At 59.2% G+C, this 41,465-nt stretch carries 30 protein-coding genes and 3 rRNA genes (1 of these 33 only partly in view); 28 read left to right on the top strand and 5 right to left on the bottom strand.

Features of this window, described 5'->3' with window-relative positions; translation table 11 throughout:
• Positions 1-379 precede the first annotated feature (379 nt).
• From ACR0R4_RS07130 to mnhG, 9 genes are all read left to right on the top strand, one after another.
• A 16S ribosomal RNA gene (locus tag ACR0R4_RS07130) occupies positions 380-1,902 on the top strand.
• A gap of 418 nt (positions 1,903-2,320) precedes the next feature.
• A 23S ribosomal RNA gene (locus ACR0R4_RS07125) occupies positions 2,321-5,432 on the top strand.
• 141 nt (positions 5,433-5,573) lie between these two features.
• Positions 5,574-5,690, top strand: a 5S ribosomal RNA gene (rrf, locus tag ACR0R4_RS07120).
• The 16S, 23S and 5S rRNA genes sit together here, the layout of an rRNA operon.
• A 96-nt stretch (positions 5,691-5,786) precedes the next feature.
• Positions 5,787-8,681, top strand: coding sequence for a Na+/H+ antiporter subunit A (locus tag ACR0R4_RS07115; protein WP_433646640.1), 2,895 nt, complete (start codon positions 5,787-5,789; stop codon positions 8,679-8,681).
• The gene (locus ACR0R4_RS07110; protein WP_433646639.1) at positions 8,678-9,130 is read left to right on the top strand and encodes a sodium:proton antiporter; all 453 of its coding nucleotides are present in this window, start codon (positions 8,678-8,680) and stop codon (positions 9,128-9,130) included. Before ACR0R4_RS07115 ends, ACR0R4_RS07110 begins: the two co-directional genes overlap by 4 nt.
• Positions 9,127-10,827: a Na+/H+ antiporter subunit D gene (locus ACR0R4_RS07105; protein WP_433646638.1), complete on the top strand. Its 1,701-nt coding sequence runs from the start codon at positions 9,127-9,129 to the stop codon at positions 10,825-10,827. The genes ACR0R4_RS07110 and ACR0R4_RS07105 overlap by 4 nt, the downstream gene beginning before the upstream one ends.
• Complete coding sequence (locus ACR0R4_RS07100) at positions 10,817-11,362, top strand: Na+/H+ antiporter subunit E (RefSeq protein ID WP_433646637.1); 546 nt, start codon at positions 10,817-10,819, stop codon at positions 11,360-11,362. Before ACR0R4_RS07105 ends, ACR0R4_RS07100 begins: the two co-directional genes overlap by 11 nt.
• The gene (locus ACR0R4_RS07095) at positions 11,359-11,670 is read left to right on the top strand and encodes an MrpF/PhaF family protein (protein WP_433646636.1); all 312 of its coding nucleotides are present in this window, start codon (positions 11,359-11,361) and stop codon (positions 11,668-11,670) included. Before ACR0R4_RS07100 ends, ACR0R4_RS07095 begins: the two co-directional genes overlap by 4 nt.
• Positions 11,663-12,022, top strand: a complete 360-nt coding sequence (gene mnhG, locus ACR0R4_RS07090) for a monovalent cation/H(+) antiporter subunit G (protein WP_433646634.1) — start codon at positions 11,663-11,665, stop codon at positions 12,020-12,022. The genes ACR0R4_RS07095 and mnhG overlap by 8 nt, the downstream gene beginning before the upstream one ends.
• 71 nt (positions 12,023-12,093) lie before the next feature.
• Here the strand turns inward: mnhG and aceB are convergent, their stop codons facing one another.
• Entirely contained in the window at positions 12,094-13,743 is a 1,650-nt protein-coding gene (gene aceB, locus ACR0R4_RS07085; protein WP_433646632.1) for a malate synthase A, read from the bottom strand.
• Between the two features lie 166 nt (positions 13,744-13,909).
• On the opposite strand from aceB, the gene ACR0R4_RS07080 reads away from it, so the two are divergent.
• From ACR0R4_RS07080 to ACR0R4_RS07065, 4 genes are all read left to right on the top strand, one after another.
• The gene (locus ACR0R4_RS07080) at positions 13,910-15,469 is read left to right on the top strand and encodes a helix-turn-helix domain-containing protein (RefSeq protein WP_433646630.1); all 1,560 of its coding nucleotides are present in this window, start codon (positions 13,910-13,912) and stop codon (positions 15,467-15,469) included.
• A gap of 150 nt (positions 15,470-15,619) precedes the next feature.
• Complete coding sequence (locus ACR0R4_RS07075; protein ID WP_433646629.1) at positions 15,620-16,084, top strand: FHA domain-containing protein; 465 nt, start codon at positions 15,620-15,622, stop codon at positions 16,082-16,084.
• Between the two features lies 1 nt (position 16,085).
• Entirely contained in the window at positions 16,086-16,766 is a 681-nt protein-coding gene (gene ftsR / locus ACR0R4_RS07070; protein WP_433646628.1) for a transcriptional regulator FtsR, read from the top strand.
• 108 nt (positions 16,767-16,874) lie between these two features.
• Complete coding sequence (locus ACR0R4_RS07065; protein ID WP_433646627.1) at positions 16,875-17,435, top strand: MerR family transcriptional regulator; 561 nt, start codon at positions 16,875-16,877, stop codon at positions 17,433-17,435.
• Between the two features lie 58 nt (positions 17,436-17,493).
• Here the strand turns inward: ACR0R4_RS07065 and ACR0R4_RS07060 are convergent, their stop codons facing one another.
• On the bottom strand, positions 17,494-18,390 hold the full coding sequence (locus ACR0R4_RS07060; RefSeq protein ID WP_433646626.1) for a ParA family protein: 897 nt from the start codon (positions 18,388-18,390) through the stop codon (positions 17,494-17,496).
• 153 nt (positions 18,391-18,543) lie between these two features.
• Here ACR0R4_RS07060 and ACR0R4_RS07055 point away from each other — a divergent pair, with 153 nt between their 5' ends.
• Together ACR0R4_RS07055 and def are read left to right on the top strand one after the other, a co-directional pair.
• Entirely contained in the window at positions 18,544-21,948 is a 3,405-nt protein-coding gene (locus ACR0R4_RS07055; RefSeq protein ID WP_433646625.1) for a pyruvate carboxylase, read from the top strand.
• A gap of 6 nt (positions 21,949-21,954) precedes the next feature.
• The gene (def, locus tag ACR0R4_RS07050; protein ID WP_433646624.1) at positions 21,955-22,446 is read left to right on the top strand and encodes a peptide deformylase; all 492 of its coding nucleotides are present in this window, start codon (positions 21,955-21,957) and stop codon (positions 22,444-22,446) included.
• An 82-nt stretch (positions 22,447-22,528) separates the two neighbouring features.
• On the opposite strand, the gene ACR0R4_RS07045 is transcribed toward def, so the two are convergent.
• The gene (locus ACR0R4_RS07045; protein WP_433646623.1) at positions 22,529-24,361 is read right to left on the bottom strand and encodes an AMP-dependent synthetase/ligase; all 1,833 of its coding nucleotides are present in this window, start codon (positions 24,359-24,361) and stop codon (positions 22,529-22,531) included.
• 162 nt (positions 24,362-24,523) lie between these two features.
• On the opposite strand from ACR0R4_RS07045, the gene ACR0R4_RS07040 reads away from it, so the two are divergent.
• Together ACR0R4_RS07040 and ACR0R4_RS07035 are read left to right on the top strand one after the other, a co-directional pair.
• On the top strand, positions 24,524-25,213 hold the full coding sequence (locus tag ACR0R4_RS07040; RefSeq protein ID WP_433646622.1) for a lysophospholipid acyltransferase family protein: 690 nt from the start codon (positions 24,524-24,526) through the stop codon (positions 25,211-25,213).
• A gap of 132 nt (positions 25,214-25,345) precedes the next feature.
• Positions 25,346-26,713, top strand: coding sequence for a class II 3-deoxy-7-phosphoheptulonate synthase (locus ACR0R4_RS07035; protein ID WP_433646621.1), 1,368 nt, complete (start codon positions 25,346-25,348; stop codon positions 26,711-26,713).
• 73 nt (positions 26,714-26,786) lie between these two features.
• On the opposite strand, the gene pknB is transcribed toward ACR0R4_RS07035, so the two are convergent.
• The gene (gene pknB, locus ACR0R4_RS07030) at positions 26,787-28,718 is read right to left on the bottom strand and encodes a Stk1 family PASTA domain-containing Ser/Thr kinase (RefSeq protein ID WP_433646620.1); all 1,932 of its coding nucleotides are present in this window, start codon (positions 28,716-28,718) and stop codon (positions 26,787-26,789) included.
• 102 nt (positions 28,719-28,820) lie between these two features.
• Between pknB and ACR0R4_RS07025 the strand changes: the two genes are divergently transcribed.
• On the top strand, positions 28,821-29,168 hold the full coding sequence (locus ACR0R4_RS07025) for an Rv2175c family DNA-binding protein (RefSeq protein ID WP_433646619.1): 348 nt from the start codon (positions 28,821-28,823) through the stop codon (positions 29,166-29,168).
• Positions 29,169-29,220: 52 nt separating this feature from the next.
• On the opposite strand, the gene ACR0R4_RS07020 is transcribed toward ACR0R4_RS07025, so the two are convergent.
• Positions 29,221-30,324: a polyprenyl synthetase family protein gene (locus tag ACR0R4_RS07020; protein ID WP_433646618.1), complete on the bottom strand. Its 1,104-nt coding sequence runs from the start codon at positions 30,322-30,324 to the stop codon at positions 29,221-29,223.
• A gap of 69 nt (positions 30,325-30,393) precedes the next feature.
• Between ACR0R4_RS07020 and ACR0R4_RS07015 the strand changes: the two genes are divergently transcribed.
• The 10 genes from ACR0R4_RS07015 to ftsW all read left to right on the top strand — a co-directional run.
• The gene (locus ACR0R4_RS07015; RefSeq protein ID WP_433646617.1) at positions 30,394-30,780 is read left to right on the top strand and encodes an SCO2097 family morphological protein; all 387 of its coding nucleotides are present in this window, start codon (positions 30,394-30,396) and stop codon (positions 30,778-30,780) included.
• Positions 30,781-30,992: 212 nt separating this feature from the next.
• Positions 30,993-31,424, top strand: a complete 432-nt coding sequence (mraZ, locus tag ACR0R4_RS07010; RefSeq protein ID WP_433646616.1) for a division/cell wall cluster transcriptional repressor MraZ — start codon at positions 30,993-30,995, stop codon at positions 31,422-31,424.
• A gap of 101 nt (positions 31,425-31,525) precedes the next feature.
• The gene (gene rsmH, locus ACR0R4_RS07005) at positions 31,526-32,497 is read left to right on the top strand and encodes a 16S rRNA (cytosine(1402)-N(4))-methyltransferase RsmH (RefSeq protein WP_433646615.1); all 972 of its coding nucleotides are present in this window, start codon (positions 31,526-31,528) and stop codon (positions 32,495-32,497) included.
• Positions 32,494-33,108: a cell division protein FtsL gene (gene ftsL / locus ACR0R4_RS07000; protein ID WP_433646613.1), complete on the top strand. Its 615-nt coding sequence runs from the start codon at positions 32,494-32,496 to the stop codon at positions 33,106-33,108. The genes rsmH and ftsL overlap by 4 nt, the downstream gene beginning before the upstream one ends.
• Positions 33,109-33,142: 34 nt before the next feature.
• On the top strand, positions 33,143-34,936 hold the full coding sequence (locus ACR0R4_RS06995; RefSeq protein WP_433646612.1) for a peptidoglycan D,D-transpeptidase FtsI family protein: 1,794 nt from the start codon (positions 33,143-33,145) through the stop codon (positions 34,934-34,936).
• A 169-nt stretch (positions 34,937-35,105) separates the two neighbouring features.
• Positions 35,106-36,563, top strand: coding sequence for a Mur ligase family protein (locus ACR0R4_RS06990; protein ID WP_433646611.1), 1,458 nt, complete (start codon positions 35,106-35,108; stop codon positions 36,561-36,563).
• Positions 36,560-37,969: a UDP-N-acetylmuramoyl-tripeptide--D-alanyl-D-alanine ligase gene (locus ACR0R4_RS06985; RefSeq protein WP_433646610.1), complete on the top strand. Its 1,410-nt coding sequence runs from the start codon at positions 36,560-36,562 to the stop codon at positions 37,967-37,969. Before ACR0R4_RS06990 ends, ACR0R4_RS06985 begins: the two co-directional genes overlap by 4 nt.
• Entirely contained in the window at positions 37,966-39,048 is a 1,083-nt protein-coding gene (mraY, locus tag ACR0R4_RS06980) for a phospho-N-acetylmuramoyl-pentapeptide-transferase (RefSeq protein WP_433646609.1), read from the top strand. Before ACR0R4_RS06985 ends, mraY begins: the two co-directional genes overlap by 4 nt.
• Positions 39,030-40,571, top strand: coding sequence for a UDP-N-acetylmuramoyl-L-alanine--D-glutamate ligase (murD, locus tag ACR0R4_RS06975; protein ID WP_433646608.1), 1,542 nt, complete (start codon positions 39,030-39,032; stop codon positions 40,569-40,571). Before mraY ends, murD begins: the two co-directional genes overlap by 19 nt.
• Before the next feature lie 85 nt (positions 40,572-40,656).
• Positions 40,657-41,465: the 5' portion of a putative lipid II flippase FtsW gene (ftsW, locus tag ACR0R4_RS06970; RefSeq protein ID WP_433646607.1), read on the top strand. It continues 298 nt past the right edge of the window; the window shows 809 of its 1,107 coding nt (coding positions 1-809); the start codon lies at positions 40,657-40,659; its stop codon lies off the right edge, out of view.

The raw sequence follows: 41,465 nt of genomic DNA, 5'->3' as shown, positions 1-41,465 counted from the left end.
CCTCTCTCACCACCTTGTGTGGTCTCGGGTCTTCGGGCGTGGGAAATCATTGTTGATCGTTACTGGTTCGCTGGTTCATCGATTTGCAGGGATGATTTGGGTGTGGTAAGTTAGGAAAGTTGCTCTTCGGAGGGCCTGCGGGTCGTTACGGGGGGTGTCTGGTCCTTGAGAACTCAATAGTGTGCACTTAATTGTCAAATGCCAAATTTTATATCCCGTCATCGGGGCCTGTATGGGTTTCGGTGGTGTGATTCTTTTGGATGAATAATTCGGATTGTCAGTACTGGCCTCCTTTGGGGGTTGGTTGATGGTTTGTTTTTGTTTGTCAGGTCAAACTCGTTGCTTGCTGGCTTATTCCGCTGGTTTGTGACATCAGTATTTTACGGAGAGTTTGATCCTGGCTCAGGACGAACGCTGGCGGCGTGCTTAACACATGCAAGTCGAACGATGAAGCCCAGCTTGCTGGGTGGAAGAGTGGCGAACGGGTGAGTAACACGTGAGTAACCTGCCCATCACTCTGGGATAAGCGCTGGAAACGGCGTCTAATACTGGATATGAACAGCGGCCGCATGGTCAGTTGTTGGAAAGATTTATTGGTGATGGATGGACTCGCGGCCTATCAGCTAGTTGGTGAGGTAATGGCTCACCAAGGCGACGACGGGTAGCCGGCCTGAGAGGGTGACCGGCCACACTGGGACTGAGACACGGCCCAGACTCCTACGGGAGGCAGCAGTGGGGAATATTGCACAATGGGCGCAAGCCTGATGCAGCAACGCCGCGTGAGGGATGACGGCCTTCGGGTTGTAAACCTCTTTTAGTAGGGAAGAAGCGCAAGTGACGGTACCTGCAGAAAAAGCACCGGCTAACTACGTGCCAGCAGCCGCGGTAATACGTAGGGTGCAAGCGTTGTCCGGAATTATTGGGCGTAAAGAGCTCGTAGGCGGCTTGTCGCGTCTGCTGTGAAAACCCGAGGCTCAACCTCGGGCTTGCAGTGGGTACGGGCAGGCTAGAGTGCGGTAGGGGAGATTGGAATTCCTGGTGTAGCGGTGGAATGCGCAGATATCAGGAGGAACACCAATGGCGAAGGCAGATCTCTGGGCCGTAACTGACGCTGAGGAGCGAAAGCATGGGGAGCGAACAGGATTAGATACCCTGGTAGTCCATGCCGTAAACGTTGGGAACTAGATGTAGGGCCTGTTCCACGGGTTCTGTGTCGTAGCTAACGCATTAAGTTCCCCGCCTGGGGAGTACGGCCGCAAGGCTAAAACTCAAAGGAATTGACGGGGGCCCGCACAAGCGGCGGAGCATGCGGATTAATTCGATGCAACGCGAAGAACCTTACCAAGGCTTGACATATTCGAGAACGGGCCAGAAATGGTCAACTCTTTGGACACTCGTTTACAGGTGGTGCATGGTTGTCGTCAGCTCGTGTCGTGAGATGTTCGGTTAAGTCCGGCAACGAGCGCAACCCTCGTCCTATGTTGCCAGCACGTTATGGTGGGAACTCATGGGATACTGCCGTGGTCAACACGGAGGAAGGTGGGGATGACGTCAAATCATCATGCCCCTTATGTCTTGGGCTTCACGCATGCTACAATGGCCGGTACAAAGGGCTGCGATACCGCGAGGTGGAGCGAATCCCAAAAAGCCGGTCTCAGTTCGGATTGGGGTCTGCAACTCGACCCCATGAAGTCGGAGTCGCTAGTAATCGCAGATCAGCAACGCTGCGGTGAATACGTTCCCGGGCCTTGTACACACCGCCCGTCAAGTCATGAAAGTCGGTAACACCCGAAGCCGGTGGCCTAACCCTTGTGGAGGGAGCCGTCGAAGGTGGGACTGGTGATTAGGACTAAGTCGTAACAAGGTAGCCGTACCGGAAGGTGCGGCTGGATCACCTCCTTTCTAAGGAGCACTCGGAACCTTTGGTTTCGTAGATTGCCCAGATCATCACCGAGTGTGTGGTGCTGGGTGCTCATGGGTGGAACATTTGACAACAGGGTGTCTGCTGGTGTGGTGGGGGTAGTACGCAAGTCTTCGGGTTTGTTGGAACTCTCTGTCATGGTGGTGGGTGTCCGTTTTGTGCACATTATTGGGTCCTGGAGGCCTAGACCGTTCGTGCTCTTTTGGGGGTGTGGGTGGGCTTGGTTTCTGACCCTTCGCTGTGAGACGTGTTGCTTATGGTGGGGGGATCGACCGTACGTTGAGAACTACACAGTGGACGCGAGCATCTTTGAAACACAATGTGTTTCATGAAATAAGGTCTGAGCGCGTGGATTGCCTTTCGGGGTGGTGTGCGTGTTTATTCTCTTTACTTATGTGATTTCAAGTTTTAAAGAGCAAACGGTGGATGCCTTGGCATCTGGAGCCGAAGAAGGACGTAGTAATCTGCGATAAGCCTCGGGGAGTTGATAAACAAGCTGTGATCCGAGGATTTCCGAATGGGGAAACCCCGCCAGGGCGCGTGCGTGCCTGGTGACTCCCGCCTGAATATATAGGGCGGGTAGAGGGAACGTGGGGAAGTGAAACATCTCAGTACCCACAGGAAGAGAAAACAATAGTGATTCCGGGAGTAGTGGCGAGCGAAACTGGATCAGGCTAAACCGGTCATGTGTGATACCCGGCAGGGGTTGCATGGTCGGGGTTGTGGGACATGCCTGGAGATTCTGCCGAGTCTTCGACGTGAGCGTCAAGTTATAGAGGAACAGCTTGGAATGGCTGATCGGAGAGGGTGAGAATCCCGTACTCGAAATGGCTTGGCCGCGTGGTGTGTATCCCAAGTAGCACGGGGCCCGAGAAATCCCGTGTGAATCTGTCAGGACCACCTGATAAGCCTAAATACTTCCAGATGACCGATAGCGGACTAGTACCGTGAGGGAAAGGTGAAAAGTACCCCGGGAGGGGAGTGAAATAGTACCTGAAACCGTTTGCTTACAATCCGTTGGAGCAGCCTTGTTGCTGTGACAGCGTGCCTTTTGAAGAATGAGCCTGCGAGTTAGCGGCATGTGGCGAGGTTAACCCGTGTGGGGAAGCCGTAGCGAAAGCGAGTCTGAATAGGGCGATTCAGTCGCGTGTCCTAGACCCGAAGCGAAGTGATCTATCCATGGCCAGGTTGAAGCGACGGTAAGACGTCGTGGAGGACCGAACCCACTTAGGTTGAAAACTGAGGGGATGAGCTGTGGATAGGGGTGAAAGGCCAATCAAACTTCGTGATAGCTGGTTCTCTCCGAAATGCATTTAGGTGCAGCGTTGCGTGTTTCTTACCGGAGGTAGAGCTACTGGATGGCCGATGGGCCCTACAAGGTTACTGACGTCAGCTAAACTCCGAATGCCGGTAAGTGAGAGCGCAGCAGTGAGACTGTGGGGGATAAGCTTCATAGTCGAGAGGGAAACAACCCAGATCGCCAACTAAGGTCCCAAAGCGCGTGCTAAGTGGAAAAGGATGTGGAGTTGCTGTGACAACCAGGAGGTTGGCTTAGAAGCAGCCACCCTTGAAAGAGTGCGTAATAGCTCACTGGTCAAGTGATTCCGCGCCGACAATGTAACGGGGCTCAAGCACGCCACCGAAGTTGCGGCATTCAGCGTATAGACAAGCCTTCGTGGTTCAGTCCGTTGGATGGGTAGGAGAGCGTCGTGTGGGCAGTGAAGCGGCGGAGTGATCCAGCCGTGGAGCCCACACGAGTGAGAATGCAGGCATGAGTAGCGAAAGACGGGCGAGAAACCCGTCCTCCGGAAGACCAAGGGTTCCAGGGTCAAGCTAATCTGCCCTGGGTAAGTCGGGACCTAAGGCGAGGCCGACAGGCGTAGTCGATGGACAACGGGTTGATATTCCCGTACCGGCGAAAAACCGTCAAACGCTGATCCATGAGTGCTAAGTATGTGAAGTTGGGTTTGATCCTTCGGGTGATTTCCTTTCGGAGTGTACGAACCCGAATTGGTGAGGTGAGCGTATTAACAGGTGTGACGCAGGAAGGTAGCTGGTCCCGGGCGATGGTTGTCCCGGGCTAAGCATGTAGCCCGAACCGTAGGCAAATCCGCGGTTCATTTGAGGGTGAGATGTGATGGGGACCCGTAAGGGGAAGTCAGTGATCCTATGCTGCCAAGAAAAGCATCGGCGCGAGGTTTTAGCCGCCCGTACCCCAAACCGACACAGGTGGTCAGGTAGAGAATACTAAGGAGATCGAGAGAATCATGGTGAAGGAACTCGGCAAAATGCCCCCGTAACTTCGGGAGAAGGGGGGCCATCCACTTATACGGATTTACTCCGGAAAGGGTGTGGTGGCCGCAGAGACCAGTGGGAAGCGACTGTTTACTAAAAACACAGGTCCGTGCGAACAAGCAATTGGATGTATACGGACTGACGCCTGCCCGGTGCTGGAAGGTTAAGAGGAGAGGTCAACCCTTCGGGGTGAAGCTTTGAATTTAAGCCCCAGTAAACGGCGGTGGTAACTATAACCATCCTAAGGTAGCGAAATTCCTTGTCGGGTAAGTTCCGACCTGCACGAATGGCGTAACGACTTCCCAGCTGTCTCCACCATGAACTCGGCGAAATTGCATTACGAGTAAAGATGCTCGTTACGCGCAGAAGGACGGAAAGACCCCGTGACCTTTACTACAGCTTGGTATTGGTGTTCGGTGTGGCTTGTGTAGGATAGGTGGGAGACTGTGAAGCAGGGACGCTAGTTCTTGTGGAGTCATTGTTGAAATACCACTCTGGTCATATTGGATATCTAACTACGGACCCTGATCGGGTTCTGGGACAGTGCCTGGTGGGTAGTTTAACTGGGGCGGTTGCCTCCTAAAGAGTAACGGAGGCGCCCAAAGGTTCCCTCAACCTGGTTGGCAATCAGGTGGCGAGTGTAAGTGCACAAGGGAGCTTGACTGTGAGACTGACAGGTCGAGCAGGGACGAAAGTCGGGACTAGTGATCCGGCAGTGGCTTGTGGAAGCGCTGTCGCTCAACGGATAAAAGGTACCTCGGGGATAACAGGCTGATCTTGCCCAAGAGTCCATATCGACGGCATGGTTTGGCACCTCGATGTCGGCTCGTCGCATCCTGGGGCTGGAGTAGGTCCCAAGGGTTGGGCTGTTCGCCCATTAAAGCGGTACGCGAGCTGGGTTTAGAACGTCGTGAGACAGTTCGGTCCCTATCCTCTGCGCGCGTTGGAAATTTGAGAGGATCTGACCCTAGTACGAGAGGACCGGGTTGGACGGACCTCTGGTGTGCCAGTTGTTCTGCCAAGGGCATGGCTGGTTGGCTACGTTCGGGATGGATAACCGCTGAAAGCATCTAAGCGGGAAGCCGGCCTCGAGATGAGATTTCCGTCACCCTTGTGGTGGTGAGGCTCCCAGGAGATTACTGGGTTGATAGGCCAGATGTGGAAGCACTGTAAGGTGTGGAGCTGACTGGTACTAATAAGCCGATGGCTTGATAATCATTTATGCATGAGTAAGTGTGAGTTTGGTCCTTCTAACGATGTTTCGCGTCCGCTTTGTGGTTCTTGACGTACGGCCACGACCTGGTGCTTGAACTCTTGTTGGGGTTTGGGTGGGTGGGTTTTGGTATGTCAATAGTGTTACGGTGGTTATAGCGTCAGGGAAACGCCCGGTTACATTCCGAACCCGGAAGCTAAGGCTGACTGCGCCGATGGTACTGCACTCGGGAGGGTGTGGGAGAGTAGGACACCGCCGGACCTCTTTGTTAAGGGGCTGGTCTCAAAAGAGACCAGCCCCTTTTTTTGGAAATTTCAACTCCGATAGACTTATTTGGGACGCTAGAGGAGGATGCGCATGGGTGTGATGGTAACCGCGCTTTTGGCGCTCTCCATCACCGCAGTCATTGCCTATCCTGTGATCCGTCGTTTCCACAGCAACGGATTTCTGATCGTCGCGTTAGTGCCCGCGGCTCTATTCTTCGCCTTTATCGCTCAGGCTGGGCCCGTACTTGCAGGTAGCGTCCTCGTTGAGTCAGCCTCATGGATCCCGCAGCTGTCGCTCAACCTAGTCTTTCGACTTGACGCGCTCTCTTTCATGTTTGCGCTGTTGGTGACCGGGGCGGGAGCCCTCATTCTTGTGTACTGTCGCAACTACTTTCAAGACTCCGAGGACGGACTCGCGAGGTTCGGCGCGGTGTTCGTCGGCTTCACTGTCTCGATGCTCGGGCTTGTGCTCTCGGATAATGTCTTCCTACTTTTCATCTTTTGGGAAGCTACGACGGTCTTCTCCTTCTTGCTGATCGGTCACTCGCAGCGTCAGCGCACTGCGCGATCCGCGGCACTTCAAGCTCTCATCGTGACAACCCTCGGGGGCCTCGCGATGCTCGTGGGTCTTGTCATCCTCGCAGTGGCTGCAGGAACCGCGAATCTTTCCGAGATTGTTGAATCTCCTCCCACCGGTGTATCTGCTACCGTTGCAGTTTTCCTGGTGCTCGTGGGTGCGCTCTCAAAGTCCGCGATCTTCCCATTTCACTTCTGGCTTCCTGGAGCGATGGCTGCGCCTACTCCGGTTAGTGCTTATCTTCATGCTGCAGCGATGGTCAAGGCAGGGGTATACCTCATCGCGCGGATGGGTCCCGGCTTCGGTGATGTTCCCGGCTACCGAGAGACTCTAGTTATTCTGGGCGCAATCACGATGCTGAATGGCGGTATTCGGGCACTGCGACAGTTTGACGTTAAACTGATCGTCGCTCACGGAACCGTGAGCCAGCTCGGATTTCTCGTCATGATCTTCGGATTGGCCGACCCCCTCACCGATTTTGCCGGTCTCGCGCTGCTTTTCGCTCACGCGGTAGCGAAGGCACCGCTCTTTCTCGCTGTCGGCATCATCGATCATGGCGCTGGTACACGTGACCTCCGCAAGCTCAGTGGCCTCGGGCGTCAGGTCCCAGCGCTCACTGTCATCACAGTAGTTGCGACAGCCTCGATGGTGGGATTTCCTCCTTTCATTGGATTCGTGGCGAAAGAAGCTGTCTTCACCGAGCTCATCGTGCTTTCGCAAACGACTCCTCTTGCAGGGGTAGCGTTCATAGTTTCCATTCTGGGCAGCGTGCTCACGGTTGCCTATATGGGCCGCTTCCTGTGGGGCGCATTTGCAACGAAACGGGCGGTTGATACCTGCACGCTTGTGCACCGCGAATCTCCGACTATTCTTTTCGCACCAATGGTCTTCGCCGTGATCGCACTCGCCTCGGGCCTTGCCGCACCCCTGATTGATCCTTGGCTGCAGCTCGCGATTCAGCCGTCGAGCGTGGTACCAGAGCATCTGGCACTTTGGCACGGGTTCACCCCAGCCCTGGGGGTATCTGCGCTGGTGATTGGCTTGGGTGTGGGTCTCACGTTCCTCGTGAGTCGACTTACTTTGAGATTTGCTGGGGTGCCCGAGCGTTTCTCCGGTTCACATATCTATTGGCTGATCACCCACTGGATCGATATCTTCGCCATCAGACTCACCTCGCTCACGCAACGCGGATCATTGCCGTTCTACCTTTCGGTGATTCTTATTGTCTTGGTTGGCGCACTCACAGTGCCCGTGATCGCGACGGCGCCTTGGCCGAGGAGTGTTGAGTGGACGACGTCACCTGCTCAGGTTCCAATTGCTGTCGTGATGATTCTTGCAACACTGTTTGCGCTTCGGGCTCGCACTCGATTTCAAGCGGTCGTTCTCGTGGGTGTTACCGGCTATGGGATGGCCTCTATCTTTATGTTGCACGGTGCACCGGACTTGGCACTCACCCAGGCCCTGGTGGAGACGGTCACGTTGATCGCCTTTGTGCTGGTCATTCGGCGTTTACCCCAGCACATCGGTGTCCGTGCCTCCCGCGCAAAGCACGTGTTGCGAGCGGTCATTGGGCTGGCCGTGGGTCTCACCCTGGGAGCAGTCGCGCTCATCGCCATGGGGGCAAGAGTTGCCGAACCAATTTCCCTGCAATTTCCTGAGCTCGCATACGCTGGGGGCCACGGCTTCAATGTTGTAAATGTAACCCTGGTCGATATTCGTGGGTGGGACACCCTGGGGGAGCTCTCGGTAGTTCTTGCTGCTGCTACCGGGGTCGCATCACTGGTGTTTGTTAAGACCCGCATTGATACTTTGCCGAAGCTCTCGCGCCGTGCTGCTCGGATTCGGGTTCGGGACTATCTCAAGCGTGTCGATGATCCTCATGATTCGGCGCAGCGGAGCACGTGGCTGCTCGCAGGTAAAGACCTCGATCCGTCCCGGCGATCCATAATCTTGGAAGTCGTCGTGAGAGTGGTCTTTCACGCGCTTATTTTGCTCTCCTTCTACCTCCTCCTGAGTGGTCATAACACCCCAGGCGGCGGATTCGCGGGAGGCCTCGTGGCAGGGCTCGCCCTCGTCGCGCGTTATCTCACAGGTGGTCGCGCCGAACTCGGTGCGACCGTGCCCGTTGACGCCGGCCGAATCCTCGGGGCTGGTCTAGCACTTGCCACCACGATGGCGATCTTGCCAATCTTCTTTGGACAGGCCGCGTTGGCTTCATCTTGGATCGATCTTGACCTCGGACCGTTCGGCATACTTCCCCTTGTCTCTTCGACCCTCTTTGACGTAGGGGTCTACCTTGTGGTCTTTGGGCTCATCCTCGACGTGCTCCGCAGTCTTGGTGCCGAAGTGGATCGGCAGGAAGAATTGGATAGTGAATCGGCGAAGGCGTCACGGGGTGAGCAGCGATGACCATGCCTCTCATTCTCGTTCTTGTGATGGTGGTGCTGTACGCCGGCGGGGTGTATCTCTTGCTAGATCGCTCGTTAACGAGGGTGCTGCTTGGTTTCCTCCTGGTCGGGAACGCAACCAACCTGTTGCTGTTTCTCTCCTCGGGCGGCTTTGGAGTTGCCCCGATTTTCGGCACGGCAAATGCCGAAGACATGAGTGACCCGCTACCGCAGGCCCTGACGCTAACAGCAATTGTGATCACGTTCGGAGTGAGCGCTTTCATGCTTGCCTTGATCTATCGCTCGTGGCGTCTCTCCCGGCAAGACGAGGAAGACTCGGTGCGGATTGAGGAGCAAGAGCTGGGGCTTGCGGAAGCAGACGATTTCACCACTGAAGAAGTCACTGATGTGGATCTTGCGGAAACCCAGGAGTTCGCAAAGTCGGAAAACGAAGTGGAGGAAGAGCGATGAACGCTTGGATCCCACTCGTCGTGCTCATTCCTTTGGGCTGCGCAGCGTTGACGCTCGCGCTTCCGGGAAATAGGCGCGCCCAACAGGCGATCACCGTCGGCGCCCTGATCGCGATGCTCACAGTGAGCCTCATCTTGATGTGGGCCGTGGATACCAGTGGGCCCTTGGTCATGCAGGTTGGGGGCTGGGCGGCCCCCTACGGCATTTCGCTCGTCGTTGACCGGCTCTCGGCACTCATGCTCGTTGTCTCAGCGATCGTGCTGCTCGCGGTGCTCCTGTTTTCACTCGGTCAGGGTCTGGCAGATGGCGACGAGGATACACCCGTATCTATCTACTATCCGACCTACCTGGTCCTGGGTGCCGGTGTCTGTAACGCGTTTATCGCGGGTGACCTCTTCAACCTGTACGTTGGATTCGAGATCCTGCTGGTGGCTAGCTATGTTCTCATCACCCTTGGAGGAACCGCTCCACGAATACGGGCTGGTGTGACCTATGTCGTGGTCTCACTCGTTTCCTCGATCCTGTTCCTCGCAGGCATCGGCGTGATTTACGCGGCCACGGGCACCGTTAATCTGGCACAACTCACGATCCGTATTGCAGAGCTGCCGGGTGAAGTTCAGCTCATTCTCAACCTGCTACTCCTCATCGCTTTCGGCATCAAAGCGGCAATCTTCCCACTCGCGTTCTGGCTTCCAGACTCGTACCCTACTGCACCAGCGCCGGTTACCGCGGTGTTTGCGGGTCTTCTGACGAAGGTCGGTGTGTATGCGATTATTCGGAGCCAGACCCAGTTATTCCCGCAGTCGAGTGTCGATAACCTGCTGTTGGTCATCGCTGGACTCACTTTGATTGTCGGGATACTGGGGGCGGTATCCCAACTCGACATCAAACGACTTCTTTCGTTCACTCTGATCAGCCATATCGGGTACATGATCTTTGGGATTGGAATGGCAACCGCGGCCGGGTTCGGCGCAACCATCTACTACATAGCCCACCACATCATCGTGCAGACGACCCTGTTCCTTGCGGTGGGGCTCATCGAGCGGCAGGGTGGATCCACCTCGCTCACGTCGCTCGGTGGACTGCTTCGGGCAGCGCCGGTCATTGCAATACTGTTCTTTATCCCCATGCTCAATCTCGGGGGGATCCCTCCCTTCTCGGGCTTCATCGGCAAGCTCGGGCTATTTGAAGCAGGAGCAGAGCTTGCCACGCCGGGCACCTATTGGCTCATGGGTGTGGGGGCACTCGTGTCGTTGCTCACGCTTTACGCACTGGCGCGTGTGTGGAGCCTAGCCTTCTGGCGTACACGGGCTGCCGCTCTCGGGGAACCGGGTGCTGCACCTACGACCTCCACAGAGGCTCTGATGCTCAGAGACCGGGAAGATGCGCTGCTCCACCGCTTACATGGTGCCCCCGATGCGATTCCCCGACAAGAGCAGCGACAGATCCCGGGTCTCATGGTCGGTGCTACCACCGGAATGGTGGTAGTCAGTGTGGTGCTGACGCTTTTCGCCGGACCACTCTACGCCTACTCTGAACGTGCAGGTGAAATGCTCACCCAGCCCGCAGAGATTGCGCGGTTGGTCCTCGAACCGAGTGAAGAATCACGGCTGGGAGGAGGAAGCGGTCGCACCGAGCCTCCGGGAAACGTTGTCCCTGACGCCGGGCAGCTGGACGAGGTGGAAAATGGGTCGTGAGGCGAGACGACGGGAGCGACTGCTCAAATTGAGCGAGCTTCCGCTGCTTATTGGATTGACACTCACCTGGGTGGCGTTATGGCACGAAGTGAGTCTGATGTCGGTCACTAGCGGGATAGTTGTTGCGCTCTTCGCCGTGCGACTCTTCTACTTGCCTCCGGTTCTCATCGCCGCGCGCTTCAATGTCTGGTGGGCACTTCGCTACGTGCTCTATTTTTTCTGGCACCTCGCTATTGCCTCGGTGCAGGTTGCCTGGCTCACTCTTCGCCCGGGGCCCCCGCCGAAGACCTCGATCGTCGCTGTGCGACTGCGTACGGAGTCGGATTTTATTCTGACCATGGTGGGGCTCACCGCCTCGCTCATCCCGGGTTCCCTCATCGTAGAAGTGGATCGATACGGATCCACTTTGTATCTCCACGTTCTGAACACTCCGACAGACCGCGAAACGCAGCACGCCATACAAGCGGCCCTTGACATCGAAGAGCTACTGATCCGCGCAATTGGGTCGAAGCGAGACCTGAGGGAGCTCTCATGACCGTGCTGTCTCACATTGCCGTGGTATTTGCCGTTGCTGGTCTCACCCTGACCGCGCTCTTGTCTGTCATCCGTATCGTGCGCGGGCCCACCATCCTCGATCGAATGATCGCCTCTGACGTATTGCTCACCACGCTCATCATTGCGGTCGGAACCGACATGGTGCTGCGTAATCACGTCGATGGAATACCGCTCATGACGGCAATCGCCGCCACCGCGGTGCTCGCAACCATTGTTGTCGCACGCTATGTCAAGCGACGCGCGCGGTCAACTGGTCCAGCGGGCCCTGGGGAGGTTCCCAATGATTGAGCAGATCATGGATGTTTTGGCGTTGGTGTGTGTTATTGCGGCCACCGCGTTTTCTGTCGCCGCTGGCATAGGGCTCTTGCGTTTTCCTGACGCACTGAGCAGGTTGCACGCTGCCACGAAGCCACAAGTCTTTGGTTTGCTCCTGATCATCGCGGCGATCGCTTTGGATCAACGCTCGTGGGTGACGTTGCTCTCGCTGATTCCAGTATTTGTGTTCCAGTCGTTAACAGCCCCGGTTGCCGCCCACATGGTGGGTCGCGCCGCCTACCGCACAGGGCAGTACGACACCGAGACTCTGGTCGTTGACGAGCTAGGTCCGGCGATCGAACGAGCGAATTCAGAGAGGGAATAACAGCGCCCACAGGCCGAGGGTGAAGGTCGACCTGTGGGCGCTGCTGGTGGTGTCTCCAGCGGGGGGCGGTGCTAGGCATCTACGAGATAGCGGCTGTAGGCGGGGAGTGTCAGGAAAGTGGGGAACTGCTCGCCCAACGCCACATCCTCGAAGAGTTCAATCGCGTCCTCGAACCGATCCCCGGGGAAACGTTCGAAGCCCTGGGCAGTTTCCCGCACAATTTCCTCCACCCATTCCCTGGTAATGCGCGTCCCATCTGCTGTCGACTGATCCTGGTGGATCCACTGCCATATTTGTGAACGGCTGATCTCAGCGGTTGCCGCGTCTTCCATGAGGTTGTCGATTGCCACAGCACCGAGGCCGCGCAGCCAGGCCTCGATATAGCGCAGGCCGATAGAGACGTTGTCGCGCACTCCAGCCTCTGTGATCTCGCGGCCAATGTGCACATCGAGGAGCTGGGCAGCGGTGACATGCACGTCGTTCCGCTGGCGGTCCACCTGATTCGGTCGATCTCCGAGCACTGCATCGAACTCGGCCTGAGCCACCGGGATCAGGTCGGGGTGCGCCACCCAGGTGCCATCGAATCCATCGGCGGCTTCGCGGTGTTTGTCAGCGCGAACCTTCTCTTCTGCCAGCGCTGTGACCTCTGGGTTACTCCGATTCGGGATGAAAGCACTCATGCCGCCGATGGCGTGGGCACCACGCTGATGACACGTCTGCACGAGCAACTCAGTGTAGGCGCGCATGAAGGGAACCGTCATGGTCACCTCGCTGCGATCGGGCAGAACGAAGCGGGCACCCCGACCCCGGTAGTTCTTGATGATTGAGAAGATGTAGTCCCAGCGGCCAGCGTTGAGACCGGCGACATGGTCCTTCATTACGTAGAGGATCTCGTCCATCTCAAACGCCGCCGGAAGGGTCTCAATCAGCACTGTGGCGCGGATAGTGCCGTGGTCGAGCCCGAGCTTACGCTCGGTGAATGTGAAGATGTCATCCCACAGTTTCGCTTCCTCGCTTGACTCCAACTTCGCAATGTAGAAGTACGGTCCACGCCCCCGTTCGACCAGTTCACGAGCATTGTGAAAGGCGTACAGGCCGAAGTCAACCAGGCTGCCCGAGGCGGCACCGGCCCGCCCGTGCGCATCAACGAAGCGAATGTGCTTCTCTACGAGGTGCCAGCCGCGCGGTCGCATCACAATCGTCGGTGTGCGCTCTGCCGTCACTCGATCCTCTTTGCCTTCGGGGCTCGTGTAGCTCAGCTGATCCCGAATCGCATCGAATAACGAGATCTGACCTCCGATCACATTGGCCCATGTCGGGCTGGTTGCATCTTCCTGGTCAGCGAGCCACACGCGTGCACCGGAGTTGAGCGCGTTGATGGTCATTTTTGGATCGGTGGGTCCGGTGATCTCGACGCGCCGGTCCTCAAGACCTGGCCCGGGTCCGACGACCTTCCAGCTCTTGTCCTCCCGAATTGCGCGGGTCTCCTCGCGGAACTCAGGGTCGCGCCCGTTACCTATCTCGAATCGACGGCGTTGGCGATCGGCAAGGCGATCGTGGCGAGATCCTGCAAAACGATGGTGCAACTCGGTGAGGAACTGCAGCGCCTCAGCTGTGAGGATTTCGTCACTGCGCAGCATCGGCCGGCCCAGCACTTCGACACGTGGTTCGGCCTGTGTTGACGTGCGCGGGGTGTGCTTTGTGGTCTGCAAGGTGGTCATGATCTTTGTGTCCTTCTGACGTACGAATCTGTGTGTGGAACAGCGAGAGATTCATCGGTGTGATTCCATCCTGCGTGCCAGAGCAGGGCTCGATAGCCCCAATAGGATGTGAAATTTTGGAGTATTTTCGTTTGGCGAAAGAATCCCTGTCTGGCACCATGGAGCTATGAACTCCATCAACCTCGCGAACAGCGAACAGCGACGGACCGCGGTGCATCGTGGGACTGCTGGCCCTGCGGCAGGAAGCCGTGAACCCTTGCGCCAGACAGTGCCGGTGGCTGCTGTCGCGCCTGAAGAAGAAGCTGCTGACGCGTTGACCTTAGGTCGCCGGGTGCGCGAGCGACGCACTCAGCTCGGCCTGAAGCTCGAACAGCTTGCAGCTGCGATCGAACGAGCCCCCTCCCAGGTGTCGGCAATAGAGAACGGGAAGCGAGAACCGAGTTTGCCGATCCTTCGCGCGCTGGCGCTGGCACTTGACTGCTCTGTGGACGAACTCTTGATGGACGAGGCTCCGAGCGAACGAGCGGCCCTCGAAATCTCGGTGGAGCGGGCGCAGCGAGGATCCGTCTTTCAGTCTCTGGGCATTCAGCCGATCAGGGTCTCCAAGACCACACCCGATGACACACTCAAAGCGGTGCTCGGGCTTCATCAGGAAGTGGAGCGCTTGCACCGCGAACGAGCGGCAACTCCTGAGGAAGCGAGGCGCGCGAACACCGAGTTGCGTGCTGAAATGCGCATTCGCGGCAACTATTACTCGGAGCTTGAGGGTGAAGCCAGGCAGTTGTTGGAGGGTGTTGGGTATATCGGGGGTCCCGTCTCGCAACAGCTGATCTCAAGCATCGCGGAAAAAATTGGATTCACCCTTCACTATGTGGGTGATTTGCCGCACTCGACTCGTTCGGTGATTGACCAGCGAAACCATCGAATCTATTTGAGTTCAAGTCTTCCGTCTCGTGATGCGCGAGCACCGATTGTTCGCGCTCTCGCAAGTCTCGTGTGTGGACATGAGGAGCCGCGGAGCTACGGTGAGTTTCTTCGGCAGCGTGTGGAGGCGAATTATCTTGCGGGTGCTGTGTTGTTGCCCGAGAAGAGCGCGGTGGGTCAACTCCGAGAAGCAAAGAAGCAGCGACAGATCTCGATGGAGGATCTGCGCGACGCCTTTGGGGTCTCGTATGAAATGGCCGCTCATAGATTCACGAATCTCGCCACCGAACACCTTGACCTGGATGTGCACTTTATGAAAGTGCACGAATCAGGCACGCTCATCAAAGCCTATGAGAATGATGGCGTGCGATTCCCCTCTGACGCGTTGGGCAATTTCGAGGGAGCGATGGTCTGCCGAAACTGGACGGCACGCACGGTATTCAGTCAGCCTGATCTCTTCAACCCTTGGTACCAATACACCGACATGGCAGCCGGAGGCACCTATTGGTGTACCTCTCGTGTTGAGAAAGCGAAGGAAGGGCAGTATTCGGTGAGCGTCGGGGTGCCATTTGACGCAGTCAAGTGGTTCCGTGGCCGTGAGACTGCGCATCGCACTCAGTCATTCTGTCCCGATGAGCGATGCTGTCGTCGCGCTTCGGATGAGCTCACCCGGAAGTGGGAGGCCGCTGCTTGGCCGGAAGCAGCGACACCCACGAGTCTCCTCGCGGCGCTTCCGACAGGCACCTTTCCCGGCGTTGACTCGCATGAGGTCTATGACTTCCTTGAATCGCACGAGGCCTAGTGACTCAGCGATTTTCAGGAGCGTGTGTGCCATTCGGATCGTCGACCCAACTCGCCGAGATTGAGATGCGGCTGCGCTCGAGCTGCGATAGCGTAGTGGAATCAGGCTGAGAGGCTGGCGGGAGGCGAAAAGCCGGAGGTGAGTGACGACGTGAATGCAGAGGATCAGGCACGCCGGGATGACCAAACCGAGGTGAGATCGACCGAGCAGTTTCGTGGCGAGGTGGGAGCCATGGTGCGGGCCCGTACGACAGACCTGAGCGTGGGGGAGCAAGACGCGGTGCAGGCACTGCCGTCGGGCGCTGCATTGCTCGTCGTTCGCCGTGGGGCAAATCTGGGGGCACGTTTTCTGCTTGACCAAGCCATCACGGTTGCGGGCAGGCACCCAGAGGTTGATATCTTTCTCGATGACGTCACGGTCTCGCGAAAGCATGCTGAGTTTCGACGCGTCGGAGTGAGGTTTCTCGTGCATGACCTAGGCTCACTGAATGGCACCTACGTGGATGGTTACCGAATTGACGGTGATCGCACGCTGGAAGACGGGGTCGAAGTGCAGGTGGGCAAATTCAAGTTCACGTTCTTCGCTTCGCGATTCGACCTCCCCTACCAGGGATAGCATGTCAGTGAAGTCCGCCCGAGCGCACGACAGCGCAGGGCTCCTCAGTATCGGTCACGTGCTAGAACGACTGCAGGACGAATTCTGCGATCTCAGCCCGTCTAAGTTGCGCTTCCTCGAGGAGCAAGGGCTGATTTCTCCCGAGCGCACCAAATCGGGGTATCGCAAGTTCTCGCAGGCTCACATTGAGCGACTCAGGCTGATCTTGACGCTCCAGAAAGACCACTACCTTCCCCTGAAGGTCATTGCTGAGGTGCTGGAAGAGGTGGACCAGGGCAGGGATCCGGTTATTCCGGGCGCAGCACCGCGCAGCGCCTCAAGCATTCTCCGGCCTCAGCGGCTTCTCTCCCGTGATGAGCTTCAGCGATTGACGGGGGCCTCAGCGCGATTCATCGGAGATGCGATTGCTGCAGGCCTCCTGCCCGCAGCAGAGGTGTTTCCCTATGAATCGGTGGCTGAACTCAGTGCACTTATGCGACTTGCTGAGCGGGGGATTACACCTCGCCATCTCCGAGCAATGCGCGCCGCGGCTGAGCGTGATGCGGAGCTCATTTCCCACTCAATCGAATCTCGCGGGATGCGCAGTGACAGCCCAGGAGGCACAGAGGGTGCCCTTGAGATCGCGGAGCTCATGGAGACCGTCCGTGGCGGCGTGTTGCACCGCAGCCTGAGTCGACGATAGTCGTCGCGACACACCAAAAGTTTCGGTGCGTCGGTCGTTGCACCGATGCATCACCCTAGATACCGTTAAGAGAATTAAGCGCACGATGCGCTGCCGGAGAGGACTGCGATGGAGAACTTGGTTTCGACGCCGCCAGGATCGACGATTTCTGCAACCCTCTTTGACGATGGTCTGCCTCAACCCAACAAGGATGGTGGGTTCAAGGGCGCGGTCGCAGCGCGGGCAGCAGGGATCAGCTATCGTCAGCTCGACTATTGGGCTCGTACTGGGCTGGTTGAGCCGACTGTGCAGGGCGCGAGCGGATCAGGGTCCCAGCGGCTGTACGGTTTTCGGGACATCTTGGTGCTCAAACTAGTGAAGCGACTCCTCGACACAGGGATCTCGTTGCAGCAGATTCGAACCGCTGTTGGTCAGCTGAACGAGTCCGGTGTGCACGACCTCGCGCAGACAACGCTGATGAGTGATGGAGCGAGCGTCTACCTGTGTACGTCGAATGACGAGGTGATTGACCTGGTGAGTCGTGGTCAGGGCGTGTTTGGGATTGCTGTGGGGAAAGTGCTGCGCGAAGTAGAAACGTCGCTCGTGGATATGGACGAGCACCGCTCAGCATCGATCGAGAGCGCAGGCGACGAACTGTCCGCACGCAGGGAAGCTCGCAAGATCTCCTAGACGGCTTCGTCGCAATAACCTGTGCGGGCGGAAGAACCGACCTCAAACCTGCGGCTGGTTACTTCGCGGAACCTGTCGGGTCAGTCACTACAGTGAGATCTTCTGCGGGTTCATCAGAGACGATCGCATGGCCAGGAGTTGTTGGCGCACCCTCACCCGCGACGATCCCGTCGATCCCGGCCGATCGCATCACCCGATCGAGAACTTGATCGAAGTAGCCTGCCATCTCCTGTGCGGCCTCGCCCGGCCACATGTGTACCGGCTTCGCGGCACCCTGGGCCTGCTGCAGAGACGTGCGCTCGGGAAGTTGGGGGCTGAGCACGAGTGGGCCGAACATCTCCTTCAATTCCTTGATGCGGAACTGATGTTCCATCGACTGTGGCCGAGTTCTGTTGATGAGGATCCCAAGCGGCTGCAGTCGTGGGCTTACCCCACGCCGGATCTCTTCAATAGCGCGGAGGGCACGGTCTGCTGCCGAGACCGCGAAGAGCCCTGGCTCAGTGACCACCAACACGCGATCGCTCGCCGCCCAGGCGGTTCGAGTGAGGGCATTCAGCGATGGCGCGCAATCGATCAGGACGAGATCGTAATCTTTCTCTACGCTCGCGAGCGCCTCTTCCAGCTTCCAGATCTCACGAACGGACGGGTGCGGCCCGTCGAAATTGATGGCAGAGGGACTTCCCACGAGCAGGTCAATTGACCCTTCGTGGTGCTGGTTCCAACCGCTCGGTGCAATGGCAGCACGAACGGTCTTTTCTTTCGGGTTCTCGAGTACGTCAGAAATATTGGAGTACCCGTCTGGGTTCACATCCATTCCAGTAGATACGTCGGCCTGCGGATCAAGGTCAACCACAAGGGTGCGCAGGCCGCGCGAGAACGCCGCGGAAGCCAGGCCCAGAGCCACAGTGGTCTTACCGACGCCGCCTTTGAGGGAGCTCACACTGAGTACATGCACCCCTTGAGTCTATGGGAAAGTGCCCTTGCGTTCACTGGGTGTGCTGGTAGCGCTTCTGAAGTCTCTTGACATCGAGACGGTTTGCGTTGTGTCGACGTATAAGCTGGCTCTGGGCATTTGTATTTTGCTGGGCGCAAGAGGCATAGGAGCCACATGTTCAAGAAGATCTTGGTCGCAAACCGTGGGGAAATTGCCATTCGGGCGTTTCGGGCCGCATACGAGCTCGGCGCGAAAACGGTGGCAGTGTTTCCATATGAAGACCGCAATTCGTTGCACCGTTTGAAGGCGGACGAAGCGTATGTGATCGGAACCGAAGGTCACCCGGTGCGCGCGTACCTCGATGTCAGTGAGATTGTTCGTGTCGCGCGTGAATGCGGTGCCGACGCAATCTATCCCGGATATGGATTTCTCTCAGAGAACCCCGACCTGGCAGCAGCTGCAGAAGCTGCGGGTATCACCTTTATCGGTCCCGGCCAGGCCGCGCTCGAGATGGCGGGCAACAAGGTCGCGGCGAAGCATCACGCGATTGCAGCTGGCGTGCCCGTACTCCGGTCGACCGAACCCTCCCGGAACCTCGACGAACTCATCGAGGGTGCCCGCGAGATTGGATTTCCAGTGTTTGCGAAAGCGGTCGCTGGCGGCGGCGGGCGAGGAATGCGGCGTGTCGAGCGCGAGGAGGATCTCCGTGACGCGCTTGAAGCTGCGATGCGTGAAGCCGAGAGCGCATTCGGTGACTCCACGATGTTTATCGAGCAGGCCGTGCTTCGCCCCCGGCACATCGAGGTGCAAATCCTCGCGGACCGTTCGGGTGAAACGGTGCATCTGTATGAGCGCGATTGCTCGGTTCAGCGGCGGCATCAGAAGGTCATCGAGATTGCGCCCGCACCAAACCTCGATCCAAGAGTTCGGGATCTGCTGACTCGAGATGCCATCGCCTTTGCGAGGTCGATCGGCTACGAAAACGCGGGCACGGTCGAGTTTCTCCTGGACACCGAGGGGGAGCGCGCGGGCCAGCACGTCTTCATTGAGATGAACCCACGTATTCAGGTTGAGCACACGGTGACCGAAGAAGTTACCGATGTGGATCTTGTGCAGGCCCAGATGCGCATCGCAGCGGGCGAGACCCTCGAACAGCTGGGCCTGACCCAGGACCGAATTCAGCTTCGGGGCGCTGCACTGCAGTGCCGCATCACCACGGAGAATCCTGCAGACGGCTTCCGGCCCGATCTTGGGAGGATCACGACCTATCGGTCGCCGGGTGGCGGAGGTGTTCGCCTAGATGGTGGCACCATCAACCCCGGTGCGCACATCAGCCCCCACTTCGACTCGATGCTCGCAAAGTTGACGTGCCGTGGTCGTGATTTTGGCGCAGCGGTGGTGCGGGCGCGACGCGCACTCGCCGAGTTCCGCATCCGCGGAGTTGCGACCAACATCCCGTTCCTTCAGGCCGTTCTGGATGACCCTGATTTCCAGGCCGGTGATGTCAGCACCTCGTTTATTGAGGAGCGACCAGAACTTCTCACACTGAACAAACCCCAGGATCGCGCGACCCGCGTGCTGCAATACCTCGCTGACGTCACGGTGAACCAACCACACGGGGCGCGACCAAGCCTGATCGGACCAGAGGTGAAACTCCCGGTGGTCGACCTTGATCGGGCCGTCCCAGAGGGAAACCGGCAGCGCCTGCTGCAGCTTGGCCCCGAAGGGTTCGCCAGGTCCCTGCGAGAGCAAACTGCCCTCGCCGTTACTGAGACGACGTTCCGCGATGCGCACCAGTCACTGCTCGCGACCCGAGTCCGGAGCCGGGACCTGGTTGCGGTCGCGCCACACGTCGCACGTCTCACGCCAGAGCTGCTTTCGGTTGAGGCCTGGGGTGGCGCAACCTACGACGTGGCGCTCCGCTTTCTTGCGGAGGATCCGTGGGATCGCCTTGCCGCACTGCGTGAGGCCCTCCCCAACGTTCCGATTCAGATGCTCTTGCGCGGCCAAAACACTGTCGGATACACGCCGTACCCGGCTCAGGTGGCACAGGTGTTCGTGCGCGAAGCAGCGTCAACCGGGGTGGATATTTTCCGGATCTTCGATGCACTGAACGACGTGAATCAGATGCGGGTGGCGATCGACGCGGTGCGGGAGACCGGGACCGCCGTTGCTGAGGTTGCCATGTCATATACGGGCAATCTGATTGATCCGGCGGAGAACAAATACACTCTCGACTACTACTTGCACCTAGCGGAGCGCATTGTCGACGCTGGCGCGCACATTCTCGCGATTAAAGATATGGCGGGGCTGTTGCGGCCCGCTGCCGCGAGCAAGCTCGTGACGGCACTGCGTGAGCGATTTGACCTGCCTGTTCACCTGCACACTCATGACACGCCTGGTGGTCAGCTGGCAACCCTCCTTGCCGCGTCAGCCGCGGGTGTTGACGCGGTTGATGCTGCTTCCGCGCCGATGGCGGGAACGACATCGCAGCCCTCGCTGTCATCGCTTGTTGCGGCTCTTGCACACACTGAGCGCGACACTGGCCTGAGTGCTGAGGCAGTCTATGAACTCGAACCGTATTGGGATGCAGTAAGAACTGTTTATCGCCCATTCGAGTCCGGACTCCCGTCACCCACGGGCCGGGTCTATACACACGAGATTCCCGGTGGACAGCTTTCGAACCTGCGCCAGCAGGCAATCGCACTGGGCCTGTCCGATAACTTCGAGAAGATCGAAAATATGTATGCGGCCGCGGATAGGATCCTGGGGCGGATTCCCAAGGTTACGCCCTCTTCGAAGGTAGTTGGTGACCTCGCCTTGCATTTGGCGGCGGTAGATGCCGACCCGGCAGATTTTGAGGCCCATCCGGAAAAATACGACATTCCAGATTCCGTGGTGGGTTTCCTTGCCGGAGAACTTGGCGAGATTCCCGGCGGTTGGCCTGAGCCGTTCCGCAGCAAAGTCTTGGCTGGACGGACTGTGTCCATTGACGTGGCCCCTGTACCCGAGGCAGATGCTGCGCTGTTGAATGGGTCACAGTCGGAAAGGCGCGACGCGCTCAACCGACTGCTCTTCCCCGGGCCGACGGCGCAGTTTGCCTCCACGCGGGAACGTTTCGGCGATCTCTCGGTGTTGCACACTGGCGACTACCTCTATGGCCTAGAGTCGGGGGCCGAGCACGCGGTTGATCTTGGCCGCGGGGTCCGCCTCTACGTCGGTCTCGAAGCCATCGGTGAGGCGGACGACAAGGGAATCCGTACGGTCATGGTGCGGGTGAACGGACAGCTTAGGCCTGTCTTCGTGAAAGACGACCGGGTGACATCCACCGTTGAAGCTGCAGAGAAGGCCGACCCCGATCGTGCGGGTCACGTGGCTGCGCCGTTCTCTGGCACCGTCACTCAGAAGATTTCGGTGGGTGACCCGGTGTCAGCAGGACAGCCGGTGGCTACTATTGAGGCGATGAAGATGGAAGCGGCCATCACAGCTCCAATCGCTGGAATCGTCAAGAGGCTGACCTTCCGAGAAGCTCGTGGGGTCGAGGCCGGTGACTTGTTGCTGGTGATCGAGGAGGAGTAACGCGTCGTGGCTGTTCGAGAGATTCGATTGTTCGGCGATCCCGTGTTGAATACGGTGTGTGAGCCCATCACGAGTATCGATGGTGGTGTGCGCGCGCTCGTCGAGGACCTTTGTGACACAGTCGCGTTCGACGGTCGGGCTGGTCTTGCCGCCACGCAGATCGGACGTACTCAGCGAGCCTTCAGTTTGCACCTTGAGGGCCGTGTCAGGTACATTCTCAACCCCGAGATCGTCGAACTCGCGGGTGAACCTGTCCCAACAGGAGAGGGCTGTCTCTCCGTGCCCGACCTGTGGTTCGAGGTGCCCAGGTACCCGAGAGCTACGGTACGGGGGATTGACCTTGACGGGGCTGAGGTGGTGATCGCGGGTGAAGGCCTCACGGCCCAGGCCCTTCAGCACGAATGTGACCATCTCGACGGGAAGCTCTACATCAGTCGACTCGACCGTGAGACTCGGGGAGAGGCGATGAGGAAGATACGCGACTCACGCTGGTTCTGAACCAAACTGTCGGTGACATGCAGAGAGACCCTCCCCAACTGATCAAGCTGGGGAGGGTCTCTCGGTGTGTGACGAGCCTTGTCTAGACGGCGGTATTGACCGCTTCCGTTTGGGGATTGTCTCCGTAGATCTTCGCGATCTCACCTGCGTAGTCGCGCAAGATGTTGTCTCGCTTGATACTCATTTTGGGAGTGAGGTGACCGCTCGCTTCGGTGAACTCGGTGGGCAAAATCACCCATTTGCGGATACTCTCGGCTCGCGACACGTACTTGTTGCCGTGATCGACAGCTCGCTGAATCTCGGCGACTACTGCTGGATGAGCGGCAGCCTCTTCGAGCGTCATTTCGGGGTTCAGGTCGTGATTCTTCAACCATGTGGGAAGCATTTCGGCATCGAGCGTGATCAGTGCTGAAATGAAAGGCTTTTGATCCCCAACTGCCACAATCTGACCGATGAGCGGAAACGACCGGATCGGATCCTCAAGCCCCGCAGGAGCAACGTTCTTCCCGCCAGCCGTCACGATGATCTCCTTCTTGCGTCCGGTGATCGTGAGGTACCCGTCAGAATCCAGTGACCCCAGATCGCCGGTTTTGAAGAACCCGTCTGCAGTGAAAACCGCTCGCGTGGCCTCAGGGTTTCGCCAATACTCCTTAAAGACGTCAATACCCTTAACCTCGACCTCGCCGTCTTCCGCAATACGCACAGTGTGGCCAGGGAGCGCGGGTCCAACGGTGCCGATCTTGAACTTATCGGGCAAGTTCACCGTCACGGGTGCGGTGGTTTCGGTCAGACCGTAGCCCTCGAGGATTTTGATTCCGAGGCTGTGGTAGAAGTGTCCGAGATAGTGGCTGAGAGGCGCCGAACCCGAGACGGCAAACTTCACTTGACCACCCATGGCTTCACGCAGCTTGGCGAAGACCAGCTTGTCGAAAAGCTTGAACTTCATCCCCAACACGAAGGGAACCTTCTCGCCGGCCATCACCAGCTCAGAATGTCGAACCGCCACCAGAGCTGCAGCGCGGAAGATCTTGCCCTTACCGCCTGCCTCTGCTTTCTGTTCCGCCGAGTTGTAGACCTTCTCGAACACGCGGGGTACAGCAAGCAGGAACGTCGGGCGGAAGCTTCCGAGCGAGGGGAGGAGCTTGGTGGTGTCAGGCTGATGCCCGACTCGCACCCCAGAATGCACGGCAAGAATAGAAATAAATCGGGCGAACACGTGTGCCAGCGTGACAAAGAGCAGTGTGGAGGCTCCTGGCTGGTTCACAACTTCTCCAAGAGCCGCCGCGGAGTTTCGAGACAGGTCTACGAAGTTTGCATGCGTAAGCACGCACCCCTTCGGTCGCCCGGTGGATCCCGAGGTGTAAATCAGTGTCGCAATATCGTCTGCATTCGCGATATTGCGGCGGCGTTCAATTTCTTCGTTCGGGATCTCGCGTCCGGATGAGATCAACTGGTCGATTGCGCCCTGGTCGAGTCGCCACTCCAGTTCAACTCCGGGAGCTTCCGCGCGAATCTCAGCAAGCCGCTCCGCGTGTTCCGCAGTCTCGGTGATGACACCACGGGCAGCAGAGTCTTCGAGGATCCAGTGAACTTGCAGCGCAGAAGAGGTCTCGTAGATCGGCACCATGACGGCTCCGGCGTAGAACAGCGCGAAGTCGATGAGGCTCCACTCGAACGACGTCTTACACATCAACCCAATGCGATCACCTGGTTGCACGCCTTCGGCAACCAGGCCTTTTGCCACCGCGACTACCCTGTCGCGAAACTGGAGAGCGGTCATGTCTCGCCACGTATCACCTTCAGGAGTCGCAAACAGCGCTCGGTCGGGTGTCGCGGCGACACGCTGCTCAAGCAGGTCTGTCACATTGTCGGTGGGAACGGATGGAACGAGAAGTGGAGTCTCGGACAGGTTCACGGCAGCTCCTTTGATACCCAGTACCAGATTCGATTGAAGACATCGCTCCGAGGCCGGTGATGTCTCTTTCACCCTATTGCATGTATCTCACTTGGGGCCCTCATACCCGTCGGGTATCTACAATTCGGCTAGTCTGGAGCCTGTCGAAGGGACGGCGTCGCAATGTTCTACTGGTTCTTCAAACACCTCATCTTTGGGCCGCTCTTGAAAACCTTCTATCGGCCGTGGGTAGAGGGCGCCGAAAACCTCCCCGAAACCGGTCCGGTGGTTATTGTGGGAAACCACCTGTCCGTCATTGATTCGTTCTTCATGCCACTCATGATTGATCGACGCGTGTACTTTCTGGCGAAAAGCGACTACTTCACGGGGAAGGGCCTCAAGGGGTGGATCGTGAAGAACTTCATGCTTGCAGTCGGGCAACTTCCGATAGACCGGTCTGGGGGCAAGGCTTCCGAAGCGTCCCTGAACACCGGTCTAGCCGTGCTCGAACGTGGCGAAGTCTTGGCAATTTATCCTGAGGGCACGCGGAGTCCAGACGGTCGGCTCTATCGTGGTCGCACCGGGGTGGCGCGACTCGTGCTTGAGTCCGGAGCGCTCGTCGTGCCGACGGTCATGATTGACACGGAAAAGGCGATGCCAATTGGTGCGAAGATCCCAAAGATCCGACGCATTGGCACGGTGATTGGTAAGCCGCTCGATTTTCGACGCTTCGAAGGTATGAGTGCCGATCGGTTCGTGTTGCGCAGCGTCACCGACGAAATTATGTTCGAGATACAACGGTTGAGTGATCAAGAATACGTAGATGTCTACGCGTCCAGCGTCCGCGGGGCGAAGAAGCCACTGACCGCGTAAACCCGGCACCTGGCAGCGCTCCACGAAGGTTCGCGCTGGGCGCACAGGAGCGCGCGCGGAGAACGGTAGGCTGGATCACGGCAGCGCGAATGCGCTGCGATCCACGAATGATCGAACGAGAGCAGGCACAGAGTGAGTCAGCGAACCGAGCCGAACGTACCGACGGACGTACTTTCGGAGCTCGACTCGTATCGCGCACTCGAGGCGAAGCAGCAGCCCACGTGGCCCGATACTGACGCGGTCCGCGCAGCCCAGGCAGAGCTTTCGGCTCAGCCCCCGCTCGTGTTTGCTGGCGAAGTGGATCGCCTCCGCGATCGGCTCGCCGCGGCAGCCCGGGGTGAGGCATTTCTGCTGCAGGGGGGCGACTGTGCCGAAACCTTTGACGGTGCGACCGCGGACAAGATTCGCGATCGCGTAAAGACCCTCCTGCAAATGGCGGTCGTGCTCACCTACGGTGCGTCAATGCCGGTCATCAAAGTGGGGCGTATGGCTGGCCAGTTCGCCAAGCCGCGCTCAAGTGACAACGAGACTCGCGATGGAGTGACGCTTCCGGCGTACCGGGGAGACCTGGTGAACGGGTACGATTTCACCCCTGAGTCGCGCGCAGCTGATCCCTCACGCCTGGTGCGCGGTTACCATGTCTCGGCCTCCACACTGAACCTCATCCGCGCGTTCACCCAGGGTGGGTTCGCAGATCTCCGTCAGGTGCACGCCTGGAACCAAGGATTCGTCTCAAACAGCGCCTACAATCGCTACGAATCGCTTGCTGCTGAGATTGATCGCGCGTTGCGGTTCATGGCCGCGTGTGGCGTTGATGATGCCGCCCTCACCCAGACTGAGTTCTATGTCAGTCATGAGGCGCTTCTGCTTGACTACGAACGACCACTCGCGCGGATCGACTCCCGGACGGGTCAGGCCTACGGAACCTCAGGCCACATGCTCTGGGTGGGTGAACGAACCCGAGACATCGACGGGGCGCACGTTGAGTTTCTCTCGAAGCTACGAAACCCCATTGGGGTGAAACTCGGGCCGACCGCCACGACCGACGACGCGTTGCGATTGCTCGATGCACTCGATCCTGAGCGTGAGCCGGGTCGCATCACCTTCATCACTCGCATGGGTGCGGAGAAGATTCGTGACACGCTTCCCGCGCTGCTCGCGGGGGTTCGAGATGCTGGCGCTCGGCCGTTGTGGGTCACCGATCCGATGCACGGCAACGGCATCACCACCTCAACCGGGTACAAGACCAGGAGATTCGAGGATGTGATGAACGAACTCCGTGGGTTCTTCGAGGCGCACCGCGAAGCAGGTACCTTCCCTGGTGGGATTCACGTGGAGCTCACCGGGGACGACGTGACCGAGTGCCTCGGTGGATCAGAAAACATTGATGAGCTTGGACTCGCGACGAGGTACGAGTCAGTGTGTGACCCCAGACTGAACCACTCTCAGTCGCTTGAGCTGGCCTACCAGGTTGCCGAAGAACTGAAGACAGCCCGATAGGGCTGACTGTCTCGCTTCATCCCCGGGGATCCCACAGGGCGTCCCGGGGATGCTGCGTCTGTGCCGTTTGGCACTAGATGTACCGCAACGCCACTTCGGTGCCAGCCTTCCGCATTTCCCCAGCAGCGGGGGAGGTGCTTTTTACCTCGAACAGCGCCCCCGCGGGGCCCTCGGGCACGATGCCGGTGGACACAGCAAACCCTGCCGCACGGAGTGTCTGAGCAGCTTCGTTGACGTTCAGCCCTGACACGTCGGGAATGGCGAAAAGTTGTGGCCCGCGCGAGAGATTGAGCGCAACAGAGTCACCCACTCGCACGGGATCAGTGAACACCAGCACACCGATCGCTTGTCCCTCAGGGATCGTCTCATCGTACGCATCGGTGTTCAATGTCGGGTCGAGAATCAAGCCCACAGCCTCGAGTGCCGTCGCCGCGGCGTCCTCACTCATCCCAGTGACCACTGGAATCGCGCCAGCTGACACGATCAGATCGACTCGACCACGCTCTGGGTAGGTTGGGCCGAGTCCCTCGCCTACTTCGTTGAGTGCCACAATCACGGTGTCTGCAGAGCCACCATCGAATCTCTGCTCGAGTACCGCGCCAAAGGTGAACCCCGCACCTTCGATGGCCGCGATCGCATCGTCAGTGGAAAGGCCCACAAGTGTCGGAACCGCCAGCAGTTCGGGCCCAGTGGAACGGCACAGCTGCACCTCGGAGCCCCGGTTTACCCGAGTGCCCGCTGCTGGCTCGGTGCTCGCGGCAAGGCCCGGCTCTACCTCGAGACTCGAACATTCGGTCACCGTGACCACCAAGGCGAGCTCTTCAAGCGTGAGCTGAGCGGACGCGAGCTCGACACCGGCCACCTCAGGAATGGACACCTGCGAACCAGGACCCTGGCCCCACCACCAGCCGGCGAGGCCCGCTAGCGAGAGGAACACGACAACGGTTAGCGCTATCCAACGACCCCGACGGGTTCGTCTCGACCCCGTTGCACGCGCTCGGGAGACCGAATCGGTCTCGGTGGCTGAGTGCTTGGTGGCGGCAGCTTGTACCAGGCCGCCAGATACCAGACTGCGTTGCTCGAGATCGGTCAGTATGGTCGTTGAGGGGGTGACAGATTCACCACTGAATCCTGCGGCGGGAAACACGCGAGTTGCGCCGAGTGTCGCCCCACTCCGGATGTGTCGAAGCTGCTCAAGCGCTTCCGAAGCATCTCGGGGCCGAGCATCGGGTTCGCGACTGCAACACCAGCGAACCAGTTCATCAATGTCGGCGCCCAAGTCGGGTACTAGCGAAGAAGGAGCAGGAACCTCCGAGTGCGCATGTTGATAGGCAATTTGCATGGGCTGCTCACCCTGAAACGGTTGTTGGCCGGTGAGCATTTCAAACAGCATGATGCCGAAGGCGTACAGGTCGCTGCGGGCGTCAGCGATCCCGCGGGTCACTAGCTCGGGGGAGAGATACGCGATGGTGCCCAACAGTGCCTGGCCGGTCGCGGTGTTTGCACTCACCGCACGGGCCAGGCCAAAATCGCCAATCTTGATGCGCCCATCATCGGCAAGGAGGACATTTTCCGGTTTGAGGTCGCGGTGCACGATACCTGCGGAGTGCGCCGCGGCGAGTCCCGCGAGAACAGCCTCGCCGATCTCGAAGGCTTGGTCGGTCGTGAGTCGCTTCTGCTGCTTCAGGAGCTCACGGAGGGTGATGCCGGGCAGATACTCCATCACCAAATATGGAACGCCGCGATCCACGCCCTGATCAAAAACGTTCACCACGTTCGGGTGACCGAGACCCGCGGCGCTGCGCGCCTCTTGCTCGAATCGCCGAGTGAAACTCTCATCCTCTGCGAGGTGCGGATGCATGATTTTGATGGCGACACGGCGCTCGAGCCGTATGTCATTGCCGAGATAGACCATTGCCATTCCGCCCCGAGCGATCCGAGATCGGACGACATAGCGCTCATCGAGCGTGTGCCCGATGAGCGGGTCGGTGGGGGCGGAGTTCACGCGCCGATTCTATGGAACGAAACGTCTACTGGGCCTGCAGCGCGCCGGGGTGGCACCTGATTCGGCTGCCATTAGCGCAACTCTGTGCTTTAGACTGGGACGGTGGCCGAAAGTATCCCGTCAGACACCGTAACCGTGACCATTCCCGAATTAGTGAAGCGCTGGGGCACCACCCCGGGGAAGCTTCGCCGGTTGATCGAAGAGGGCTACCTCGCCGCCATTCGAATCGACGGGGTCTTACGCATTCCTGCCGAGTTCATTCAGGATGACGAACCGCTCCATTCCCTTCGCGGAACCCTGCTCGTGCTGCGAGATGCTGGCTTCACGAATGACCAGGCGGTGACGTGGTTGCTTGCTGAGAACGAGGAACTTGGGGAACGGCCGGTAGCTGCGTTGATCGACGGAAGAAAGTCCGCGGTGCGACGGGCAACTCAGTCTCTCGCCTTCTAGATCCCTCGAGGAAACAGGAAATTCCTGATTCGGGCGATCGCGCGACCCGAGATCAGAAGTCTCGTTTGCTCACGCGTTGCGCGAGAGCGGACAGCTGCGCGCGCGCTTCTGGCCGCAGCGGAGAAACGGCGAGTGCGCTAGTTGCGCGTTCGAGGTTACGTGCGATCATCTGTTCGACTTGCTCGACGGCTCCCGTGCCTCGAATCGTGCGCTGCAGCATCTCGATTTGTTCGGCGTCAAGGTGAGGGTCGCCGATCAGTTCGTCAAATACCCGCTGTTGCGTGACGGGAAGAGAGCTGCGCGCGATAGTGACAAGAATGGTGCGCTTGCCCTCCGCGAGATCATCGCCAGCTGGTTTGCCAGTTACCTCCTGGTCGCCGAACACGCCTAGGAGGTCGTCTCGAAGCTGAAACGCCACGCCGACCGGAAGCCCGAAATCGGCGAGGGCCTGCTCCTGCTCTGCGCTGGCACCGGCGAGCGCTGCGCCGATGAGAAGTGGCGCCTCGACGCTGTATTTCGCGGACTTGTAGACCAACACCCGGGTGGATCTTGCCAGTTGCTCTTGTTCGGGCGCAAATGACGGGATCTGTTCCTCAAGGACGTCGAGATACTGGCCAATAGCGACTTCGCTCCGCATGCGGTTGAAGTGGCCACGTGCCGTCGCCGCACACCCCCGCTCAGGTGCGGCATCGCAGGCACGCTGAAGCTGTTCATCGGCCCAAGACTGCAGCAAGTCGCCAAGCAGTATCGCGCTGGAGAGGCCAAAGTGCTCGGCCGAGCCACGCCACCCGTTTGACTGGTGGATCGCGGCAAAATGCTTGTGAACCGCAGGCCGACCGCGCCTCGTGTCGGAACGGTCAATCACGTCGTCGTGGATCAAAGCTGCTGCGTGGAAGAACTCAAGCGCGCACGCGACATCGAGCATCTGATCGAGTTCAGGGCCTGGATCGCCAGAGAGATCAAGAGGAGCCACTGACCGGTAGCCGAGGGTTGCGAACTGGGCTCGGAGTCGCTTTCCGCCTGAGAGATGGGCGTATACCTCATCAAGCACGGGAGTGGAATCACCGCCCAGAGGCGTTAGGTCTTCGCGATGCCCAGAGATGACATCGCTGATGCGCTCCTGAACAAGGCCTGCGAGTCGTGTTGTTTCATCCACGTGGCCTAGCCTAGTCCGGCCGAAGGGGCGTAGAATGAGTTCACGTTTATCTGGATATGGGAGGCGGTCATGGGACTGTCAGAACACGAGCAGCAATTGCTTGATGAGATGGAGCGTCGTCTCTATCAGAGCGAGGCTGACGTGGTGCAGACGGCCCAGGGGGCGCACACCCAGTTCAACTTGCGTTCTTTGGTGCTCGGAATTGTCCTGGGTCTAGTCGGAATCGGGGTGCTCGTTGGCGGTGTCGCTGCGCAGCAGCTTTGGCTTGGTGTGATTGGCTTCGCGGTGATGCTGAGCGGTGCTCTGCTGGCGTTCTCGAAGCGCGAGCCTGTTACCTCTCCGAATGCATCGGCAGCCACTTCTGGCGGTTCTGGTTCGCCAGCATCGGCGGAGCGAGAGTCATTCTCTGATCGCATGCAGAGGCGATGGGACGAACGCATGGAGGGTGAGCGCTAGAGCGGTTTCGCGCAGAGTTTCGAGACGAGGCGGTGGATTTTCCACCGCCTCTTTTTTTTTGTGTCCTCGTGCGCTCTCAAGCTGCAACCTGGTGGAGAAATAACGAAGAGAATCCGTAAAAAAAAGATAAGAGTGGAGGAAAGTGGAGTAGAGTGGAACTAGCTGGAGCGCGTGGGCGAACCCAGTCGGTGTGATCACAGGGAGGAGAGTGCATGTTCCTCGGCACGTTCTCTCCCAAGCTTGACGACAAGGGTCGGCTGATCCTCCCCGCAAAGTTTCGCGACGAGCTCGCCGAAGGCATGGTGGTCACCCGTGGCCAAGAGCACTGCCTCTATGTCTTCAGTGAGAGTGAGTTTGCGGCGATGCACGAACGTATCCGCGAGGCTCCGATCACTTCCAAGCAGGGCCGCGACTATCTTCGTGTCTTCCTGTCTGGCGCTCACGCCGAGACGCCCGACAAGCAGCACCGTGTCACCATTCCTGCGGCCCTTCGTGCATACGCGGGTCTCGAGAGGGATCTCGCAGTGATCGGAGCCGGGAGCCGGGCCGAGATCTGGGATGCCGAAGCATGGCAGACCTACCTCAGTGTTCAGGAAACTGCCTTCTCTGAGATCGAAGAGGAGGTGATTCCGGGCATGTTCTAGTTCCAGTACCCGCGGTTTCTCGTCTACCACCCTGTCGCACTTCCCCGGTGACAGGTGGGCTGACGGGGAACCGGGGGTACTGGCAGAGCCCGACTGTACATATGGACACATCAGAAATTGATCCGAGCCAGTTGCACACGCCGGTGTTGCTTGAGCGTTGCCTGGAACTCCTTGCTCCAGCAGCTGGGCGACAGGGTGCGGTAGTTGTTGATGCGACTCTCGGCATGGGGGGTCACAGCGCCGCGCTGCTTGAGGCTCACCCAGGTCTCACCGTGATCGGGCTTGACCGCGACCTGCAGGCTCTGCGCCTCGCCGGTGAGCGGCTCGCAAGTTTTGGAACACGAGCGCTGCGTGTGCATGCTGTCTACGACGACATCGTCAGTGCGGTTCGGCGCTCGGGTTTCCGCTCGATTGACGGAGTGCTCTTTGACCTGGGGGTCTCCTCGCTTCAGCTTGACGATGCCGATCGAGGCTTTGCCTACTCGCAAGACGCGCCGCTAGACATGCGCATGAATCAGGCGGAGGGTGAGACCGCGGCCGAGGTGCTTGCCGTCGCACCCGAGGGTCGGCTCCGCGCGATTTTTGAACGCTACGGTGAAGAGCCGCTGGCAGCTCGGTACGCAAGAGCCATCGTCGCAGCGCGCGCGGACGCGCCCATTGAACGGAGCGGACAGCTCGTTGACATTCTGCAGCGTGCGACTCCGGCGGCGTTGCGCGATCAGCGCCACCCGGCAAAGCGAGTGTTTCAGGCGTTGCGGGTAGAGGTCAACGGTGAGTTGCGTGCGCTCGAGCACGCGATCCCGGCGGCGATGGATCTGCTCTCCGTCGGGGGGCGCATTGTGGTGATGTCTTACCAATCACTCGAAGACAGGTTCGTGAAGCGTGAACTCGCGAAGCGCAGCAAATCCACTGCGCCCGCGGGATTGCCCATCGAGCTTCCGGAACACCGGCCAGAATTCAAACTCCTGACACGCGGTGCGGAGCTTGCGAGTGATGAGGAACGCGAACGAAATTCACGGGCGATTCCCGTGCGGCTGCGAGCTGCAGAGCGCCTTCGGGTGGTGACACAGTGAGTGGAAACACCGTTCCCATCGAACTCGATATTGATCTTCTCAGATCGTTCACGCCAGAAGTTCCCTCCGATCCTCGGCTCGATCCGTCATGGAGGCACCTCCGCCCGGCGGAGACTCGTGCACCGCGTGCCCGAATGCGCCGCCTCAGTCCGCTCTGGGGGGCGCTGACGGCCGTCGGGATTGTGCTGGGTATCTTTGCCACTCAACTGGGCCTCAGCATCGCAGTCTCGCAGGGAGCCTACGAGGCGCGTGCGCTCGAGCTCGAGCAACGGGATTTGCAGCGAGTCGAGCGGGTGCTGAGTCAGAATGTGAACAAACTTGCCTCCCCACAGAATCTCGCGGACAACGCTGCCGCGCTGGGCATGGTGCAGAATTCGAACCCCGCGACGATTCGTCTCAGTGACAACGTCGTGCTTGGTGACCTAACTCAACGCACAACCCAGGTGCAGGCGAACCGAGTTCCCAACGCTACCCTGGAGAATTTGCCGGTTGTGGATGCAGATGGCCTTCTCGTGTCTCGGGATTTCGGACAGGCCGCTGCGGCTGTCGAGGCATTGAGCGGAGCGCCGGTAGTTTGGGAAGGTAACCTCCCTTCACCAGACACACGCTAAGGCGAGACGCCCGGAACCGGAGCAAGGAGTCACGATGGCGAAGTTTCGACCGAGGGTCGGAAGACGCTTTCTCGCGATGCTGCTGGTGATCGTCGGAGCTAGCGTGTTCACCGTCCGATTGATTGAATTACAGGTGGTTTCGGCCGCTGCGCTCACTGAAGAAGCGGCAAGCAAACGAGCCGTTCCTGTGGTGATCCCGAGCCTGAGGGGCGACATTGTCGATCGCAACGGAGAGATTCTCGCGACGACCGACGAGCGCTACGACGCACAGCTTTCGCCAAAGAACGCGCGCTTAAACGGCGGGAAATTCTATCGGATCGCCGATGACGAAGGATTCGCAACGGTGAGCGTCACAGCGGAGGAGGCGTTCGCCGAAATTGCCGAAGTGACCGGACAAACTGCTGACGAGATCGGCGCCATCGTGGACGACGCACTCGCGGCGGATCCAAAATCTGACTTTGCGTACCTGAAACGCTCAATCGACCTCACCACTCTGAACCAACTCAAGGCGCTGCAGATTCCCTGGCTGACATTTGAGAGTCACCACGCACGCGTCTACCCGAACGGTGCTGTGGGAGGAAACATTATTGGATTTTCCGGGTTCGAAGACGTGCCTCAGGCCGGCGTTGAGGTGTCGCACGACGCGTGTCTCGCGGGGGTGAACGGTGAGGAGAGCTACGAGCGCGGTGCCGACGGGGTGGCGCTCCCCGGGAGTGTGGTCGTGCGTCAGGAGGCCATTAACGGCGGAACGGTGCAGCTCACCATAGATCGGGATCTGCAGTGGGAGACGCAACAGATCGTCAATGATCAGGTACAGAAGGTCGCCGCCGAGTGGGGCATGCTTACCGTTATCGATGTGCAGACTGGTGAGATTGTTGCGGTCGCTGAGGATGGCTCAGTTGATCCGAATGACGTAGACGCCTCTGACCCGACCAAACGTGAGGCACGTTCGTTTGTCTCCCCGTACGAGCCCGGATCCACATTTAAGATGATCACCGCCGCGGCCCTCGTGGATCAGGGAGTCGCCGTCCCCGACTCGCTGCTGCAGGTGCCCGACACCTGGGAACCCGAACCAAACGTGCGTTTTAGGGACTCTTCCACCCACGGCGTGATGCCGATGACACTCACCGGAGCGCTCGTGTATTCCTCCAACGTCGGGATCTCGATGTTCGGGAGTCGACTCACCGAGCAGACCCGTTACGAGTATCTCCGCGCGTTTGGAATTGGTGAGTCGACCCAGGCAGGACTTCCACTCGAGGACTCCGGTCTTCTGTACAGCCCAGAGAATTGGGACCGTCAGACCAGCTACAACACGATGTTCGGTCAAGGCGTGTCGGCAACTATCGTGCAGACAGCAAGCGCCTACCAGGCTATTGCAAACGATGGGGTCCGCGTGCCTCCCAGCGTGGTGGCGACCTGCACGGAGGCAGATGGCACCGTGACCGATATGGTTCACGGAGATCCAGTGCAAGTGGTCTCGCCCGAAGCCGCGGCGACTACCCTGCACATGCTGGAAGCTGTGGTGCAAGAAAGCTGGATCACTCCGATTGTCTCGATTCCTGGGTATCGAATCGGTGGAAAGACTGGCACAGCTGAGCAGACCGACGGTCAGGGTGGGTACCGGTCGGACTTCGTGCACAGCTTCGTTGGCGTATTTCCAGTCGAAGACCCGCAGTTTGTCATAGCCGCCTCCATCGCATTTCCGAAGGCTGGCGAAGGCAGCGTTGCGGCCCTTACCTCCTTCCACGATGCGGCGGAGGCGACGATACGCACCTTCCAGATTCCACCGTCGACGGGAAGCTACGTCCCGCTAGACACGGGAAGCTAAGCCGCGGTCTCGGTAGGATCGTACAGTGAAGAGTAGCGAACGAGGCACCGCGGATAGCGGGTTCAGCATGAGACCGCAGCGGCCGATCCGCACGTCGATTTCCGAACTCGCTCGGCGGTTTGATCTCACAGTGCGAGATTTCCTTGCGGGGGATGCAAAGACTGTTCTGGTGACTGGCGTGACCCTTGATTCACGAGATGTTCGCCCCGGAGACCTGTACGTCGCCCTCGCGGGTGCCCGTGCACACGGCGCAGAATTCGCGGGCCAAGCGGTCTCTCGTGGAGCGGCCGCAGTGCTCACCGACGAAATCGGAGCGAGCCGACTAGATGGCGAAAGTTTCGGTGCTGGCGCAACTGTGCCGGTGCCGGTGCTTGTCTCGCCGAGCGATCTCCGATCGCGGCTTGGTCAGATTTCGTCCGTTGTGTATGGCACAGACGACCTAGACGCGCGAGTCTTTGGTGTCACAGGGACCAACGGAAAGACCAGTGTGGTCTATTTCCTGGCGGAACTCTCGCGGGCCGCCGGACTCACGGTGGGGCTCAGCTCAACCGCGGAGCGCCGCATCGGAGATACCGTGATGTCAAGCTCGCTGACGAGTCCCGAGGCAACGGAGCTCCATGGCCTCCTTGCGCGTATGCGAGAGGACGGTGCCGATTCCATCGCGCTCGAGGTGTCGGCTCACGCGGTCGAACGGCATCGCATCGATGGGGTGAAATTTGATGTGGTGGCCTTCAACAACTTTTCACAGGATCACCTGGATGATTTTGGCGATATGGAAAGCTATTTTGCAGCGAAGCTCGCGCTCTTCGCGCCCGAACACGCGGTACGTGGCGTTGTCGTCGTCGATTCCACGCACGGTCGCAGGGTGGCGCGGGAATCCCGAATTCCGGTCACGACGCTCGCGACAGAATACGGGAGCCAGGCGGACTGGCACCTTGCCGTCACGCGGCAGGATCTTGAGGGAGTCTCATTCGTGTTGCAGGGCCCTAGTGGCGCTCATTTCACTGGGCGGGTGCCGCTCTTCGGTCGATTCATGGCCGAGAATGCTGCGCTCGCGCTGATCATGCTCCACGAGACCGGGGTGCCGCTCTCGCGCGTGTCGGCTGGGCTCGACCACGGCAAGATCCCCGTGTATATCCCCGGCCGACTCGAGGCGATGAATCCCGGGAACTCCGGACCGCGCTTCTTTGTCGACTACGGCCACACCCCGGGCAGCTTTCAAGCGATGCTCGATGCGTTGGGCGAGGTTGCTCCGGGTCGCATCATCTTCATGTTTGGTGCTGACGGAGATCGCGATACGACCAAACGTGAAGAAATGGGACGGATTGCAGCTGCGGGCAGCGACGTGGTGATCGTCTGTGACTACCACCCGAGAACTGAAGACCCGGCGGCGATTCGCGCACAACTGATTGCAGGTGCCCGGTCCGCACGGCGAGCCGAGATTCACGAGGAGGGTGACCCTCGCGCTGCGGTCCGGCTCGCCATTTCGCTTGCTGAACCAGGTGACGTTATTCTGTATGCCGGTCCCGGGCACGAGGACTATCAGGAAGTCGCCGGACAGCACCTGCCGTACTCGGCGCGCGACGAGGTACGCGGAGCGCTCCGCGAGGCAGGATACCTGCAGTGATTGCAATGACTCTGGCGGATATCGCTCATACGGTCGAAGGTCGGCTCGTTCCCGGCACAGCCGGATCCGACGGGACTCTGGCGGTCTCTGGCGACGCGCAGACGGACTCTCGCGAAATTCAGCCGGGTCAGATTTTCTTTGCCCGCCGTGGCGAGGAGACAGACGGTCATCTGTTCGTCGAAGCAGCGCTCGATCGGGGCGCTTCCGCCCTGGTCGTTGAGCGAGAACTTGCTTGTCGGGCACCTCAGATAGTTGTCGACGATTCAACCCTGGCTCTCGGTCGGCTTGCGACAGAGGTGGTGCGCCGAGTGCGAGACGCCGGTCAGCTGACGATCGTCGGGATCACCGGCTCAAACGGTAAGACCACGACGAAAAATCTCGTTGCAGCGATGGCTGCGAGGATCGGACCGACGGTCGCCTCGGAGAAATCGTTCAATAACGAGGTCGGTGGGCCGCTCACCATGCTTCGAGTGCGCAGGGATACACACACCCTCGTTGCAGAAATGGGCGCGAGCGCCGAGGGTGAGATTTCGCGGCTCACCGCCATGGCTCCGCCTCATATTGGCGTGGTGCTCTCAGTCGGGCTTGCGCACGCAGGCGAGTTCGGGGGGATCGAAGCCACCTTCCGCACGAAGAGCGAGATGGTGCGCGATCTCCCGAGTGACGCGGTCGCGGTGCTTAATCGTGACGATCCCAGGGTGGCACTCATGGCTGATCTCACCCGGGCACGGGTGCGCTTTTTTGGTCAGCACCCGGATGCCAGTGTGCGGGCGGATGGGGTGGAGGGATCCGCCGCTGGAACAACCTTCACGCTTACCGTCGATGGGCAGTCCGCACCGGTCAATTTTCGGGTTCTTGGCGAGCACCACGTCGCGAATGCTCTCGCAGCCGCCGCGGTCGGAGCAGAACTCGGATTGCCGCTCGCAGACATCGTGGCATCGCTTGAAACAGCCGAGCTCGCTGCGCCGGGCCGTATGCAGGTGCTCGGAGGTCGGGATCAGATCACCATCATCAATGATGCCTACAACGCGAGTCCTGACTCGATGAGTGCGGCGCTCAAGACACTGGCGCAGATCTCCCGATCGGGCTCCAGAACCGTCGCGGTGTTGGGTGCGATGAGCGAACTCGGGGAGTTCTCGGGTGAAGAACACGACCGCATTGGTTTACAGGTCGTCAGGTTGGGAATTAGCGAGCTCGTGGTTGTCGGGCCCGAAGCGCGCAGACTGCACATCACCGCGATCAATGAGGGTTCCTGGGATGGCGAGAGCGTGTTCTTTGACACTCAGGATGACGCATACGCTTATCTCCTGGAAACACTGCAACCGGGTGATACCGTTCTGGTGAAGTCGTCAAATGCCGCTGGTCTCCAGTCGTTAGGTGATCGACTCGGAGAGGCGTACGCATGATCGCTCTGCTCATCGCCGGTGCGCTGTCGATGCTCTACTCGCTTCTCCTCACCCCGCTGTTTATTCGGGGTTTTCAGAAGCTGCGGTGGGGCCAGTTCATTCGCGAGGATGGCCCGCAGTCGCACTTCGCAAAGCGCGGCACGCCAACAATGGGCGGCTTGATCTTTATTTCCGGCTCGGTTTTCGCCTACTTCATCGCAAAGCTACTCGCGGGCGAGTCTCCGACGCCCTCAGCTCTCCTGGTGATTTTGATGACCGTTGGCCTGGGGCTCGTCGGATTCATTGACGATTATCTCAAGACACGGAAGCAGCAGTCGCTTGGCTTGGGTGGATGGTCGAAGATCGCTGGCCAGGTCGCAATTGCTGTGTTGTTTGGCGTTCTCTCACTGCAGTTCGCAAACGCATCCGGTCTGACACCTGCATCCACCCACATTTCACTGTTTCGTGACCTACCCTTCGACTTCATGTCGCTGGGTGCTGTCGCCGGACTCATCCTCTTCCTGATCTGGATCGTGGTCATCGTCACGGCCGCCTCGAATTCGGTCAACGTCACCGATGGTCTTGACGGACTGGCCGGCGGGGCGTCGATTCTTGCTCTCGGCGCCTACACGGTGATCGGTTTTTGGCAGTTCAGTCAGCAGTGCGCGCGCGGACTCGAGCCCGGGTGTTATGAGGTGCGCGATCCACTCGATCTTGCAGTAATCGCCGCCGCGTTGGTGGGCGGATTAGTGGGCTTCGTCTGGTGGAACACCAACCCGGCACATATCTACATGGGCGACACTGGTTCGCTGGGCCTCGGCGGTGCAATCGCCGCGCTCGCAATCCTCACGAGAACTGAGCTCCTGCTCGTCGTCATCGGTGGCCTCTTCGTCATCGAATCGGGATCGGTCATCCTGCAGCGGATCTACTTCAAGGTCACCAAGGGCAAACGAATATTCCGGATGAGCCCCATTCACCACCACTTTGAACTCAAGGGGTGGGCAGAGACCACTGTCGTCGTGCGGTTCTGGATTATCGCAGGGGTGTTCGTGCTCAGTGGAATTGGCGCGATATATGCGGAGTGGACGGTAGCACAGTGACCCTCGCTGCTCGTGACCGGGTGCTCGCTCTCACCAGCTGGCACCACGATTGGTCTGGGCTCCGAGTCGCAGTGCTCGGACTTGGTGTCACCGGCTTCTCAGTCGCAGACACGCTGTGCGAGCTGGGCGCTCGCGTGAGGGTGATTTTTGGTGGGGTGGATCCCGACCGCGAGCAGCTCCTGAAGGTCATCGGAGCAGAGCAAGCGCAGAGTCTGAGCGATGCGGTGCAGCTGGAGTCGCTGCGGGAATTTGATCCAGAACTCGTCGTGGTCTCGCCCGGATACCGTCCTGACCACCCCCTGACCGTCTGGGCCGAACAGCGTGGAACCGTGGTGTGGGGTGACATCGAACTCGGATGGCGGCTGCGAGACAAAACCGACCGAATCGCAGACTGGCTCTGCGTCACGGGAACGAATGGAAAGACCACGACCACGCAACTGACCGCTCACATGCTCCGTGCGGGCGGTCTCCGTGCAGCGCCGGTCGGCAACATCGGCGTGCCGATTCTCGACGCACTCCGGGACCCGCAGGGGTACGATGCGCTGGTGGTCGAACTGTCGAGCTTTCAACTGCACCGGCTGGGCGAGATTTCACCATACGCGAGTGTCTGCCTGAACATCGCCGATGACCATCTCGACTGGCACGGAGGCTCCCGATCGTATCGTCAAGCAAAGGCCAAGGTATACGAGCACACGCAGGTGGCGTGCGTCTACAACCGTGCCGACCCGGCGACAGAGCAGATGGTCGAAGAGGCAGACGTCATCGAAGGTGCCCGTGCAATCAGTTTTGGACTTGATGCCCCTCCAGCCAGCGGCTTTGGCGTGGTTGAGGGCATCCTGGTGGATCGCGGTTTCCATGCGGCGCGGCACAACGAGGCATTTGAACTCGTGACCCTCGACGAACTCGCCGAGCGTTCACTCCAGGCACCCCACCTGGTGCAGGATATTTTGGCAGCCTCCGCGCTTGCGCGAAGTCGCGGGGTCGAACCATCTGAGGTCGCGCAAGCGATCCTCAGCTTCCAACCAGACCCACACCGTGCGCAGCGCTTAGGCATATTCAACGGTGTCATTTGGATTGACGATTCGAAGGCAACCAACGCGCACGCCGCGGATGCCTCATTGCGCGCGCTGGAGAGCGTGGTGTGGGTGGTCGGCGGCCTTCTCAAGGGGGGGGATCTTTCTGACCTGGTGCGTGACAATGCGCACCGTCTGCGTGGTGTGGTTGTGATCGGCTCGGACCGCACCGCGGTGCTGGAAGCCCTTCTGCGACACGCACCAGAGGTGCCACGCATTGAGGTCGTGCCGGGAGAGACTGAAGAGACAATGACGCTAGCGGTTGCTGCAGCGGCGTCGCTCGCGAAGGCGGGTGACACCGTGGTACTCTCTCCAGCTGCGGCTTCAATGGATCAGTTCTCAGATTATGCAGATCGTGGCCGACGTTTCCAAGCGGCGGTTCGTGTTCTTGGCGGAGGTGACGCGGGTGACGACGACACATCAGCCGAGGGCCGGGGCAGCAAGCAATGACGAACCCGGCGGACCACGTGGCTCCGGCTTCTCTCGCATTAGGCTCGGCGGTGAACTGAGGTCACTGTCAGATGCGACGATAGTGATGATCTACGCGATCACTTCACTGCTCGTGGGCATTGGTCTGATCATGGTGTTGTCATCCTCCTCGATCACCTCTTACCTTGACGAGCAGGGATTCTTCGGAGGTTTCTGGCGTCAGGCGACGTATGCCGTTATCGGCATTCCTCTGATGTTGATCGCCGCGGCATTTCCGATTCGATTCTGGAAGAAGTGGGCATGGGTGCTTCTCAGTTTTGGCCTCATGCTGCAGATGTTGGTATTCACGCCACTCGGCATTGAGGTGTACGGCAACCGAAACTGGATTCAGGTTGGTTCGATTGGCGGCCAGCCCTCCGAGATGCTGAAGCTCGCGCTCATCGTGTGGATCGGCGCTATCTTGCTGAGGAAAGAGCCATTGCTCGGCCAGCCCAAACACGAGCTCATCCCCATCATCTTTCCCGGCGCGCTCATCGCACTCGGGTTGGTGCTGCTGGGGAGGGACCTGGGTACCACTCTGGTGATGGGTGTCACCGTTCTGGGGGCGATGTACTTCGGGGGAGTGAGCTGGAAGACCCTGGGTGTCACCACGTTGGGAGCAGTCGCGCTCGCCGCGCTTTTCGTCGTGACGAGCCCGAACCGGATGAACCGACTGTTTGGTCACGTCACGGGCAATGAAGACTACAGCGGACTCGGCTGGCAACCGCTCCATGGCCTGTGGGCGCTCGCCGGTGGCGGAGTCTTCGGCGTCGGGCTCGGGGGGTCGAAAGCCAAGTGGTCGTGGCTGCCCGCCGCCGACAACGACTACATCTTCGCGATCATTGGCGAGGAACTGGGGCTTGTCGGCGCGCTTCT

This window comes from Leucobacter fengyongliangi (genome assembly GCF_050971685.1).
Classification (GTDB): Bacteria; Actinomycetota; Actinomycetes; order Actinomycetales; family Microbacteriaceae; genus Leucobacter.
Note: the sequence above shows the minus strand (reverse complement) of the source record. Positions and strands in the feature narration are given on the sequence as shown.

What these genes read in the sequence shown, in the direction of transcription:
- ACR0R4_RS07115 (WP_433646640.1), top strand. Translation starts at nt 5,787, where the DNA reads ATGGGTGTGATGGTAACCGCGCTTTTGGCGCTCTCCATCACCGCAGTC.
- ACR0R4_RS07110 (WP_433646639.1), top strand. Translation starts at nt 8,678, where the DNA reads ATGACCATGCCTCTCATTCTCGTTCTTGTGATGGTGGTGCTGTACGCC.
- ACR0R4_RS07105 (WP_433646638.1), top strand. Translation starts at nt 9,127, where the DNA reads ATGAACGCTTGGATCCCACTCGTCGTGCTCATTCCTTTGGGCTGCGCA.
- ACR0R4_RS07100 (WP_433646637.1), top strand. Translation starts at nt 10,817, where the DNA reads ATGGGTCGTGAGGCGAGACGACGGGAGCGACTGCTCAAATTGAGCGAG.
- ACR0R4_RS07095 (WP_433646636.1), top strand. Translation starts at nt 11,359, where the DNA reads ATGACCGTGCTGTCTCACATTGCCGTGGTATTTGCCGTTGCTGGTCTC.
- mnhG (WP_433646634.1), top strand. Translation starts at nt 11,663, where the DNA reads ATGATTGAGCAGATCATGGATGTTTTGGCGTTGGTGTGTGTTATTGCG.
- aceB (WP_433646632.1), bottom strand. Translation starts at nt 13,743, where the DNA reads ATGACCACCTTGCAGACCACAAAGCACACCCCGCGCACGTCAACACAG.
- ACR0R4_RS07080 (WP_433646630.1), top strand. Translation starts at nt 13,910, where the DNA reads ATGAACTCCATCAACCTCGCGAACAGCGAACAGCGACGGACCGCGGTG.
- ftsR (WP_433646628.1), top strand. Translation starts at nt 16,086, where the DNA reads ATGTCAGTGAAGTCCGCCCGAGCGCACGACAGCGCAGGGCTCCTCAGT.
- ACR0R4_RS07065 (WP_433646627.1), top strand. Translation starts at nt 16,875, where the DNA reads ATGGAGAACTTGGTTTCGACGCCGCCAGGATCGACGATTTCTGCAACC.
- ACR0R4_RS07055 (WP_433646625.1), top strand. Translation starts at nt 18,544, where the DNA reads ATGTTCAAGAAGATCTTGGTCGCAAACCGTGGGGAAATTGCCATTCGG.
- ACR0R4_RS07040 (WP_433646622.1), top strand. Translation starts at nt 24,524, where the DNA reads ATGTTCTACTGGTTCTTCAAACACCTCATCTTTGGGCCGCTCTTGAAA.
- ACR0R4_RS07015 (WP_433646617.1), top strand. Translation starts at nt 30,394, where the DNA reads ATGGGACTGTCAGAACACGAGCAGCAATTGCTTGATGAGATGGAGCGT.
- mraZ (WP_433646616.1), top strand. Translation starts at nt 30,993, where the DNA reads ATGTTCCTCGGCACGTTCTCTCCCAAGCTTGACGACAAGGGTCGGCTG.
- rsmH (WP_433646615.1), top strand. Translation starts at nt 31,526, where the DNA reads ATGGACACATCAGAAATTGATCCGAGCCAGTTGCACACGCCGGTGTTG.
- ACR0R4_RS06995 (WP_433646612.1), top strand. Translation starts at nt 33,143, where the DNA reads ATGGCGAAGTTTCGACCGAGGGTCGGAAGACGCTTTCTCGCGATGCTG.
- mraY (WP_433646609.1), top strand. Translation starts at nt 37,966, where the DNA reads ATGATCGCTCTGCTCATCGCCGGTGCGCTGTCGATGCTCTACTCGCTT.